Below are 56302 nucleotides of genomic sequence, written 5' to 3'. Positions count from 1 at the left end.
GGTAGCCCTCGAGCTTGCTGGTCGGGGTCGGCGCCATGGTCGGCGGCAGGTACGGCAGCAGCCGCGGGTCCGTCGCGAAGCGGCTCATCACCTCCAGCGCGGCGGCCGCGTTCTCCTCACGGACGGCGACCCGTCCGGCGTGCCGGGTCTCCACCGCACGGCGGCCCTGCACGTCGGCCAGGTCCAGCGGCCGGCCGTCGTGGCCGCCGGGCGCCTCGGCGCGCAGCGGCTTGACCGGCTCGTACCAGACCCGCTCCGCCGGTACGTCGACCAGCTCCCGCTCCGGCCAGCGCAGCGCGGTCAGCTTGCCGCCGAACACGGCGCCGGTGTCCAGGCAGATCGTGTTGTTGAGCCAGGTGGCCTCCGGGACGGGTGTGTGGCCGTAGACCACGGCGGCCCGGCCGCGGTAGTCCTCGGCCCACGGGTAGCGCACCGGCAGCCCGAACTCGTCGGTCTCGCCGGTGGTCTCGCCGTACAGGGCGTGCGAGCGGACCCGGCCGGAGGTGCGGCCGTGGTACTTCTCCGGCAGACCGGCGTGGCAGACGACGAGCCGGCCGCCGTCGAGGACGTAGTGGCTGACCAGGCCCTCGATGAACTCCCGTACCTCCCGCGTGAACTCCTCGCTCTCGCCGTCCATCTGCGCGATCGTCTCGGCGAGACCGTGCGTGTGCTGGACGGCGCGGCCCTTGAGGTGTCGGCCGAACTTGTTCTCGTGGTTGCCGGGCACGCACAGCGCGTTGCCCGTCTTCACCATGGACATCACACGGCGCAGCACTCCCGGGCTGTCCGGTCCGCGGTCGACGAGGTCGCCGACGAACACGGCGGTACGGCCCTCGGGGTGGACGCCGTCGACGTAGCCCAGCTTGGACAGCAGCGCCTCCAGTTCGGCGGAGCAGCCGTGGATGTCGCCGACGATGTCGAACGGGCCGGTGAGGTGCGTGAGGTCGTTGAACCGCTTCTCGGTGACGACGGTGGCCCGCTCGATCTCGTCCACGCCCCGCAGGACGTGCACCTTGCGGAAGCCCTCGCGCTCCAGGTGGCGCAGGGAGCGCCGCAGTTCGCGGATGTGCCGCTGGATGACCCGGCGCGGCATGCCGGCCCGGTCGGTGCGGGCGGCGTTGCGCTCGGCGCACACCTCCTCGGGGACGTCGAGGACGATGGCGATCGGCAGCACGTCGTACTGCTTGGCCAGGTCGATCAGCTGCCGCCGGGCGTCCTGCTGGACGCTGGTGGCGTCCACCACGGTGCGGCGGCCGGCGGCGAGCCGCTTGCCGGCGATGTAGTGCAGGACGTCGAACGCGTCGCGGGTGGCGCTCTGGTCGTTCTCGTCGTCGGACACCAGACCGCGGCAGAAGTCGGAGGAGATGACCTCGGTGGGCTTGAAGTGGCGGCGGGCGAAGGTGGACTTGCCCGAGCCGGAGGCGCCGACGAGAACGACGAGGGAGAGGTCGGTGACGGGCAGCGCCCGGCCTTCGGTGCTGGTGGTCGCGCTCATGCCGCCGTCGCCTCCTTCTTGTGCCTCTCGCTCGTCTCGCGGCTCTCGGTCTTCCCGGTGTTCTCGGTGTTCTCGGTCTTCTTGAGGAACACGGCCATCTGGGTGGGCGGGCCGACCTCGGGGTCGTCCGGGCCCACGGGCTGGAACTGCACGTCGTACCCGTGCCGTGCTGCGACCGTGGCCGCCCAGGCGCGGAACTCCTCGCGGGTCCACTCGAAGCGGTGGTCGCCGTGCCGGACGTGCCCGGCCGGCAAGGACTCCCAGCGCACGTTGTACTCGACGTTCGGGGTGGTCACGACGACCGTGCGGGGGCGGGCGGAGCCGAACACCGCGTACTCCAGCGCGGGCAGCCGGGGCAGGTCGAGGTGTTCGATCACCTCGCTGAGCACGGCCGCGTCGTAGCCCTTGAGCCGGGTGTCGGTGTACGCCAGCGAGCCCTGGAGCAGCGTGACGCGCGCCGCCTGCCGTTCGCCCATCCGGTCCAGCTTCAGCCGGCGGGAGGCGATGGTGAGTGCCCGCACCGACACATCGACGCCGACGATCTCGGTGAACCGCGCGTCCTTCAGCAGTGCCTGCACCAACTGGCCCTGCCCGCAGCCGAGGTCGAGCACGCGGGCGGCCCCCCTCTCCCGCAGGACGGCCGTGATGGCGTCGCGGCGCTGCACCGCGAGCGGGGCCGGCTTCTCCTCCTCCTCGGCCTCCGCGGCGACCGCGTTGTCGATCTCCTCGACGTCCGTGTCATCGGACTCGGCGAGCCGCACCAGCTCCAGACGCTCCAGCGCCTGCCGGGTGAGCGACCAGCGCCGTGACAGGAAGCGGCTGGTGATCAGCTTGTGCTCCGGGTGGCCGGGCAGCCAGCCCTCGCCGGCCCGCAGCAGCTTGTCGACCTCGTCGGCGGAGACCCAGTAGTGCTTGGCGTCGTCCAGCACGGGCAGCAGGACGTACAGGTGACGCAGCGCCTCGGACAGCCGCAGCGCCTGCGACTCAAGGACGAGACGGACGTACCGCGAGTCGCCCCACTCCGGGAACTCGGCGTCCAGGGCGACCGGTTCGGCGCTCACCGTCCAGCCGAGCGGCTCGAAGAGCGCGCGTACGACACCGCTGCCGCCGCGGGCGGGCAGCGCGGGTACCTCGATGCGCAGTGGCAGCGGCTCGGCGGCGCGCTCGGGCCGGGCGGTGCACACCCCGCGCATCGCGCTGGAGAACACACTGCTCAGCGCGACGGCCAGGAGGGAGGACGCCGCGTACGGGCGGTCGTTGACGTACTGCGCGAGGGCCGCGTCGGGGGCGCCGCCGCGGCCCTTGCCCTTGCCCCGCCGCACCAGCGCCACCGGATCGACCTCCAGCAGCAGCGCCGCCGTGCAGCGCTCGGCGTCCGCCTCGGGGTACAGGACGTGCGCGGTGCCGTAGGAGGTGGAGAACGCCTGCGCCTTCCCGGGATGCTTGTGCAGCAGGAATCCGAGGTCGGTCGCGGGGCGTTCCGCCGAGCCGGTGGTGCTGATGGTCAGGAACATGTGAGCGAGTTTCCCGGCCGTCAGGCGGCCGGGCCACCGGTTTTCGCCACGACCTCCGGGAGCGTCTTGTGCAGGGCCTCCGCGAACCGGGTGCCGATACGGCGGTGGGTGGCGCCGTCCGGGTGCAGCCCGTCGGGCAGCGGCAGCTCGGCGTGGTCGTCCTCGCCGTACAGTTCACGGCCGTCGAGGTAGCGCAGGTGCGGGTCGTCGGCGGAGCGCTCGGTGACGATCCGGGACAGCTCCTCGCGGATGACGGCGAGGGTCAGTTTGCCGGTGGCGACCTCCGCCGGGTCGCCCGTGGCACGGAAGTTCAGCCGGCCCTCGGCGAGCGCCGCGAAGTCGAAGGCGCCCGGTCCTGGCGTGTCCTCGTGCATCGGGCAGTACAGCGGGGAGACGACCGTGAGCGGTGTCGTCGGGTGGCCCTCGCGGACGGTGTCGAGGAAGCCGTGGACGGCCGGCCCGAAGGCGCGCCGGCGCATCAGATCGAGGTTGACGATATTGATCCCGATCTTGAGGGTGATCAGATCGGCGGGGGTGTCCCGGATCGCGCGGGCGGTGAACGGGTCGAGCAGCGCGCTGCCGCCGAAACCGAGGTTGATCAGCTCCACTCCGGCGAGCCGGGCGGCGAGCGCCGGCCAGGTGGTGGTGGGCCCGTCCGCGTCGGAGCCGTGGCTGATGGAACTGCCGTGGTGCAGCCAGACCGGGCGGCCCAGGTCGGGGGCGGGCTCCACGGGGGCGTCGGTGCGCAGGGCGACGAGCTCGGTGTGCTCGTTGTGCGGCAGCCAGATCTCGACGTCCTTGTCCCGGTCGGGCAGACCGGTGAAACGCAGCGTGCACACCGGGCCCGGGCGGATGTCGGAGGCGCCGGTGGACAGGTCGATGGTGACGGTGTTGCCGTCGTCCGCGGTGGCGCGGCCGGCCGGACGGCCGTCGACGAGCAGCTCGTACACGCCGTGCGGGCGGGGCGGCGCGCCGCGGTAGACGCGCTTGGTCGCCAGCACGTCCAGCTCGACCACGGTGGCGCGGGTGCGCAGGGCCAGGCGGACGCCGCTGGGCTGCGACTCGGCGAGGGCGAGCTGCGGGTCGTCGTTCTGGGTGCGGGCCCGGGCGGGCAGGCGGTGCGGCAGCAGCCCGTGCGCGGTGCGCTCCAGCTCGAGGGCTCCGCGTACATGGGCGGGGGTGAGGGGGGTGGTGACGGGGGTGGTGATCCGGTCGGCGGTCATCGGGGTCCTCCGGGTGCGGGCCAGTTCCGCAGCAGGGCGTCGAGGGCGTCCAGGACGCGTTCCCAGCTCTCCTGGCTGTCGGGGGCGCTGTGCGCGAAGCCACCGGCCAGCTCGAGGCTGACGTAACCGTGGAAGACGCTGCCCAGCAGCCGGACCGCGTGGGTCTGGTCGGGTTCGGTCAGGTCGTAGCCGCGCAGCAGCGCCCGGGTCATGCGCGCGTGCCGCACGCCCGCGCTCGCCGCCGCGGTCTCGGGGTCGAGGGGCAGGCGGGTCGCGGCATAGCGGCCGGGGTGTTCGCGGGCGTAGTCGCGGTAGGTGTCGGCGAGGGCGGTCAGGGCGTCCTTGCCGGCCCGGCCGGCGAGCGCGTCGGCGGCCCGGTCGGCGAGTTCGTCCAGCGCGAGCAGGGCGATGCCCGTCTTGAGGTCCTGGGAGTTCTTCAGGTGCGAGTACAGGCTCGCGACCTTGACGTCGAACCTCCGGGCGAGCGCCGAGACGGTCACCTGCTCGAAACCGACCTCGTCGGCGAGCTCGGCGCCCGCACGGACGAGACGCTCGGCGGTCAGCCCTGCGCGTGCCATGACGCTCCCTCCTTCTACCGATAGCGATTATGCCGGTGCCTAAAGCTTTTAGGCAAATGAACCCAGCCATAAGGGAAGGAGGGAGGCTGTGAGCGAGGGAGGTGGTGACCGGACGGGGTCGGGCCCGCGCGCAGCGGGCCCGGCCGCGGGGGACCTACGACAGCTGGGACTGCACCTGGGACGAGATCAGCTCCAGGTGGTCCAGGTCGTGCAGGTCGAGGACCTGGAGGTAGACGCGGCGTGAGCCGATCTCGGCGTACCGGCCGATCTTGTCGACGACCTCGGCCGGGGAGCCGGCCAGACCGTTCGCCTTCAGCTCGTCGACCTCGCGGCCGATGACGGCGGCGCGGCGGGCGACCTCGGCGTCGTCACGGCCGACGCAGACGACGAGGGCGTTGGAGTACACGAGGTCGTCGGCCTTGCGGCCGATCGCCTCGGCGGCGGCGCGCACCCGGCCGAACTGCCGCTCGCTGTCCTCGACCGAGGCGAAGGGGATGTTGAACTCGTCCGCGAAGCGGGCGGCGAGGCGCGGTGTGCGGGTGGCGCCGTGGCCGCCGATGAGGACCGGGATCTTCCTCTGCGCCGGCTTGGGCAGCGCGGGCGAGCCGGTGAGCTCGTAGTGGGTGCCATGGAAGTCGAAGGTCTTGCCCTGCGGTGTCTTCCACAGGCCGGTGACGATCTCCAGCTGCTCCTCCAGGCGGCCGAACTTCTCCTTCGGGAAGGGGATGCCGTACGCGGTGTGCTCCTCCTCGAACCAGCCCGCGCCGAGGCCGAGTTCGACGCGGCCGCCGGACATCTGGTCGACCTGGGCGACCTGGATGGCGAGGACGCCGGGCAGCCGGAAGGTGGCCGCGGTCATCAGCGTGCCGAGCCGGATACGGCGGGTCTCGCGGGCGAGGCCGGCGAGGGTGATCCAGGCGTCCGTCGGGCCGGGGAGGCCGTCGGCGTCACCCATCTTCAGATAGTGGTCGGAGCGGAAGAAGGCGTCGAAGCCGAGGTCCTCGGTGGCCTTCGCCACGGTGAGGAGGGTGTCGTAGGTCGCGCCCTGCTGGGGTTCGGTGAAGATGCGAAGGTCCATGTCCTCCATCCTCCACGCCGCGGGCGCCGGCCTCGTCACCGGTCCCCGGCGCCCGGTGCGTCTCTCCCCGGCCGGGTGAAAAACGTCAACGCCGCGCACGGGCGACCACCGGGCCAGTGACCGCCCCCGGCGGTGATCGTTGGCTCGGGCGGAGCCGGACCGCCCGGCGCCCGCGCCGGCGGTGGCCGCCGTCGCGTCACCGTGCCGGTCCCCGTGCGGGGGGCCGCGGGCCGAGGAGGCCGTCATGTCCGAAGAGTCCGTGCCGGGCGTCGCCCAGCCGAAGGGGCTGCTGCAGCAGATGGAGGAACTGATGTCGGCGCTGAACGCGGACCTGTCGGCACTGGACGCGGACCTCCAGTCGACGGCAGGCACGCCACACGCTCCCGGCGTTCCACGCGCTCCACGCGAAGACCCGGAGCCGAGCTGAGCCGTCCGGGCGGGGGCGGGAGCCGGCTCCACCGGCACGGTGACACCACAGGCGGGAGCGTGACACCACAAGGCGAGCGTCGGGCCGTCGGCAGCAGGCGGCCCGGCGCGCGGTCGGCCGAGTGGCGGGCGCAACGGCGATGCGCACCCGCCTCCGCGGCTCACCGTTCCGGTAACGCCTCCTCGCGGCCCGCCAGTTTGCGGAGCATCCAGTGGACCCGGTCGCGGGATTCGTCCGTCGCGTCGATCGCCTCCATGCACTGCCAGTACGTCCCCTCGTCGTCCGCCCCGCTGGCGACGCCGACGAGGGCGATACCGACGTCGGCGAGCAGGGCGTCGAGCGCGAGCAGCGTCTGCCGGGCGTCGTCGAGGGCGGTGAGCTGGGCGGCGCGTAACGCGTCCGGGTCGAGGTCGGGCGGGTCGAGCACCCCGCAGCCACGTCCCGCCAGTTCCGTCAACCCCAGTGCCTCACCGCGCAGTTCGGGCGGACCCGAGACCGCGAGGCGGCTGCCGATCGCCTGGGTGAGGGCCTGCGCCTGCCAGACCTCCCGCAGGGTCCGCGACGGATCGCTGCTCGCCGCCAGCGCCCGTCTGCTCGTCAGGATGAGCCTCACCGCGTCCATACGCGCCCCCGGGTGACGATCCGACATGCCGTTCGCACGTCTGCCCGAACTCCCTTGTTCACTACCCAGCGTGAAGGCATGTGGGGCGAAAAGCCAGAGGAAGGCGGAAATCTGCGGACAACAAATCGGTTTCGGGCACCCGGCCGACTGCGGAGAGTGAAAGTGGAAGAAATTCCTCCAACCTCAGTCGGTATCGCCACCCTTGACCTGTCCGCCCCCATCCCCCGGCGCCGGGAACCGCTCCTCGTTCCGCTCGATCTTCTCCGCCAGAGCCGTCAGCGGATCGACACCGAGCACCTCGCACAGCTGAAGCAGATACGCGAGCACGTCGGCCACCTCGTCGCGGACCCGGTGCGCGGTGTGCGGGTCGCCCATCACCCCCGCCGACTCCTCCGGCGTCAACCACTGGAAGATCTCCACCAGTTCGGCGGCCTCCACGCTCAGCGCGGTCGCCAGGTTCTTGGGCGTGTGGTACGGCTGCCAGTTGCGGGCGGCCGCGAACTCGGCCAGCCTGCGCTGCAACTGCGCCAGATCGAGGTGCTTCGTCACGGGTTCAGGTGTACCACCGTGACGCCGTCGATCCCCGCCGCCCACGAGGCGTCGGCCACCGCGCCGACACAGCGCAGATGGCCGCGCTCGCCCATCCGCACCGCCAGCCGGGCGAGTTCGGCACGCTGACCCGCGTCCAGGCAACGGTCGAATCCGTCGGCGAGCACGGTCAGCGCCTGCAGAGCCGACGGCACCTCGCCGGCCGGGTCGACCTCCAGGATGCCGGGCCCGGTGACCAGCACCAGGGCGAGCGCGAGAAAGCGCAGCTCGCCGTCGCCGAGCCGGGCCAGATCCGTACGGGTGCCGCCGTCCCGTTCCAGCCGGGCGCGCACCGTTCCGTCGCTGTGGGGTTCGGCCACCACGTCGGCCGCCGGCACGGCGCAGCCGGAGCGCAGGGCCGCGACGAGTACCGCGTGCCGGCGGCCGCATTCGGCGCGGGTGCGCCACAGGACGTCGGCGAGGTTGTCGCAGCCGGTGAGCAGCCGGCCGGAGCCGCTGGGCACGGGCGCCCGCATCCGGGAGGGCCGCGGGTCGCAGGCGAACACCGAGCGCAGCGCGACGACCAGTTGTTCGGCGGCGGCCAGCACCCGGCGCTGCCCGTCGGTCTTGCCGGCGACGCGCAACGGCAGCAGGGCGGTCCCGAGCCGGTCGTCGGGCAGCGGGGCGCGTGTCACGGGGGCGGCGCCGGCGGTGTGCCAGGCGGCCTGCACGGCGCGCCGCCCGGGATCGACGAGCGCGGTCTCCAGCAGGACGGTCCCGCCGGCGGTGAGCCGCTCGCCCACGACGCGCAGGTCGGGCTCGACCTGGACGGCGAGATCGAGCCGTACCGGACCGACGGGACCGTCCGCCGTACAGCCGATGCGGAATCCGCGCCGCCGCTGGGCGTCGGGCCGGGCCCGCTCCGGCACGCACGAGACCGGGTCCGGGAAGGCCTCGCCGAGTTCGGCGCCACCGGCGAGCCGCGCGAGTGCCGCGTAGGCGCGCAGCGCGGTCGACTTGCCGCTGCCACTGCGTCCGGCGAGCAGCGTGAACGCACCGTCCAGGGGCAGGACGACCCGCCGGTGCACGGCGAAGGCGGACAGCCGCACCTCGGTGACCCGCGGCCGAATCGGCCTCACCACGTCCGGCTCCTCGAAGACGGACAACGACGAAACGGAAGAAACGCCCATACGGCGGACGCTAGGCCCGCGCGGGTCCAGCGAACCGTTCCGCCGAGGTCATCTTCCTCCTAACGGGGGACGAGGAACGTGGACGCGACGCGGGCCCCCGACCGCGGCGTCCGGGCTTCCTCGTCCCGACTTCGCGTCCGGAACTCCCCGTCCGGGGATTGCGCGTCCGGGATTCCTCGCACCGCCCGTGCCGGGCACCGCACCCCCGCCGACCCCGCCGGCTCAGCCCCCCGAGAGCCCCGTGTTCTCCATCAGTCCGCTGACCTCCGTGCCGTGCGGGGTGAGGAGGAACACGTTGCGGTCGACGCGGTGCATGCCGCTGGCCAGGCCGAAGACCACGCCCGTGGAGAAGTCGAGGACGCGCTTGGCGACCTCCGTCTCGGCGCCGGTCAGGTCGAGGAGGACCGGGATGCCGGCCATCAGGGTCTCGGCGACCTCACGGGCGTCCGCGAAGACGTTGACACGCAGCACCACGAAACGGCGCCGCATCTCGGTCTCCGCCTCCGGCATGGAGCGGTGGTTGACCGCTGACGGCCAGGAGTCGCGTCCGCGCAGGGGTACGACCTGGGCGAGCCCTTCCCACTGTTCATCGGTGACGTCGTAGCGGTTCACCGTTCCCCCGTTCCGACTCGCACTCATCTCCTGCACCAGGCAATTCTTACGCCAAGTCACCTGTTCGGCCCAACAGCGACACGGTCCGCGACCGGACGAGCCGGTCACACCGTCCCGTATGCCGACTTCCTCCCGGACCGGCACCGCTCATCTCGGGCACACCGGAATCTTCACCTCCGGCCGTGCCCCGTTCACCGGCCGCTCTTAGCGTTCCCTTCCGTGCACATGGCAGACACCCAGCCGGCGGCTCCCGCTCTCCGGCCACGGCCCGCGCCGGCCGCCCGCCCTCAGGAGCCACCGCCCGCGCAGTGGCACCGCGTTCTCACCCTGCTCGCCGTCATCAGCCTCTTCATCGGCACCCGTACGGTGTGGACCCAGGCGGCCACCCACCGGCTGCCCGTGGCCCTGGTGATCACGGGCTGCTACGCGTCGATCCTGGCGTGCGGGGTGCTCACCGTGGTGACCCGGCGCCATCGCACCCTGGCCCGCCTGGACCTGGCCGTCCTGCTGACCGCCCTGACGCTCACGCTGTGCACCTGGGCGCTGAACCACAACGGCGCCGACGAGGCCGTGCTGACCACCCAGGCAGCCCGCGAACTCGTCGCCGGGCACCCCGTCTACGGGCAGCCCTGGCCCTGGCTGTTCGGCCCCGGCATCGCCCTCACCCCCACCGTCGACGGCGGCTACGACTACACGTACGGCTATCCCCCGCTGGCCCCGCTGCTCACCGCGCCGTTCCTGTGGCTGGGCCACGCCGGCACCCCGGCGACGGCGGTCACCACGGCGGCGCTGCTGGTGGCCGCGGTCACGCTGTGGCGGATGCTGCCGGTGCCGTGGCGGTCGGCGGCGACGATGGTCTGCCTCGGCTTCGGCTTCCTGCCCTCCTACGCCCGCCTCGGCTACCCGGCGATGCTGGGGCTCGCGCTGCTGGTCCCGGTGGTGGTGCGCTGGCCCCGGATCGGGCGGGGCGGACGGCTCGGCGCCGCCGGGACCGCCCGGGCCGTGTGCCTGGGCGCGGCCTGCGCGGCGCAGCAACTGCCGTGGTTCGTCACGCCGTTCCTGCTGGCCGGCCTCTACGCGGTACGCCGCGGCGAGCTGGGCGGGCGCGGGGCCGGGCGCCTGATGCTGCGGATGCTCGGGATCGTCCTCGCCACCTGGCTGCTGATCAACACGTACTTCGTCGTGCACGAGCCGCGCACCTGGTTCGAGGGGATCCTGCTGCTGATCACGCAGGGCGCGGTGCTGCACGGCCAGGGCCTGAACGTCGTGTCGCTGCTGCTGACCGACGGCAGTGACCGGCTGGACTGGTACGGGCACGCGAGCATGCTGCTGCTGGCCGGACTGCTGGCGGTGTTCGTGCTGTTCGTGCGGCGCCTCGGGCCCGCGGCGACCGTGCTGCCGTGGTGCGCCTTCTATCTGGCGACGCGCTCCCAGGACGGCTACTACCTGCTGATGACACCGCTGTGGCTGGCGGCCGTGGTCACCGCGCCCGCGGCCGAGTTCGCTGGCGCCTGGCAGCCGCGGCCCCGGTGGCTGCCGGCCGGCCCGCGCCGCCGCGCGGCGCTCGCCGCGGCGGGCGCGCTGCTGCTGGCACCGGCGCTGGTGAGCGCCCTGGTCGCGGCCACGGGAAGCCCACCCCTGCGGATGCGGGTCACCGAGGTACGGCACGCGACGCCGAGCAAGGTGTCGCTGCTGACGGTCCACGTGACCAACTCCGGCGACCGTCCCCTCACCCCCCACTTCATGCTCACCACGGGTGAGGGCATGGGCCGGTACTGGACGGTGGCGCGCGGCCCGGCCACCCTGCCCGCGCACGGCACGGCCGTCTACGCCCTGCGCCCGCCCCGGGGCACCTTCCCCGTCTCCCGCAGCAACGCCAAGGTCCGGATCCGGCTGCGCGCGTTCACGGGCGACCCGCAGACCCTGTCCAGCGTCGACGTACGGCACCTGCTGCTGACGCCCCGCAGATGACGTACGCCGTGGTGAAGGGCCCGTCCCGAGCCCCATGGACGGTGCCACACTGGATCGCGTGGCGGAGACGGATCGGCAGCTCGTGCAGCGGCTGGAGCAGGCCATCATGAGCCTGCTGGAGCGCCGCGCCGACACGGCGTCGATCTGCCCCTCCGACGCCGCGCGCGAGGTCTACGACGGTGACGACGACGGCTGGCGGGCCCTGATGAAACCGGCGCGCCGAGCGGCCTGGCACCTGGTGGCGTCGGGCAAGGCAGAAGTGACCCGGGCCGGCCGCCCCGTCACGGAGAGCGAGGCCCGCGGTCCCTTGCGCATCCGCCGCACACGGGGGTAGCGGCCCCCGCGCCGGGCGGCGGAGCCGCGACGGTCACAAGCACGGCCGGCCCCGGACGGACGACCGGCTCAGTGCCCCTTGTCCGAGGGCTCCAGAATCGCCACGCACTCCACGTGGTGCGTCATCGGGAACAGGTCGAACGCCCGCAGGGTCCGCACCCGGTAGCCGCCGTCGCGGAAGTAGGCCAGGTCCCGGGCCAGCGCGGCGGGGTCGCAGGCGACGTAGGCGATGCGGCGGGCGCCCAGGGAGGCCAGGTGGGCGACCGTCGCGCGGCCGGCGCCCGCGCGGGGCGGGTCGAGGACGATCAGGTCGACCTCGGTGATGCCCGTACGCGGCAGGACCGACTCGACCTTGCCCTGCTCGATGCGGACCCGGGGGAAGTCCGCGAGGTTGTGCCGGGCGTCCTCGACGGCGCGCTTGCCGGTCTCGATGCCGAGCACCGCGCCCTGCTCGCCGAGCCGGTCGGCGAGCGCGCCCGCGAAGAGGCCGACGCCGCAGTACAGGTCCAGCGCCATCTCGCCCTTGCGGGGCAGCAGGCCCTGCATGACCGCCGTGACGAGGGTGTCCGCGGCCTTCGGGTGGACCTGCCAGAAGCCGCCGCTGCCGACCCGGTAGGTGCGGTCGTCCGCGCGCTCGCGCACGAAGGGGCGGCCGTGGACGCGGTGCACGCCGCCGTCCTTCTCGTCCACGCGCATCACCGAGACCGGACGGTCCAGTTCGACCAGGGGCAGCCGGGCGCCCGCGCGCGGGGTCAGGATCACCTGGCGGTCCTGGGAGCCGGACGCCGCGATCGCCTCGACCGACTCCATGCCGGCCCAGTCGCGCCGCTCGATGCCCAGCTCGCTGACGCCCTCGGCCGCGATCATGCAGTGGTCGATGCGCTCCACCTCGTGCGAGCGGTGGCGGCGCAGACCGGCGTGGCCCTCGGCGTCGACGGCGTACTGCACGCGGGTGCGCCACTGCGGGACCTGGCCGGCGGGCAGCTTGTCGCCCTCGGCCGGGACCACCGTGCCGTCCCAGCCGGCCTCCTCGGGCGTCAGCCCCGCGAGCCGCTTGAGCTGCTCGGCGATGACCTCGCCCTTCAGCCGCCGCTGGGCGCCCGGCTTGGCGTGCTGCCAGTCGCAGCCACCGCAGCGGCCGGGACCGGAGAAGGGGCAGGGCGCCTCGATGCGGTCCTTGGAGGCCTCCAGCACTTCCACGGCGTCCGCGCGCAGGAAGCGCGCGCCCTCCTCGCCCTCGGTCACCCGGGCCACGACCCGCTCGCCGGGCAGCGTGTGCCGGACGAACAGGACCTGGCCCTCGGACGTGCGGGCGATGCAGTGACCGCCGTGGGCGACGGGGCCGATCTCGACCTCGTACTCGGCCCCGACCAGCGACCCCGCCTGCGACTTCTTCTCTTCTGCCTGCATGGCGGGGTGACTCCAGATCGAGTGAGGGGGGACGAGCGGACAACAGCCCACCAGTCTACGTGGTCGCGGGAGGGCTACTGCCGGTTCTCTGCCTCCTTCGCCCGCTCCGCCTGCGTCAGCGGACCACGGCGGACCGAACCCGGCGCGTTCCACTCCTGCCGCCTGCGGGCGCGCTTCTTGGCCGCCTCGGAGGACTCCAGCTGGTAGGGCACCGAGGTGACCATGATGCCCGGCGTGAACAGCAGCCGGCCCTTGAGCCTGAGCGCGCTCTGGTTGTGCAGGAAGTGCTCGTACCAGTGGCCGACCACGTACTCAGGGATGATCACCGAGACGGCGTCGCGCGGGCTCTCCTTGCGCAGGCCCTTGACGTACTCGATGACCGGCCGCGTGATCTCGCGGTACGGCGAGTCCAGCACCTTCAGCGGTACGTCGATGCCGCGCCGCTCCCACTCCTCGCGCAGCGCCTTGGTCTCGGCCGGGTCGACGTTGACCGTGAGCGCTTCCAGGGAGTCGGAGCGCATCAGCTTGGCGTAGGCGAGCGCGCGCAGCGTCGGGCGGTGGATCTTGGAGATCAGCACCACCGAGTGGACGCGCGAGGGACGGACCATGTCGTCGCTGGGACCCTCGGGTGCGGCGATCTCCGCGGCCACGGCGTCGTAGTGACGGCGGATCGCGGTCATCGTCACGTAGAAGATGCACATGCCGAGCAGCGCGACCCAGGCACCGTGCGTGAACTTCGTGATCAGTACGACGACCAGCACCAGGCCGGTGAAGAAGGCACCGAAGGTGTTGATCGCGCGGGAGCGGATCATGTGGCTGCGCTTGGCCGCGTCCCGCTCGGTGGCCAGATGGCGGTTCCAGTGCCGGACCATGCCGATCTGGCTGAGCGTGAACGACACGAACACGCCGACGATGTACAGCTGGATCAGCCGCGTGGAGTCGGCGCCGTAGATGAGGACCAGGAAGGTCGCCGCGCCGGCCAGCAGCACGATGCCGTTGGAGAAGGCCAGGCGGTCGCCGCGGGTGTGCAGCTGACGCGGCAGGTAGCGGTCCTGGGCGAGGATCGAGCCGAGCACCGGGAAACCGTTGTAGGCGGTGTTGGCGGCGAGGAACAGCACCAGGGCGGTGGCCGCCGCCAGGACGACGAAGAAGAAGCTGCCCTTGCCGAACACCGCCTCGGCGACCTGGGTGATCACCGGGTTCTGGACATAGCCGGGGCCGATGCCGACGCCGTTCTTCAGCAGGTCCGTGGCCGGGTTCTCGGCCATGCGGACCTTGGTGACCAGGGCGAGGACGATGATGCCGCAGAACATGGTGACGGCGAGCAGGCCCATCATGGCCAGCGTCGTCGCCGCGTTCTTGGACTTGGGCTTGCGGAAGGCGGGCACGCCGTTGGAGATGGCCTCCACACCGGTGAGCGCGGCACAGCCGGAGGAGAAGGCGCGCAGCATCAGGAAGATCAGCGCGAAGCCCGCGAGCCCCTGGTGCTCGGCCTTGATGTGGAAGTCGGCGGTGGGCGCGCGCATGGTGTCGCCGAGGACGAGACCGCGGAAGGCACCCCAGGCGATCATGATGAAGACGCCGGCGACGAAGACGTACGTCGGGATCGCGAAGAGCTTGCCCGACTCCTTCACGCCGCGCAGGTTCATCACGGTCAGCAGGATGACCACGGCGACGGCACACGCCACCTTGTGCTCGACGACGAACGGGATCGCCGAGCCCAGGTTCTCGATGCCGGAGGAGATCGACACCGCGACGGTCAGGACGTAGTCGACGAGCAGGGCGCTCGCCACGGTGAGACCGGCCTTGGGGCCGAGGTTGGTGGTGGCGACCTCGTAGTCGCCGCCGCCGCTGGGGTAGGCGTGCACGTTCTGTCGGTACGAGGCGACGACCGTGAACATCAGCACGACCACCGCGAGGGCGATCCAGGGGCTGAAGTGGTACGCCGACACGCCCGCGATGGACAGGACCAGCAGCACCTCCCCTGGCGCATAGGCCACGGAGGACAACGGGTCGGAGGCGAAAACGGGAAGGGCGATGCGCTTCGGCAGGAGCGTTTCGCCCAGCCGATCACTGCGCAGTGCGCGCCCGATGAGGATCCGTTTGGGCACGTCGGTCAGTTTGGACACAACAGAGGATCGTAAGCCTTCGAACACGGGCTCGCCCACCTGCCGTGGCCGATCTGCCGCACGAGTGGAATCGGCGCTTCACAGCGCTACGGATTCCGCAGGCCGGGCGGTCGCCGTGCCTAGATGGCTGGACTCCCGCCCCCGCCGCACCTCGGAGGTCACCGTGCCCGCCACCGCAGAGCTGATCGGCGCCGCCGTCGCACTCCTCGGCCTCGGATTCCTCACCCTGCGCAGCGTGCGCAGCATCACTCGCCGACGGGCCGCGCAGCCCCGCTAGCCCCGTCGCAGGGATCTTCCCGGCCTCGCCCGGCCCGGCCGCAATCGCCGCAAGGGCAGGCCCAACCGGCCCCGGGGGTGCACAGCCCGCGCCACCCCTGTGTAGCTTGGTCGCCGGTCTGAGACCCTGTTGAAGCCAAGTGAGATCTCTTGACACCGGAAGGACGGTCGTGCACATCGTCATCATGGGCTGCGGCAGAGTGGGTTCCGCTCTCGCCCAGACCCTGGAGCAGCAGGGGCATACGGTCGCTGTGATCGACCAGGACCCCACCGCCTTCCGACGCCTCGGTTCCTCGTTCGGGGGCCGCCGGGTCACCGGGGTCGGCTTCGACCAGGACACCCTGCGCGAGGCCGGCATCGAGGAGGCGGGCGCCTTCGCCGCGGTCTCCAGCGGCGACAACTCCAACATCATCGCCGCCCGCGTGGCCCGCGAGATGTTCGGTGTCGAGAACGTCGCGGCCCGTATCTACGACCCCCGCCGCGCCGAGGTCTACCAGCGCCTGGGCATCCCCACGGTCGCCACGGTCCGCTGGACGGCCGACCAGATGCTGCGCCGTCTGCTGCCGTCCGGCTCCGAGCCGCTGTGGCGTGACCCCACCGGGGGCGTGCAGCTCGCCGAGGTGCACGCGTCGGCGGCCTGGGTCGGGCACAAGATCAGCAAGCTGCAGGAGGAGACGGGCGTCCGGGTGGCGTTCCTGACCCGCCTGGGCGAGGCGATCCTGCCCACCTCGCAGACCGTGCTGCAGGAGGGCGACCTGGTGCACGTGATGATGCGCACCGACGAGGTGGAGAAGGTCGAGGCGGCGTTCGCCAAGGGCCCTGAAGAGGAGGGCGGGCACTGATGAGGGTCGCCATTGCCGGTGCCGGCGCGGTGGGCCGCTCGATCGCGGGCGAGCTGCTGGAGAACGGCCACGAGGTACTGCTGATCGACAAGGCGCCGACCGCCATCTCGGTCGAGCGCGTCCCGCAGGCGGAGTGGCTGCTCGCCGACGCCTGCGAGATCACCTCCCTGGACGAGGCGGCGCTCCAGCGCTGCAACGTCGTGATCGCCGCGACCGGCGACGACAAGGTCAACCTCGTCGTCTCCCTGCTGGCGAAGACGGAGTACGGCGTTCCGCGCGTCGTGGCCCGGGTGAACAACCCGAAGAACGAGTGGCTCTTCAACGAGTCCTGGGGCGTGGATGTCGCCGTCTCCACCCCGCGCCTGATGTCGGCACTGGTCGAGGAGGCGGTGAGCGTCGGCGACCTGGTCCGGCTGCTGCGCTTCAGCCACGGCGACGCGAACCTCGTCGAGCTGACCCTCCCCGAGGAGTCCGCGCTGGCCGGCACGCAGGTCGGCGACGTGGAGTGGCCGCAGGACACCTCGCTGGTCACGATCATCCGCGGCACCCGGGTGCTCACGCCGTCCCGCGACGACTCCCTGGAGCCGGGCGACGAGCTGCTGTTCGTGGCGGCCCAGGCCCGCGAGGGCCAGCTGGAGGACCTGCTGTCGGTGCGACGCGACGACAGCTGACGTTCCGCTCCGCTTCCCTTACGGCGATGGGGCGCCCGGTGAACGCCGGGCGCCCCATCGCCGTAGGTGAGGACTCGTCGGCGCCGCGGGCCTTGTGTCCGCGCCGCCGGCCTTGTGTCCGTGGCGCCGACCTTGTGTCCGTGCACAAGCCTTGTGTCCGTGACGCAAGCCTTGTGTCCGCGCCGCGAGTCGCAGGTCCGCGCCGCGCGGGAAGCGTTACGCCTGCCTGCGGTGGCGGCCGCCGGTCGGCTCGGTGGCCTCGTCGGCGCCCATGGCACCCGAGGTCTCCGCACCTTCGCCGCGCTCCGCGGCCAGGGCCGCCGCCTTGCGCTCCTCCTCGGCCTTCTCCTCGGCCTCCATCTCCGCGAACACGTCGATCGGCGCCGGCGCCTTCGCCAGGAAGACCCACGTCAGCCAGACGGCGAGCAGGAAGGGCGGGATCTTCAGCGCCACCAGCACCCAGCCGAGCTGCGTGGTGTCGGCCCACCAGTACAGCGGGAAGAGGATCGCGCACTTCGCGAGCAGGATCAGGCCCCAGGCCCAGCTGGCCTTGGCGTACGCCTTCTTGCGGCCGGGGTTGCGGGTGCGCCAGGAGAGGTTCTCCTTGAACACCGGGCCGAGGATCAGACCGATCAGCGGGACCCCGGCGAGCGTGGTCACGATGTACGCCAGGGCGAGCCCGAGGGTGTAGAGCATGCCCGGCAGATAGAAGTCCTTGGCGTTGCCGGTCATCATCGCGAAGACGACACCGAAGGCGACGCCGAAGACGCCGCTGAAGGCGTGCTTGACGGTGTCCCGCATCGCGAGCCGCACCACGACCAGCACCAGGGACACGGCGACCGCGGCGATCGCCGACAGATGCAGGTCCTTGTCGATCGTGTAGATCGTGACGAAGAGGAGGCCGGGGACCACCGTCTCGACCATGCCCCGCACTCCGCCGAACGCCTCGAACAGCGCGGCCTCCGTCACCGCCCGGGCATCGTTGGCAGATGTGTCGTCGGTCGGCTTGTCGAGTGACGTCACCGGCTACTCCCGTCCGAGGGGTCGCAGTTCGTATTTGGGGTTGAACAGCACCCGGCGGCCCCGGCTCATCGAGATCCGGCCGGACGCGATCAGCTTGCGCCCCGGTTCTATCCCGACGATGGAACGCCGGCCGAGCCACACCACGTCCAGCGCGGCGGTGCCGTCGAACAGCTCCGCTTCCAGAGCCGGGACACCCGCACGCGGACGCAGCGTGACCGTGCGCAAGGTACCAGTAACGGTAACGATCTGACGGTCCTTGCAGTCACCGATCCGGGTACAGCCCGCCGTCTCGGCGTCCTCGCGCAGCTCCTCGGACTCCAGGTCCTCCTGCGACGAGGAGAGCCGGTCGAGCATCCGCCGGAACCGGCCCGCCGGCTTTTCGGAACGAGGAACAGCACTCATATCTGAAGCGTACCGGGGTGCACTGACCGCTACGTAGTCCCCGTGTCGCCCCTCACACCCTGCCCGGCCGGCAGCGGGGCGGCCGGCGCTAGCGCTCGAACCGGTACCCCATCCCCGGCTCGGTGATGAAGTGCTTCGGGTGCGAGGGGTCGGCCTCCAGCTTGCGGCGCAGCTGCGCCATGTACACGCGCAGGTAGTTCGTCTCGGTCCCGTACGACGGCCCCCACACCTCCTGCAGCAGCTGCTTCTGGCCGACCAGACGGCCGCTGTGGCGCACCAGCACCTCCAGCAGATGCCACTCCGTGGGTGTCAGGCGTACGTCCCGGCCGCCGCGGTGGACCTTCTTCGCGGCCAGGTCGACGGTGAACTCGGCCGTCTCCACCGTGACCTCCTCCTCGCCGGCCCCGACGGGCTCGGCGCGGCGCACGGCGGCCCGCAGCCGGGCGAGCAGCTCGTCCATGCCGAAGGGCTTGGTGACGTAGTCGTCGGCGCCGGCGTCCAGCGCCTCGACCTTCTCGTCGGAGGAGTGCCGCGCGGAGAGCACGATGATGGGCACCCGGGTCCAGCCGCGCAGCGCCGTGATCACATCGACGCCGTCCATGTCCGGCAGGCCCAGGTCGAGCACGACCACGTCGGGGTGGCGGGCGGCCGCGAGCTTCAGGGCGCCGGCGCCGTCGTGGGCCGTGTCGACCTCGTACTTGCGGGCCTTGAGGTTGATCTCGAGGGCGCGCACGATCTGCGGCTCGTCCTCGATCACGAGCACCCGGGTCATGTGACCTGCCTTTCCGAGGGAACCGACTGCACCGCTGTGTGCCCCGCCGGCTCCCGCGGGAGGGGGCCGGTGGCCGCACGGAGGCTGAGGACCATGGTGAGACCGCCGCCGGGCGTGTCCTCGGCGTCGAGGGTCGCGCCCATCGCCTCGGCGAAGCCGCGTGCCACGGCCAGGCCGAGGCCGACGCCGGCGCCGCGCGGTGCGTCGCCGTAGCGCTGGAAGGGCGCGAAGATGCGTTCCTTGGCCTCGTCGGGGACGCCCGGGCCGCGGTCGACGATCCGCACCTCGACACGGTCGGCCATCGCGCTCGCGGCCACCAGCACGGGCAGCGTGGGGGGACTGTACTTGACGGCGTTCTCCACGAGGTTGGCCACCGACCGCTCCAGCAGCCCGGCGTCGACGGCGACCATGGGCAGCGTCTCGGGGATGTCCAGCTCGACACTGCCCTCGGGGACCCCGCCGAGCGCCATCGGCACCACCTCGTCCACGTCGATCTCGCGGACGATCGGGGTGACCGTGCCGGTCTGCAGCCGGGACATATCGAGCAGGTTGCCGACCAGGTGGTCCAGCCGGTCGGCGCCCTCCTCGATCGCGGCCAGCAGCTCCGCCTGATCCTCCTCGGACCACTCGACGTCGTCGGAGCGCAGCGAGGAGACGGACGCCTTGATCCCGGCGAGCGGGGTGCGCAGGTCGTGGCTGACGGCGGCGAGCAGCGCGGTGCGGATGCGGTTGCCCTCGGCCAGCTCCTTGGCCTGGTCGGCCTCCTGCTGCAGCCGCCGGCGGTCCAGGACCACGGCGGCCTGCGCGGCGAACGCGGCGAGCACCCGGCGGTCCTCGGCGGGCAGCACCCGCCCGGTGAGCGCCAGCGCCATGTGGTCACCGACGGGCATGTCCACGTCGGCGTCCTCGGGCCGCTCCACGGGTCTGCCGAGTCCGGCCCGCCCCGCGCAGGTCCACGGCGTCACGTCGCTCTCGCGCTCCAGCAGGGCCGCGGACTCCATTCCGAAGGTCTCCCGCACCCGCTCCAGCAGCGCCTCCAGGCTGGTCTCGCCGCGCAGCACGTTCCCGGCGAGGAAGGACAGGATCTCGGACTCGGCGCGCAGCCGGGACGCCTGCTGGGTGCGCCGGGCGGCGAGGTCGACGACGGAGGCCACCGACACCGCCACCGATACGAAGATCACCAGGGCGAGGATGTTCTTCGGGTCGGCGATCGTGATCCGGTGCACCGGCGGCGTGAAGAACCAGTTCAGCAAGATCGAGCCGAAGGCCGCCGCGGCCAGCGCCGGCAGCAGTCCGCCCACCAGGGCCGCGGCCACCGTCAGCCCCAGGAACAGCAGCATGTCGTTGGTGAGGCCCAGCGAGGCGTCCGCTGCGGTCAGCAGCAGTGTCATCAGCACCGGACCGGCGGCGCCCAGCAGCCAGCCGCCCACCAGCCGGGAGCGCCCGAGCCGGGCGCCGCGGGCCATGGGCAGCCCGCGGCCCTTGGCGACCTCCTCGTGCGTGACGATGTGCACGTCGAGGTCGGGCCCGGACTCGCGGGCGACCGTGGCGCCGACCCCGGGCCCGAAGACGTACTGCCAGCTCTTGCGGCGCGAGGAGCCGAGCACGATCTGAGTGGCGTTCACCCCGCGGGCGAACGCGAGCAGGGCGGCGGGGATGTCGTCGCCGACGACGTGGTGGAACGTACCGCCCAGGTCCTCCACGAGCGTGCGCTGCACGACCAGCTCCTTCGGCGAGGCCGCGGTGAGGCCGTCACTGCGGGAGATGTACACCGCGAGCACCTCCCCTCCCGCGCCCTTCTCCGCCAGCCGCGCCGCCCGCCGGATCAGCGTGCGTCCCTCGGGCCCGCCGGTCAGGCCCACCACGATCCGCTCGCGCGAACCCCATATCGCCGACACCCGGTGCTCGCTGCGGTACCGCTGGAGATAGGCGTCCACCCGGTCCGCCACCCACAGCAGCGCCAGCTCGCGCAGGGCTGTCAGGTTCCCGGGCCGGAAGTAGTTCGACAGGGCGGCGTCGACCTTGTCCGGCCGGTAGATGTTGCCGTGCGCCATCCGCCGGCGCAGCGCCTCCGGAGACATGTCCACCAGCTCGATCTGATCGGCCCGGCGCACCACCTCGTCCGGCACCGTCTCCTGCTGCCGTACGCCCGTGATCGACTCGACGACGTCGCCGAGCGACTCCAGATGCTGGATGTTGACCGTGGAGACCACGTCGATGCCGGCGGCCAGCAGCTCCTCGACGTCCTGCCAGCGCTTGGCGTGCCGCGAGCCGGGGACGTTGGTGTGGGCCAGCTCGTCCACCAGCGCCACCTGCGGGCGGCGGGCCAGCACCGCGCCGACGTCCATCTCGGTCAAGCGTGCGCCCCGGTACTCCAGCTCCCGGCGCGGCACGGTCTCCAGGCCGGTCAGCAGCGCCTCGGTGCGCAGCCGCCCGTGGTGCTCGACGAACCCCACGACGCAGTCCGTACCGCGCTCGACCCTGCGGTGCGCCTCGGACAGCATCGCGTACGTCTTGCCGACGCCGGGTGCCGCTCCCAGGTAGATCCGAAGCTTGCCGCGTGCCATGAATCCATTGTCTTCCGGTGTGACTGCCCTACGCAGCGTCGACCTTACGACCCACGGGAGCGACAAAAGGGATGTGCGGGAGGGCGGCGGACACCTTTGACGCGACTCTGACGCGCGGGAAGGCCGTCAGGCCCCGGCGTCCGCCTCGACGATCTCGCCGTCTCTCAGCTCCAGGACCCGGTCGGCCAGGTCCAGCAGTGTGGCGTCGTGCGTGGCGACCAGAGCCGTGACGTTCTCGCTGTGGACGACCGCGCGCAGCAGCTCCATCACGGCGTGGCCGGTCTCGGCGTCCAGCTGCCCCGTCGGTTCGTCGGCTATGAGGAGCGCCGGCTCGTTGGCCAGGGCCCGGGCGATGGCCACCCGCTGCTGCTGGCCGCCGGACATCTCACCGGGGCGCTGCGCGGCGTGCTCGGCGAGGCCGACGAGGGACAGCAGCAGCTCCACTCGCTGTTCCCGCTCGCGCGGGTCGGCGCGGCGCAGGCGCATCGGCACGCCCACGTTCTCGGCGGCGGTGAGGATCGGGATGAGGCCGAAGGACTGGAACACGAATCCGATCCGGTCCCGGCGCAGGGCGAGCAGCCCCTCCTCCCCCAGGTCCGACAGGTCGCTGCCGTCGACGGTCACCCGGCCGCCGTCCGGCTGGTCGAGCCCGCCGACGATGTTGAGCAGCGTCGTCTTGCCGGAGCCCGAGCGGCCCTTGAGGGCGACGAGTTCGCCGCGCGGGATCTCGAAGGAGACTCCCCTCAGCGCGTGGACGGCGGCCGCGCCCTCGCCGTAGGACTTGTGCACGTCCTCGACGCGCACCATCGTCTCGGTGACGACCTTGGTCATGTGTGCTCCCCCTGTCCCCCGTGGACCCGCTGTGTGCGGGCCGGGCGTCAGTATCACCAGCCGACGCCCGGTCCCTCAATGCTTCTCGCTCCCGTTCCGTGCTCTCACTTCCTCATCGGACGAGACCCCCTCGGCGGTTCACGCGGGATTGTCGCCGTGGGTGAGGGTCTCCCAGGCCACGAAGAGGTTGTTGCTGCCGGCCGGGCGGTTGCGCTCGGTCAGGGCCTGGGTGTTGGTCATGGCGACGCCGAGGCGGTTGTGCAGCGCGTTGTACCCGACCTCGGTGACCGGGCCCAGCCCGAGCTTGAGCGAACCGCCGCACAGCCAGCTGGGGACGGCCGTGCCCAGTTCGTACCGGGACTGGAAGCCCAGTGCCTGGCGCAGCCGTTCGCCGACGTCGGTGCCGTAGAGGTCCTGTCCCTGGATGCGGCTGGTCTCGGCGACGTGGGAGATGGCGGAGATGCCGTAACCGGTGTGCACGAAGTCGCGGCAGGTCTCCTGGGTGAGGCCGGTGACGAAGGTGGACTGCCCCTGCCAGTACTTGACGATCTTGTCGCGGGTGTCGAGGTGCTGGCCCGGGACGGTGTTCGGCAGGTCACCGTCGGAGGCAAGGTAGACGTAGGCGGCGGTCCGGGCCCGGAAGGCGGCCATGGCCCTGTCGTACGAGGTCCGGTCCTCCAGGAAGACGGAGATCCCGGTCGCGGCCTCCATCATGGACAGCTCCCAGTTGCCGTTGGAGTTCGAGCCGTTGATCACCTCGGGCAGGTAGACGGTGCGCAGCATGGTGGCGAAGCGGCCGGCGCCCGGCCAGCCGCCCGGATACGTGTACTTGATGATCTCGGCGGCGCGCGGCCACGTGGAGCCGGCCCATCCGGTCTGCAGGGGTGCGTTGCTGTCGGTGTGGTCCTGGATCACCGCGGACCAGGCGTCCATGAGCTGGATGGCCTTCTTCGCGTACCGGTCGTCGCGGGTGACGTACCAGGCGAGCGCGTCGGTGTAGGCGGCGAGGGCGTCCTCGCGTTCGTCGGTGCAGCCGTGGTCGGGGTTGGAGTACGAGCCGCACTCGACGATCGCGCGGGGTTTCGGGGTGCGGTTCGGATCGGCGTACTTGCTCGCCAGCAGCTGGTCGAAGGCGCCCTTCCAGGGCTGCGCGCCGGCCAGTACCCGGGTGCGGGCGTAGTCCAGCTGGCCGCGGGAGACGGTGACGCCGGGGTGGACGAAGGAGGCGGGGGCGGAGTGGGCGGCGGGCGCGGTGAAGGCGCCCAGGAGCAGGGAGGCCACCACTGCGAGCAGTGCGGCACGACGCATAGCGACTCCGTTCCAATATGTGAACGTGGAGCGCCTTTATGAACGCAGGCGTTGGCCGGAGACCATAGGTACGGACCAATGGACCGTCAAGGGGTCACGCATGCGAAAGGGCCGCACCCCGGTGCGGGGTGCGGCCCTGGTGTCGCTCGATCGAGCGGGCGGTCTAGCGGACCTCGGTGATCTCCGGTCCGCGCTGCAGCTGGCCCATGCCGCCGGAGAAGCGGGAGCCCTCCTCCTGCTGCTGCACGCCCTCGGGCACCATCTGCGCGTCGTTCGGCAGCTTCAGGACGATCGGGTCGCGCGGTGCCATCGGCCCCTCGCCTCGGACCACGACCGTGTCCCGGAAGATCTGCTCCAGCAGGCCGGCGGCCTGCGGCTGCACCGCGCCCTGCCCGGAGATCACACCGCGCAGGAACCAGCGGGGCCCGTCCACACCGACGAACCGCACAACCTGGAAGCCGCCCGTGCCGTCGGGCAGCTGCACCGGAACCTGGGCGCGCAGCTCCCAGCCGAGCGGGCCCTCGACCTCGTCGACGATGCCACCCTGCTGGGTGATGCCGGAGCCGATCTCCTCGCGCACCTCGCCCCAGATGCCCTCGCGCTTGGGCGCGGCGAAGGCCTGCAGCTGGATCGCGCTGTCGCGCAGGACGACGGTCGCCGCGACGATCGCGTCGCCCGCGACCTCCACACGCAGTTCCATGCCGTCGACGCCCGGCACGAACAGACCCCCGAGGTCCACGCGGCCCTCGGCCGGGTCGCGCACCTCGGAGACGTCCCACGGCCCGTCGGGCCGCGGCTCCGGCTCGAGCCGTACGCGCTCGCGCTCGCCCTCTTCGTCCGCCTCGGTGCCGACGCTGTCGACGACCTGCTCGGCCTCGCCGGCCGCGTCCTCGGCGGCGCCCTTCTTATTGCGACGTCCGAACACGTCACTGTCCTTCCCGGTCGGATACGACCGAAGCGTATCGATTCCCACCCGTCGGGCCGCCCTCGGCGACCTGACCGCTCGTGCCGCTCTCACCGCCCACCGCGGCATGGCCCCCGGTGGACCCGAAGCCCCCCTCGGCCCGTGCCGAGTCGGGAAGTTCCGCCACCTCCTGGAAGCGGACCCTCTCGACCTGCTGGACGACCAGTTGGGCGATCCGGTCGAAGCGCTCGAACCGCACGGACTCGCGCGGGTCGAGATTCACCACGATCACCTTGATCTCCCCACGGTACCCGGCATCAACCGTCCCCGGGGCATTCACCAGGGCGACACCGCAGCGGGCGGCCAGGCCGGAGCGCGGGTGCACGAAGGCCGCGTACCCCTCCGGCAGGGCCACAGACACCCCGGTGGGCAGCACCGCGCGCTCACCCGGGGCGAGTTCGCAGGCCTCGGTGGTGCGCAGGTCGGCCCCGGCGTCCCCGGGGTGCTCATACTCCGGAAGCGGCACGTCCGGATCGATCCGGCGCAGGAGCACCCGCAGCGGCTCGCGGCTCACGGGTTCACCTCGAAGGCGCGGGCCCGGCGCAGCTGGTCCGGGTCGTCCATGGCCGCCTGGATCTCCTCCTTGCGGCCGTGGTCGATGAAGTGGTCGACCTTGACCTCGATGAAGAGGGCGTCGGCGCGCACGGCGACGGGTCCGTCGGGGCCGCCGATGCGGCCGGTGGCGGTGGAGTAGATCTTCCGTCCGGCCACGGCCGTGACCTCGGCCTCCAGATACAGCGTGGTCCCGACCGGCACCGGCCGCACGAAGTCGGTCTCCAGCCGTCCGGTGACGGCGATCGTGCGCAGCAGCCAGTTCAGCGAGCCCAGCGTCTCGTCGAGGGCGGTGGCCAGGATGCCGCCGTGGGCGAGGCCGGGCGCACCCTGGTGCGCGGGCTGCACGGTGAACTCCGCGGTGATGCTGACGCCGTCGCCTGCCCGGGCCGCGAGGTGCAGTCCGTGCGCCTGCCCGCCGCCGCAGCCGAAACACTGTTCGTAGTGCGCGCCGAGGAGCTCACCGGGTGCGGGAGCGTCGGGATGCCGCACGGGTGGCGCGGCGTCGGCCGGGGGCTGAAGAGCTGGGGAAGTACCACTCACAGGCGCAGACCTTACCCGCCCGCCCGTCCCCCTCGGCCAGCCCCGCCCGGCGCCCGGCGGCCACCGCCGCCGGCGGGGCGGGCGCGGGGTGCGGCGCCTGATTGCGGGGACGTCCGCGGACCGTGCCAAGCTTGGCTCCATGCAGCTTCCCGCCACCCCCTACGAAGAACGCCTCACCGCCCCCCGTACGTGGTGGCTGGTCTCCTTCCTCGTGGGCCTCGCGCTCGCCCTGGTCTTCCTGCCCTTCGGCACGCTGCCGACGCTCGGCGGCCTGGTCGGCGGTACGGCCGTGTCGGCGGTCGTGGCCAGCGCGTACGGCTCGCTGCGCATCCGCGTGGTGAACGGCTTCCTGATCGCCGGCGAGGCGAAGGTCCCCGTGTCCGCGCTGGGCGAGGCGGTGGTCCTGGACGCGGAGGAGGCGCGCGCCTGGCGCACCTACAAGGCGGACACGCGCGCGTTCATGCTGCTGCGCGCCTACATCCCGAAGGCCCTGAAGGTCGAGGTCACGGACCCGGCCGACCCGACGCCGTACCTGTACCTGTCGACGCGCGAGCCGGAGCGGCTGGCCGAGGCGCTGACGGCGGCGCGGGAGGCGGAGGCCCAGCAGGGCTCGTAGCCCTCCCAGGGGCCCTCGGCCGCGGCTCGGGGGCCGGGGGGACCCAGGCGGGCCCCGGGGAGCCCGGGGATGCAGGTAGACCCCGGGAAGGCCCGGGGATGCAGGTGCGCTCCGCAGGGCCCTTGGCTCAGTTCTCCAGGTCCTCGGTGAGCTCACCCATGGCCAGGGGCCTCTCCGGCTGTTCCAGGGGCGGCAGCTCGGGCAGGGCCTCCCAGGGCACCTGCACCTTGCGCAGGTCGGTGCGGATACGGCCGGCGAGTCTGCGGGTCTCGCGGCGGTTCATGACCGCGCCGACCGCGGCGCCGACCATGAACGGCATCAGATTGGGCAGATCGCGCACCAGGCGCTTCATGATCTGCTGGCGCAGCTCGCGCTTCATCCGGCCCCCGAGGGCCGCGTCGAAGGTCGACGGCTTCGTCACGTCGATGCCCCGCTCGCCGGACCAGGAACGCAGATACACCGCGCTGCGGTCCTTGAGAGAACCGGGCGGTCGTACGCCGTAGACCTCGTGCAGCTCGGCGATGAGCTTCAGCTCGATCGCCGCGACGCCGGTGATCTCGGCGGCCAGCTCGGTCGGCATGGCGGGCGGCACGGGCAGCATCGCCGCGGCGCCCACTCCCGCTCCGACCGTCGCGGTCGCTCTGGTGGCGCCGGCCACAAGCTTGTCCGCCAGCTGCTCCGGACCGAGGCCGGGGAACTGCGCGCGCAGCGTCGCGAGATCGCGTACGGGCACGCGGGGTGCGAGGTCGATGATCCGGTCGGCGAGGTAGCTCAGGCCCGCGCGGGCACGGTCCTTGCCCTTGCTCGCGCTGGTCCTGGCCAGCTCCGTGACCTTGGTGCGGGCAGCCGCTGCCCGCCTTGTGGCGACGGGCGTGATCCGCCCGGTCCGGCCACGCGGGCCGGTCCGGTCGTCCGCGGCTTCGAGCGAGGCCGACCCTGCCGCGTCCGTCGGGGACGCAAGGGGTGAGCCTCGCTCGTCGTCACGCACGCCGTGGGGGCCTTCCAGCGGCCCCGGGTCCGCTCCCCTTCGGGAGAAGCGGCGCTTCCGAGAAGGGGTCGAGCCAGTCACGGCCGACCCGTCCTCAGTCGCAGTCGCGGCAGATCGGCTGGCCGTTCTTCTCTCGGGCCAGCTGGCTGCGGTGGTGCACCAGGAAGCAGCTCATGCAGGTGAACTCGTCCTGCTGCTTGGGCAGCACCCGGACGGCCAGCTCCTCGTTGGAGAGGTCCGCTCCGGGAAGTTCCAGGCCTTCTGCGGCCTCGAACTCGTCGACGTCGACGGACGACGCCGACTTGTCGTTGCGCCGGGCCTTCAGCTCCTCAAGGCTGTCGGAATCGACGTCGTCGTCGGTCTTGCGTGGGGTGTCGTAGTCAGTTGCCATGTCGCTCTCCCCCTCTGGGTGTCTGCGGTGTCTCCAGCGCACGTAACGCGTGAGAGGCCGGACTTGTGCCCGCCTCGAGGCGGAGATTTTGCCTCACATCAAGGTCTGTTACTCAATCGACACCCAACCGGACACCTCAAGAGTGATCGGCTTGGATGGCGATCGGGACCGTACACGGTCCGAATGTCGCACTTCAAAGGCGTCCCACCGTGTACTTCCCGTGATCAAGACCCCTGAAAACCCGGATTTTCCGGGCTTTCCGACCACCTTCATGATCACTCAGAGTAGATGGCCGGAAAATCGCCTTTGTGATCGATCACACATCGGAGGGTTGGACGAGGGCCCGGAAAATTCCGCGCAAAGCGAACATCCTCCGCGTGTGTCGCGAGGGTCTCACAGCGGCAGCGTGACCCGCATGACGAGCCCACCCCCCTCGCGGGGCGTCGCCGTGATGTGCCCGCCGTGGGCCCGCGCCACCGACCGCACGATGGACAGGCCGAGGCCGACCCCCTTGTCGCTGCCCGTGCGCTCGGTGCGCAGCCGCCGGAACGGCTCGAAGAGGTTGTCGATCTCGTACGCCGGGACCACCGGGCCGGTGTTGGACACCACCAGGACCGCCTGGCCGTGCTCGGTCTGCGTGGTGACCTCGACCCAGCCGCCCTCGGGGACGTTGTACCGCACGGCGTTCTGCACCAGGTTCAGGGCGATCCGCTCCAGCAGGACACCATTGCCCTGGACGACCGCCGGCTCGCGCTTGCCGCGCAGCTCCACGCCCTTGTACTCGGCCTCGCCGCGCACCTGGTCGATGGCCTGCGAGGCGACCTCGGCGAGGTCGACCGGCTTGCGCTCGACGATCTGGTTGTCGCTGCGGGCGAGCAGCAGCAGACCCTCTACCAGCTGTTCGCTGCGCTCGTTGGTGGCCAGCAGCGTCTTGCCGAGCTGCTGCAGCTCCACCGGCGCGTGCGGGTCGGACAGGTGCACCTCGAGCAGCGTGCGGTTGATCGCCAGCGGCGTGCGCAGCTCGTGCGAGGCGTTGCCCACGAAGCGCTGCTGGGCGGTGAAGGCCCGCTGGAGGCGCTCCAGCATGTCGTCGAAGGTGTCGGCGAGCTCCTTCAGCTCGTCGTCGGGGCCGTCCAGCTCGATCCGGCGGGAGAGGTCCGATCCGGCCACCGCACGCGCGGTGCGGGTGATCCGGCCCAGCGGCGACAGCACCCGGCCTGCCATCGCGTACCCGAACGCGAACGCGATCACCGCGAGGCCCAGCAGGGCCAGCAGGGAGCGGCTGAGCAGGCTGTCCAGGGCGTGCTGGCGCTGCTCGTTGACGCAGGTGTTCATGGCGCTGTTGAAGACGTCGGGCGACGCCTTGTCCGGCAGGTTGCAGACGTTGCTGGTGACGCTGCCGCTGGTGATCTTGAACGGCAGCTCGCTGCCCACGTTCAGTGCCTGTGCGGCGAGCAGGTAGATGATCGACAGCAGCAGGATGCCGGCGATCAGGAACATGCCGCCGTAGAGCAGCGTCAGCCGTATCCGGATGGTCGGACGCAGCCACGGGAACAGGGGCTGCGGCCGTCGGGGATCCCAGGTGGGCTTCGGTGGCGCCTGGGGAGGCGCGGGGGTGGCCGTCACGTCGATCAGATCCGGTAACCCGAGCCGGGCACGGTGACGATCACCGGCGGCTCGCCCAGCTTGCGGCGCAGCGTCATCACCGTCACGCGCACCACGTTGGTGAACGGGTCGGTGTTCTCGTCCCAGGCCTTCTCCAGCAGCTGCTCGGCGGAGACCACGGCGCCCTCGCTGCGCATCAGCACCTCCAGGACGGCGAACTCCTTGGGCGCGAGCTGCACCTCGCGGCCGTCCCGGAAGACCTCGCGGCGGTTGGGGTCGAGCTTGATGCCGGCCCGCTCCAGGACCGGCGGCAGCGGCACACTGGTGCGCCGGCCGAGCGCACGCACGCGTGCGATCAGCTCGCTGAACGCGAACGGCTTGGGCAGGTAGTCGTCGGCGCCGATCTCCAGGCCCTCCACGCGGTCGCTGACGTCGCCGGAGGCGGTGAGCATCAGCACGCGCGTGGGCATGCCCAGCTCGACGATCTTGCGGCAGACGTCGTCGCCGTGCACGAGCGGGAGGTCGCGGTCGAGGACGACCACGTCGTAGTCGTTGACGCCGATGCGTTCCAGAGCGGCCGCACCGTCGTACACGACGTCGACCGCCATGGCCTCCCGGCGCAGTCCGGTGGCCACCGCATCGGCGAGCAGCTGCTCGTCCTCGACGACGAGTACGCGCACGTCGCTTGTCCTTCCTCAAAGCCGCCGGGGCACGCCGCATCGGCGCACACAGGCGGAATCCGTACCGGGGTCTACGCCTCCATCCTGCCGCGTTGGCCCATAAACCGGTTGTAAGGCACCGCTCGGCCCCTATGGTCACCGTCCCGGCCCACCGGTACGAGGGCCGGTGCGAGGGGTATGCAGCACCCGCTGCTCGGCGGCTCCGGCCCGGCCTCTCCAGCCCCACCGGCCCCGCCGGCCCCGGCCCGTCGGATTCCGGCCACCGCCGGAGGCATATGCAGCCACATGCGGTCGCGGGAAGATTTATCGGCTCGCCGAGGTTTCCCCGGATGTCCGCAGGGGGAGGACGGCTTTACACCCCGCGATCACGCTCTGCTTGTGCCGCAGCACCATGCGGCATGACAGGCCGCTTCCGCAGAGCGGGCGTGGGTGTCCGGCACCGTCGCCGCCCAGCAGGGCAGCGCTGGGCACCCGCGAAAGACGTGATCGCCCCTTCCCGACCCGGCACACCCCCGTGCCATCGACCCACGACCCAGGACGAGGGGGCGCAGCATGGACGCTTTCACCGCAGGACTTCTGCAGCGCATAAGGGCAACCGAGTCCGACCTGTCGCGGGCTCGTGACGAAGGCGACGACTTCCTCATCGACGTGGAGCAGGGCGAGCTCGACGACCTGCGCCGCCTGGCCGCCGAACATGGCGTGGAAGTCGGCCTGTCCGGCGTCTGACCAGCCCGTGGCACGACCCCCCAGCAGGACCCGGTGAATCCAGCACCGGGTCCTGCTGCTTGTGGGGGCCGGGGTGCCCGCGAGAGCCGGAGCCTCGTCAGTCGTGCCAGGCGCCGAAGTCCTCCAGGAGCCGCTGGAGGGGCTCGAAGACGGCGGGAGTGGCAGCGATCGTCAGGTCGCCCGAGAGGGGCTCTCCGGGCCGTCCACCGGTCATGGCGCCCGCTTCCCGGGCGATCAGGTCACCGGCGCGGAAGTCCCACGGGTGCAGCCCCCGCTCGTAGTAGCCGTCGAGACGGCCCGCGGCGACGTCGCACAGGTCGATCGCGGCGGAGCCGCCGCGGCGGATGTCCCGCACGAGCGGGACCAGCCGGCGGACGACCTCGGCCTGGTGGTCCCTGACGTCGGCCACGTAGTTGAAGCCGGTGGAGACCAGGGCCTGCTCCAGGGGCGCCGCCGCACGGCAGGTCAGCCGGCGCTCGCCGTCCCAGGAGCCGGTGGCCCACGCCCCGCCGCCGCGCACCGCGTGGTACGTCTCCCCGCGCATCGGGGCGGCGACGACACCGACCACCGTCTCGCCGTCCTGCTCGGCGGCGATGGAGACCGCCCATGTCGGCAGGCCGTAGAGGTAGTTCACCGTGCCGTCGAGCGGGTCGATCACCCAGCGGATGCCGGAGCTGCCCTCGGTGGTGCCGCCCTCCTCGCCGAGGAAGGCGTCCTCGGGGCGGCGCTCGGAGATCAGCCCGGTGATCAGCTTCTCGGCGGCGATGTCCATCTCGGTGACGACGTCGACGTCGCTCGACTTGGTCGCGGCGACCGAGAGGTCGGCCGGCCGGCCGTCGCGCAGCAGGGTGCCGGCCCGGTGGGCGGCCTCCCGGGCGAGCCTGAGCAGGTCCACGTGCAGGGGGTCGGTCACGGCTCTCCTCACGCGTAGGGGCTGTCGGCGCCCGCGGCCGCGGGACGCGGGGCCCGGGACGGGCAGCAGCCCACCGGGCACAGCTGGTGGCTCGGGCCCAGGGCGCCCAGCGCGCACGGCGTGACCTCCTGGCCGCGCTCGGCCCGGGCGCGCTCCAGGACGAGGTCGCGGACCGCGGCGGCGAACCGCGGGTCGGCGCCGACGGTGGCCGAGCGGCGCACCGGCAGGTCCAGTTCCTCCGCCTTGGCCTTGGCCTCCGTGTCGAGGTCGTAGAGGACCTCCATGTGGTCGGAGACGAAGCCGATGGGGGCCATGACGACCGCCGAGGCCCCGGCGGCCCTGCGCTCCTCGAGGTGGTCGCAGATGTCGGGCTCCAGCCACGGGATGTGCGGGGCTCCGGAGCGGGACTGGTAGACGAGCTGCCAGGGGAGGTCGAGGCCGGTGCGCTCGCGGACGGCGTCGGCGATCAGCTGCGCGACGTCCAGGTGCTGCCTGACGTAGGCGCCGCCGTCGCCGTGGTCCTCGACCGGTCCCGAGGTGTCGGCGGCCGCGGTCGGGATGGAGTGGGTGGTGAAGGCGATGTGGGCGCCGGCGCGGACCTCCTCGGGGAGGTCGGCGAGGGACTCCAGCACACCGTCGATCATGGGCTCGACGAAGCCGGGGTGGTTGAAGTAGTGCCGCAGCTTGTCGATCTTCGGCAGCTCCAGGCCCTCGGCCTCCAGGGTCGCCAGGGCGTCGGCGAGGTTCTCGCGGTACTGCCGGCAGCCCGAGTAGGAGGCGTAGGCGCTGGTGGCCAGGACGAGGATGCGGCGGTGGCCGTCGCGGACCATCTCGCGCAGGGTGTCCGTGAGGTACGGCGCCCAGTTGCGGTTGCCCCAGTGGACCGGCAGGTCCAGGCCGTGCTCGGCGAAGTCCTTGCGCAGGGCCTCCAGCAGGGCGCGGTTCTGGTCGTTGATCGGGCTCACCCCGCCGAACAGGAAGTAGTGCTGCCCGACTTCCTTGAGGCGTTCGGTCGGGATACCGCGGCCGCGCGTCACGTTCTCCAGGAACGGAACCACGTCGTCCGGGCCCTCCGGGCCGCCGAACGAGAGCAGGAGCAGGGCGTCGTAGGGGCTGGCATCGAGCACGTCTGGCATGAGGTCGATCCTGCCACCCGTCACTGACAGCGGGGAAACGACGGGTGACCGGGGCGTCGGCCTGCGCTCCGGCGGCCTGGTTGCTCGTGTGCGTGAGGACGCCCTGACTCGTAAGCTGTAGCGGCTGCCCTCGCACCTTACGGAGGCGCCACCCACTCACACGGCCCCTCCCCCGGCCGTTCCGGACCCCGGAGACCACGTGCCCAGCCCCTACCGCGCCCTGTTCGCCGCTCCCGGCTCCAAGGGCTTCTCCGCCGCGGGCTTCGTCGGCCGGATGCCGCTGTCGATGATGGGCATCGGCGTCGTCACGATGATCTCGCAGCTGACCGGCCGCTACGGCCTCGCGGGCGGGCTGTCGGCGACGATCGCGCTGGCCGCCGCGGTGCTGGGTCCGCAGATCTCACGGCTGGTCGACCAGTACGGGCAGCGCAGGGTGCTGCGCCCGGCGACGCTGGTCACGCTCGCCGGGGCGGCCGGGCTGCTGCTGACCGCCCACTTCCACTGGCCGGACTGGCTGCTGTTCGTGTGCGCGGTGGGCATCGGCACCGTGCCGAGCCTCGGCGCGATGATCCGGGCCCGATGGGCCGAGGTGTACCGGGGCACCGAGAAGCTGCACACCGCGTACTCCTTCGAGTCCGTGGTGGACGAGGTGTGCTTCATCTTCGGGCCGATCATCTCCATCGGCCTGTCCACGGCCTGGTTCCCGGAGGCGGGTCCGCTGCTCGCCGCGTGCTGCCTCGCCGTCGGCGTCTTCTGGCTGACCGCGCAGCGGGCGACCGAGCCCGCGCCGCACCCGCGCGAGCAGCACGGCGGCGGCTCGGCGCTGCGCGCGAAGGGGCTGCAGGTGCTGGTGGCGACCTTCGCGGCCACCGGCACGATCTTCGGCTCGGTCGACGTCGTCACCGTGGCCTTCGCCGACGAGCAGGGCCACAAGAGCGCGGCGAGCGTCGTCCTGGCGCTGTACGCGGCCGGGTCGTGCGTCGCCGGGATCGTGTTCGGTCTGCTGCGCTTCACCGGGCCGCCCGCCCGCCGCTGGCTGCTGGGCGTGTGCGCCATGGGCGTGAGTATGATCCCCCTCCTACTGGTCGGAAACCTGCCGTTTCTGGCCGCGGCGCTCTTCCTTGCGGGCCTGTCCATCGCTCCGACGATGATCACGACGATGGCCCTCATCGAGGAGCACGTACCACGCGCGCATCTGACCGAGGGCATGACCTGGGTGAGCACCGGGCTCGCGGTCGGGGTCGCGCTCGGCTCCTCGGTGGCCGGCTGGGTGATCGACTCGGCCGGCGCGAGTGCCGGGTACGGGGTTCCGGCGGTGTCCGGAGCGGTCGCGGTGGCGGTCGGTTTCCTCGGGTACCGCCGGCTCAGCAGGCCGGTTCCGCGTCGGGGAGGCACCGTTGAGCAGCACAGCGAGCGGGAAGAACGGCACGTGGCGTAACTGGGGCGGCAATGTCTCGGCCCGCCCCGCGCGGGAGGTCACGCCCGCCTCCGTCGACGAGCTGGCCGCCGCGGTGCGGCGTGCCGGCGAGGACGGTCTGACGGTGAAGGCCGTCGGTACGGGCCACTCCTTCACGTCGATCGCGGCGACCGACGGCGTGTTGATACGCCCTCAACTGTTGACCGGTATACGCACCATCGACCGTGCGGCCGGGACCGTCACGGTGGAGGCCGGCACCCCGCTCAAGAGACTCAACATGGCGCTCGCGCGCGAGGGGCTGTCGCTCACCAACATGGGCGACATCATGGAGCAGACCGTCTCCGGCGCCACCAGCACCGGCACGCACGGCACGGGCCGCGACTCCGCCTCGATCGCCGCGCAGATCAAGGGACTGGAACTGGTGACGGCCGACGGCTCGGTGCTCACCTGCTCCGAGAAAGAGAACCCCGAGGTCTTCGCCGCCGCCCGGATCGGCCTCGGCGCCCTCGGCATCGTCACGGCGATCACCTTCGCGGTCGAGCCGGTCTTCCTGCTGACCGCGCGCGAGGAGCCGATGCCGCTGGATCGGGTGCTCGCCGACTTCGACGAACTGTGGGCCGAGAACGAGCACTTCGAGTTCTACTGGTTCCCGCACACCGGCAGCACCAACACCAAGCGCAACAACCGCAGCGCGGGCCCGGCCCGGCCGGTGAGCCCGGTCAAGGGCTTCATCGAGGACGAGTTCCTCTCCAACGGCGTGTTCCAGGTGGCCAACTGGGTGGGCCGGGCGGCGCCCGCCGCGATCCCGGCGATCGCGCAGATCTCCAGCAAGGCCCTGTCCGCGCGGACCTACACCGACATCCCCTACAAGGTCTTCACCTCACCGCGCCGGGTGCGGTTCGTGGAGATGGAGTACGCCGTTCCGCGCGCGGCCCTGACCGGGGCGCTGCGCGAGCTGAAGGCGATGGTGGACCGTTCGGGCCTGCGCGTCAGCTTCCCCGTCGAGGTGCGCACCGCCCCGGCCGACGACATCACCCTCTCCACCGCGTCCGGCCGCGACAGCGCCTACATCGCCGTGCACATGTTCCGGGGCACCCCCTACCAGCGGTACTTCACGGAGGCCGAGCGGATCTTCACCGCGCACGAGGGCCGGCCGCACTGGGGCAAGGTGCACACCCGGGACGCCGCGTACTTCTCGCAGGTGTATCCGCGCTTCGGCGAGTTCACGGCGCTGCGGAACCGGTTGGATCCGCAGCGGCGCTTCCAGAACGACTATCTGCGCCGGGTGCTGGGGGCGTAGCCGTCGCGGACGCGCCGGGCGTGGCGCCGGTGCCGGCCGAGCCGTCCTGCGTGGCGCCGCCGCTCGGGGTCGGCGTCGGCGTCGTACCGGAGGTCGCACCCGGCGTCGTACCGCCGGAGGCGGAGGGTGCCCCGCTCGGCGCGGTGCCGCCGTCCGCCGGCGGCGCCCCCGAAGGCGAGCCGGCGCCGTCGTCCCCCGGGCCCGAGGACGGGGACCGCGTGGCCGGCGAGGAGGCGTCCCGGCCGGTGAACGCATGACTGACGGTCGTACCCGTGCCGCCGCTGAAGCTGCTGCCGGAGACGAGTTCGAAGGCGGTGACGCCGGCCATCGTCACGCCGAAGACCACCGCGGCCGCGACGAGCGGCCGTCGCCAGCTCTTGACCCGCGCCCGGTAGACCGTGCCCTGGGTGTACTCACCGGGCGCCGGCGGCCGGGACCGCTCCCTCGGGCGGCCCGGCACCGTCACCGTGCGCAACTGCTCGCCGGTGTGCTTGAAGAAGTGCTGGAAGACCGTTCCGCCGCAGGTGGCGATGATGCTGACCACCCCGGCGCCGAGGATCGTGCCGTAGACGCCGAAGGAGGAGGCGAGTTTGGCGGCCACCACGGCGGCCACGGCGCTGCCCGCCACCTGAGGGAGACTCAGGTCGATGCGCTTCTTGTCCTGCCTCTGCGTCACCTGTCCGTTCCCTCTCATTCTCGTACGTGATCGACTTTTCCTGCTTGATCGACCAACTGCACGACAAAGGGACGTACGAACGAAACCAATAGTTCCGTTTCTGCTGATTGCGTGAAGTACGCCACGTTCAAGATCGCGAAAACCGGTTACCGGCGGCCAAGTCCCACCTCTTGCCAGAAGTTGAGCGGCGCGCCAATCCACGCGCATGGCCCGAATGGAGTACTGTTGCGAGCCCTGGGCCCGGTCTCCCGCCAGGATGTCCGGGGCCTTGCTGGACCGCCGGGAGGGGGGCTTGTTGCACAGGGTGACAGGGTTGGTCACTCAGCGTGGCGAATAGGTAACCGTGCCATAACGGCGATCCAGGGCCCGTGCCCGACACGCCGGGCAACTCGGCAAGGTTGTGGCAGGCTGCACCCGGGCAGGCCACACTCGACTAGCGGAAGCAGCGACGCACGTGACGTCGGCAGGCACCACCCGGGAGGTCCCCATGCCCGAACTGCGTGTCGTGGCCGTCTCCAATGACGGCACACGGCTGGTGCTGAAGGCTGCGGACAGCACGGAGTACACGCTTCCGATCGACGAACGGCTCCGGGCCGCCGTGCGCGGCGACCGTCCCCGCCTCGGCCAGATCGAGATCGAGGTGGAGAGCCATCTCCGCCCCCGCGACATCCAGGCGCGTATACGCGCCGGCGCGACGGCGGAAGAGGTCGCGCAGATGGCCGGCATCCCCGTCGACCGCGTACGCCGGTTCGAGGGCCCCGTCCTCGCCGAGCGTGCCTTCATGGCCGAGCGGGCACGCAAGACACCCGTCCGCCGCCCCGGCGAGAACGCCGGGCCGCTGCTCGGCGAGGCCGTGCAGGAGCGGCTGTTGCTGCGCGGCGCCGAGAAGGACACCGTGCAGTGGGACTCCTGGCGCCGCGACGACGGCACGTGGGAGGTGCTGCTGGTCTACCGCGTGGCCGGCGAACCCCACTCGGCGAGCTGGACGTACGACCCGCCGCGGCGGCTCGTGCAGGCGGTCGACGACGAGGCGCGCTCCCTCATCGGCGAGTCCGACGACCTCGCCCCGCCGGAGCCCAGCTTCCCCTTCGTCCCCCGCATCGCCCGTCTGCCGCGGGACCGTCCGCTGGACCGCGCACTGGACCGCGCACTGGACCGTTCGCTCGACCGGGAGCGGCCGAGCCTGCCCGCGCAGGCGTCGGAGCCGGCCGAGGAGAGCACGGCCGGCGAACGCGACTCGCTGACCAGCCTGCTGGAGGCGGTGCCGAGCTTCCGGGGCGATCTGGTGGTGCCGGAGCGCTCGTCGTCCGAGGAACCGGACGACGACGAGCCGGACGCCGAGCCCGCGGCGGAGGAGCCGCCCGCGCCCGCCGCCTCGGCCGGTGCCGGGTCCGCCTACGCGGACGTCCTCATGCCGCGCTCCGTCGGCAGCCACCGGGACCGCCTGATCGGTGCGACCGACCGCCAGGCCGAGGCCGACGGCGTCCGCCCCGGCCGCCGCGCGGCGGTACCGAGCTGGGACGAGATCGTCTTCGGCACGCGACGCAAGAAGCAGGAGTAGCCCGCGGGAGCGGGGCCGCGGCCCCGTGGACGACGTGACCGCCCCGCCCCGGTGTACGGCGCCCGGGCGGCGGTACGACGTCGGTCGCGCGGGCGTCTCGGGCGGTAGGGCCCGGCGGTAGGGGCCCGGCGGTACGGCCCAGGAGCTGGACCGCTCGCGCCGCGCCCACGAGGTGCGCGGTAGGACGACATGCCCGCACGCGCGTGTGAACGCTCCGGCGGGGCAGCGGACCTGCGCCCGGCGTCGGCACTCTGCACGTGCGGGTATGCGTGCTTAGCCGCACGCGGGCGTGCCTGCCCGGGTTTCACGCGCGCGTGCGTGCCCGGGCTTCACGCGTGCGTGCGTGTCCGCCGAGTCGCGCGCGACCCGGGGCGGAGGGCCCCCGCCCCGGGCGCTGGGTGGTCACTGCGGGTCCGGGCCCACCGCTACCGGCCGGTCGGGGTCCGACGACCACTCCGACCACGAACCGACGTACAGGGCCGCCGGGATGCCCGCCACGGCCAGCGCCAGCACCTCGTGCGCCGCGGAGACGCCCGAGCCGCAGTAGACCCCTACCTCGGTGTCGTCGGCGGCTCCGAGGTCCTTGAAACGGGCGCCGAGCTCCTCCGCGGGCAGGAAGCAGCCGTCGGGACCGACGTTGTCCGTCGTCGGCGCGGAGACGGCGCCCGGGATGTGGCCGCCGATCCGGTCGATGGGCTCCACCTCGCCCCGGTACCGCTCCCCCGCCCGGGCGTCGAGCAGCAGACCGGAGCGGGCGAGCGCGGCCGCCGCGTCCGCGTCCAGCAGCCGCACGGCTCCGGCAACCGGCTCGAAGTCGCCCTCCGGCGGCTGCGGCACCGCCGTCTCCAACTCGCCCTGCCACGCCGTCAACCCGCCGTCGAGGACCCTCACATCCGGGTGACCCGTGTAGCGCAGCAGCCACCACGCGCGTGCCGCCGCCCAGCCCTGCCCGCCGTCGTACACGACCACGGGCCGCGACGCGGACACGCCGGCGCTGCGCATCGCGGTACCGAAGACGTCGAGGTCGGGCAGCGGGTGGCGGCCCGCCGGGCCGGGGGCGGCGGCCAACTCGCCGTCCAGGTCGATGAAGACGGCACCGGGGATGTGTCCGTCCTCGTACTCGGCGCGGCCGTCGAACGGAGGCTCGCCGGCCGCCTTGGCCGTGCTCAGCTGCCAGCGGACGTCCAGCAGGACCGGCGGGTTCTCGCCGGTCAGCTCACCAGCGAGTTCGGATGCGGAGATGATGGCGTTCATGACCCCCATCCTTGCGCACAGGGTGGCCGCGTCGTCCCGGTCCGGCTACTCTGCTCGGCCGGACAGGCTCGGTCACCATGCGTACGGGATCGAGCACATGCCGTACCATCCATCGACACCCGCCGCCGGTACACGCGACGCGCGGGACACCGCGCTCCGGGCACAGCCCGACGTACCGACCGCCCCGTACCGCGCGGGGCGGGCCCGGCCGCGGCTGGTGTGCGTACCCCGCACGCGTCCGGTGAGCGGAATGGGACACGGCCACCGCGAGGGGCCGAGAAGAGAGTGACGATGACCGAGGCAGGCGGGTCGGCCGACCGGAACGGTGCGGCGCACGCCCGGTACGCGCCGGGAACACCCTGCTGGGTGAGTCTGATGGTGCACGGGGTCGCCACGACCCAGGAGTTCTACTCGGAGCTGTTCGGCTGGGAGTTCCAGCCGGGCCCGCAGCAACTCGGCCCGTATGTCCGGGCCCTTCTCGACGGCCATGAGGTGGCCGGCATCGGACAGCTGCCGCCCGACCGTCATCTGCCCATCGCCTGGACGCCCTACCTGGCCTCCGACGACGTGGACATCAGCGCCGAGACGGCCCGGCTGTGCGGCGGCACCATCGGCGTCGGCCCGCTGGACGCCGCCGAGGCGGGCCGGATGGCGATCGGCTCCGACCCGTCCGGCGCGGTGTTCGGGATCTGGCAGGCCTCGGCCCATCTCGGCACCGGCCTCACCGGCGTGCCCGGCACGCCCGTCTGGAACGAGCTGGTGACCTTCGAGACGGAGAACATCGCCAAGTTCTACGAGACGGTGTTCGGCTACGAGGAGGAGCCGCGGGCCTCCGCCGACGAGGACCGCGTGGTCCTGCGCGTCGGCGGCCGGGCGGTCGCCGGCATCCGCGGCGTTGGGCACGCGCTGCCGCGCGACCGGGGCCCGCACTGGATGACGTACTTCCAGGTGGCCGACGCGGACGCGGCGCTCGCCCGGGTCACCGAGCTGGGCGGCCATGTCCTCGGCGCGGTGCGCAGCAGCCCGTTCGGGCGCATGGCGCAGGTGTCCGACCCGGAAGGGGCGCGCTTCGCGCTGCTCCAGCCGCCGGACGGCGACCCCGCGTAGTCCGCACGGGCACGACCGCGCGATGCGGGCCGGGAAGGCCGGCGAGCAGCGCGGCCAGGCGGTGCGGGCAGCCGGCCGGTGCGGGCCAGCCGGGTCAGGCCGGTGGGACCGGCAGAACGTCCGGGGACAGGGCCGCCGCGTTGGCCGTCGCGGCCGTCATACGGCGCCGGTGGTGGCGGCGGCACAGCACCTCGTAGCCGACCTCGTCCGCCGACCGGTTGACGTCTCCGACGACTACCTGGGCGCCCTCGACGACCATCACGCCGCCCACCGTGCGCGCGTTGTGCGTCGCGCGGGCGCCACACCAGCACAGGGCCTCGACCTGGAGCACCTCCACCCGGTCGGCCAGCTCCACGAGCCGCTGCGAGCCGGGGAAGAGCTTGGAGCGGAAGTCCGTCGTGATGCCGAAGGCGTAGACGTCGAGCTCCAGGTCGTCGACGACACGCGCGAGCTGGTCGATCTGCTCCGGCGCCAGGAACTGCGCCTCGTCCGCGATCACGTAGTCCGCGCGCCCGCCGTGCGAGAGGTGGTCGACGACATAGGCGTACAGGTCCATGCCGTCCACGACCTCCACCGCGTCCGTGACCAGCCCGAGGCGGGAGGAGAGCTTGCCCTCGCCGGCCCGGTCGTCACGGGTGAAGATCATGCCCACCAGGCCGCGGGCGGAACGGTTGTGCTCGATCTGCAGAGCCAGCGTCGACTTCCCGCAGTCCATCGTTCCGGAGAAGAACACCAGCTCGGGCATGGGGGGATGGGCACCTTTCGGCAGGACGTCGGGACTTGCTGCGGCCGCGGGGACGGGTGCGGCTTCAGGGCTTCAGGAGCGTACTTCGAGCAGCGGGACCAGCTGCTCGGCAGGGGTCATCGAGCCGTGGTTGCCGACCATGGCGGACTCGTTGGGCTCCCGCTCGGAGGCGATGAGGAGCACGTCGTCGTGCGCGGCGGCCACGACATCGCCGATGCGCCCGTAGACCCGGTCGTCGATGTGCGGGCCGAACCAGCCGGCCGCGATCGCCTCGTCCCGGGACGCCACCCAGAACCGGTCGCCGAGCACCTCGCGCCAGCAGGTGAGCACGTCGTCCTCGGCGCCGGAGACCGCGTACACGTGCCGGGCGCGTCCCTCTCCGCCGAGCAGGGCGACGCCGGCGCGCAGCTCCCAGTCCTCGTCGAAGTCGATGCGGTGGTCCTCGTCGAACGCGATGTCGACCATGCCGTGGTCGGCCGTGATGTACAGGGCGCTGCGCGGCGGCAGCTGCTCGGCCAGCCGCTGGGCGAGCCGGTCGACGTACATCAGCTGGCCGCGCCAGGTGTCGGAGGCGACGCCGTAGCGGTGGCCGGAGCCGTCCAGCTCGGCGTAGTACGTATAGACGAGGGCGCGGTCGGCGGCGGCCAGTTGCTCGGCCGCCAGGTCCATGCGCTCCTCACCGGTGAGGCGTCCGTGGAACGTGCCGCCGCTGAGGGCGACCTTGGTCAGCGGGGTGTTCTGGAAGGTGGGCGAGGACACCTGCGCGGCGTGCACGCCCGCGTGCTGGGCCAGCTGGAAGACCGTCGGATGCGGCTGCCAGGCGCGCGGGTCGGTCCACGGGTTCCAGCGCAGCTGGTTCATCAGCTCGCCGGTGGCAGGGTTGCGGGCGGTGTAGCCGGGCAGGCCGTGCCGTCCCGGGGGCAGGCCGGTGCCGACGGAGGCGAGGGAGACGGCGGTGGTGGCCGGGTAGCCGGCGGTGATCGGGCGGCCGGTGCCGCCGCGGGAGGCCGCCATCAGGGACGTGAGGAAGGGCGCCTCGTCGGGGTGGGCCCGCAGCTGCTCCCAGCCGAGGCCGTCGATGAGGAAGACGCAGTTCCGGTCGGCTGCCGTCAGCTCCGGGATGGCCGCGGTCATGCCGGGCACGCCCATGCCGGCGGCGAGGGTGGGGAGCACGTCGGCCAGGGAACCGCTGCCGTACTCGGGGACGGGAGCGGAGTCGAGGGCGAGGGGTTCCGGGTGCGGTTCCCAGGCGATGTGGACCATCAGCGGGTGATGTCCGCCGTGGCCTCGGAGATCGCCTGGGCGAAGGCGAGCGCCTGGCGGACGGTCTCCGGTCCGTCGCCCGCCTCGCTGACGCGCAGGCTCAGGTCGTCCGCGGTGGAGCTGCCGGTGTAGCCGTGGTCGGCGTCGCAGTTGGGGTCGCCGCAGGCGGCCGGCTCCAGGTCGATACGGGAGACGGCGCCCCAGCCGATGGTCAGCACGACCTCGCGGGGCAGGGTGCCCGGGGTGTACGACTCGGGGTTGGCGACGACGCGGCTGACCACGACCGACGAGATCCGGTCGATCTTGACGGACTCCGTGGACGTCGTGGCGTACGGGGTCGGGGACGTGCTGTCGGCGCTCTGCTCGTCGGTGTGGCTGACGAGGAAGCGGGTGCCGGTGAGGACGAGCACGGTCACGTGCCGCCGCACTTCGTTCTGGTCGAAGGTGGTCTCCTGGTGGACCAGGTACGACCGGATGGGCTCGCCGCCCACGGCGGCCTCCACCGCCTCGGCCACGAGGGCCGGGTAGTAGCCGCTGCGCTCGATCGCCGCACGCAGCCCCTGGGTCGTCGTACTGGTCTTGGCCATGGGCCCCATCCTACGGGGGACCACTGACTGCGAGGGACCCGTCACGGGGTCCCGGTGGCCCGGGCAGGGGACCTGTGGGCGCGGTGAGGTCCGTGGACGGGTGCGAGGGGGCGGGCCCGGGGGCGGTGGCCGGGAGCTGTGGGGGCGGTGAGGTCCGGGGGCGGGTGCGGGCCGGGGTCGTGCGGGCCGTCAGTACGCGGGGAGGGTGCGGGGGCCGAGGTCGTCGCGGGCGGGGGGCGGCGCCAGGCGCACGGAGGCCCCGAGCACGCTCAGGCCGTGCGGGGCGACGACGACCGGTTCCAGGGTGACCGCGACGACCTCGGGGTGGTCGTCGACCAGCCGGGAGACCCGCAGCAGCAGCTCTTCGAGGGCGGGCGTGTCCACTGGCGTGGAGCCACGCCAGCCGAACAGCAGCGGGGCCGTGCGGATCGAGCGGACCAGGGAGGTCGCGTCCCGGTCGGTGACCGGTATGAGCCGGTGCGCCATGTCGCCGAGCAGCTGGGAGGCCGCTCCGGCGAGACCGAAGGACAGCACGGCACCGGCGGCCGGGTCGATGACCGCGCGTACGACGGTGTCGACGCCGCGCGGCGCCATGCCCTGGACGACCGGCCGCAGCTCCTCCGGCTTGCCGAACAGGTCGGTCAATTCGGCGTACGCCCGGCGCAGTTGCTCCTCGTCGGCCAGGTCGAGGCGTACGCCGCCGAGGTCGGCGCGGTGCCTGAGGTGCGGGGCGGTGGCCTTGAGGGCGACCGGGTAGCCGAGGGCGCGGGCGGCTTCGGCGGCGTCGTCGGGGCTGGGCGCGGGCAGGGCGCGGCGGACGTGGACGCCGTAGCGGCCGAGCAGTTCGCAGGTGTCCTCGGTGGAGAGGGTGAGGCCCTGTCCGCGCGCGAGCAGCGCGTCGATCAGGCGGGCGGCACCCTTGACGTCGATGTCGTCGTACTCGGGGACCTTGCCGGGGTCGGCGGCCTCGCGCCGCCACTGGGCGTACCGGACGGCCTCGGACAGGGCCCGTACGGCCCGCTCGGCGGCGGGATAGGCGGGGATGAGGTGGGTGTCCTCGGGGGCGTCGGCGGGGGCCGGTGACTCGGCGGTGGCCGGAGGTTCGGCGGAGGATGCGGTCCCGGTGGGCGGGACGGGTGGCCGTGTGTCTTCCGGGACTGCCGCCGCATGCGCGTCTTCTGGCGTCGGCGAGCCCTGTGCGTCCCCCTGGCCCGCCGTGAGCGGCACGCGCGTGTCCGCCTGGGGCGCCGTGCTCGCCGCAGCCGAGAGCGCCTCCGCGAGGCCGCCCAGCTCGACGTGGACCACCAGGACCGGCTTGCCGGGCACGGCCGCCGCCGCGGAGCGCAGCGCCTGCGCCAGCTCGGCGTCGCCCGGTGAGCCCTCGCCGATCGCCGGGATGGCGGTCACGACGACGGCGTCGCAGGTGTCGTCGGCGAGCGCCCGCGCCAGGGCCACGCGGAAGTCCTCCGCGGAGGCGGCGGTGGTGAGGTCCAGCGGAACGTGCGGACGCAGCCCGGCGGCCAGGCACTGGTCGTACGTCAGCACGCCGAGGGACTCGGAGTTGCCGAGGATCGCCACGCGCGGGCCGGCGGGCAGCGGCTGGCGGGCCAGCAGCAGACCGGCGTCGACCAGTTCGGTGATCGTGTCGACGCGGATCACGCCGGCCTGGCGCAGCAGCGCGGACACCGTGGCGTGCGGCAGGCGTGTCGCCCGTACGGCGTGTCCCTGGGGCGCGGATCCGGCGCCCTGGACGACGACGAGGGGTTTGGCGGCCGCGGTGCGCCGGGCGAGGCGGGTGAACTTGCGCGGGTTGCCGAGGGACTCCAGGTACATCAGGGCGACGTCGGTGTCCGGGTCGTCGTACCAGTACTGCAGGACGTCGTTGCCGGAGACGTCCGCGCGGTTGCCGGAGGAGACGAACGTCGACACGCCGGTGACGCCCGTGACGCCGCCGCCACGCCGGTGCAGCCGGGAGAGCAGGGCGATGCCGATGGCGCCGGACTGGGCGAACAGGCCGATGCGGCCGGGGCGCGGCATCTCCGGCGCCAGGGAGGCGTTCAGCCGGACGTCCGCCGAGGTGTTGATGACGCCGAAGGCATTGGGGCCGATGATCCGCATGCCGTACGTGCGTGCCTGGCGGACGAGTGCGCGCTGGCGCTCGCGTCCTTCGGGGCCGCTCTCGGCGTATCCGGCGGAGATCACCACGAGTCCCTGCACACCGTGCTCGCCGCACTCGGTGACGACCTGGGGCACGTGGTCGGCGGGCACGGCGACGACGGCGAGGTCGACCGGTCCCTCGATCTCCCGCACGGAGCGGTGGGCGGGGACGCCGTCGATGTCGGTGACGTCGGCTCCGAAGGCGCGGTTCACGGCGTGCAGACGGCCGGTGTAGCCGCCCTCGCGGAGGTTGGCGAGGATGCTGCGGCCGACGCCGCCGGGGGTGCGTCCGGTGCCGACGACGGCGACCGAGCCGGGCATCAGCAGCCGTTGCACGGAGCGGCCCTCGGCGCGCTGTTCGCGCGCGTACTGCACCGCGAGGGAGCGCTCGGTGGGCTCGAGGCCGAACTCCAGGCGCACCACGCCGTCCTCGAAGCTGCGCTTCTGGGTGTACCCGGCGTCCGTGAACACCTTGATCATCTTGCTGTTGGCGGGCAGGACCTCGGCGGCGAAGCGGCGGATGCCGCGCTCGCGGGCGACGGCGGCGATGTGTTCGAGCAGTGCGGAGGCGACGCCGCGGCCCTGGTGGGCGTCCTGGACGAGGAAGGCGACCTCCGCCTCGTCGGCGGGTGCGGACGCGGGCATTCCGTTCTGACCGATCCGGTCGTAGCGTACGGTTGCGATGAACTCGCCGCCGATCGTGGCCGCGAGTCCCACCCTGTCCACAAAGTCGTGGTGTGTGAAGCGGTGGACGTCCTTCGCGGACAGACGCGGGTAGGGCGCGAAGAAGCGGTAGTACTTCGACTCGTCCGAGACCTGCTCGTAGAAGCTGACCAAGCGGTCCGCGTCATCGACGGTGATGGGGCGGATCCGCGCGGTGCCGCCGTCGCGCAGCACCACGTCGGCCTCCCAGTGGGCGGGGTACTCCTGCCTGTCCGACGCGCTCTGCATGGGGCCCAGAGTACGGCTCGCGTACGACAACGGCGCGGGGCACTCTGTGGAGGACGGATGCCGGGTCGAGGCCGAGGCCCGGTGATCGCGTCCGGTGGGGTCGCAGGACCCCTCCGGGCATGCTTCACCATATGGGAAACTGGTCTAGACAACCCTGAGAAACTGAAGGGCAGCAACACATGGCTGAGCGCCGCGTCAACGTCGGCTGGGCCGAGGGCCTCCATGCCCGCCCCGCCTCCATCTTCGTCCGAGCCGCCACGGCCACAGGCGTCCCCGTGACGATCGCCAAGGCCGGCGGCACCCCCGTCAACGCGGCCTCCATGCTGGCCGTCCTCGGCCTGGGCGCCCAGGGTGGCGAGGAGATCGTCCTCGCCTCCGACGCCGAGGGCGCGGACGCCGCCCTGGACCGTCTGGCGAAGCTGGTCTCCGAGGGCCTCGAGGAGCTCCCCGAGACCGTCTGAGTCCCGCACGGCCGCTTGAGTCACGCCTGAGGGTCTGATTCACGCACAAAGAAGCCGCGTCGGCCTTTCGAGGCCGGCGCGGCTTCCTTTTTCCACCCTCCGCGAACCCCGGAGGAAATGTGCGGCGCGAACGAGAAATGCGAAAAGGGCAGCCCTTTCAGCGGGCTCACGTGTCCCTCTCTTTGTATACGGCGCTCGCGTTAATGCCGTGGGCCCGATGTGTTTACGGGATGTTGCGAACTCCTCACCGGCTCGGCTCGCTCCCCACCGAAGCGGCGCAGCCGATACGCGCCGGCGGAGCGTTCGGCGTGCAGGGCCGCGACGGCCCGGGCCCGCTCCCCGTCGCCGCGCGCCACCGCGTCCGCGAGGGCGCCGTGCTCGGCCCAGGTCCGGACGGGGTCGGCCGACGGCTCCACGGCGTACATCCAGGCGATCTTGTGGCGCAGCTGGGTGAGCGTGGCGGTCAGCGCCGGGCTCCCGCACGCCTGCACGAGCGTCTCGTGGAACCAGCCGCCCAGGGAGCGCAGCTCGTCGCCGGTGCCCTGCTTGGCCCGTTCCTGGCCGAGCCGCACCAGGCCGCGCAGCACCTTCAGATGCGCCTCGGTGCGTCGCTGGGCGGCGCGGGCAGCGCCGAGCGGCTCCAGCAGCATCCGCATCTCCAGCAGGTCGGCCGCTTCCTGCTCGGTGGGTTCGGCCACGCACGCGCCCGCGTGCCGTCGCGTCACGACGAACCCCTCGGCCTCCAGGGTGCGCAGCGCCTCTCGCACGGGCACCCGGGAGACGCCGTAGCGGCGGGCCAGCACTTCCTCGGTGAGCCGGCTGCCGCGCTCATGGACACCGGCGACGATGTCGTCCCGGATCGCCGTGCACACCGAGTGCGCCGGAATGCGCATGTCCGACCTCCGCTTCGGGCCCCGTGAAACGCCGACGATGGACGCGTTTTCGTGACTCTATTCCAAGGGGACGCCATTTCCGATGGCGGAGCGGATTCCATGGATATTTTTTGGTCACCTCGCCGGATTTCTCCGGGGCGAGGCGCGGGGAAACGGCGAAAGCCCCGGCGCGGTACGCCGGGGCTTTGCGGGGCTGGTGCCGTTCTCGCGTGTCAGACGTTCACTCCGTGCGCGCGCAGGTAGGCGACCGGGTCCATGTCGGAGCCGTACTCGGGGCTGGTGCGCGCCTCGAAGTGCAGGTGCGGGCCGGTGGTGTTGCCGGTGTCGCCGGACAGGCCGATCTGCTGGCCGGCGACGACCTGCTGGCCCACCACGACGCCGATGGACGACAGGTGCCCGTACTGGGTGTACGTGCCGTCGTGCATGCGGATGACGATCTGGTTGCCGTAGGCGCCGCCCCAGCCGGTCTCGACGACGGTGCCGTAGCCCACGGCGTGGACCGTGGTGCCGGTGGCGGCGTGGAAGTCGATGCCGGTGTGGTGGCCGGAGGACCACAGGGAGCTGCTGGCCTCGTAGCCGGTGGAGACGTAGGAGTGCGCGATCGGGGCCACGAAGGTGGTGAGGCGCTTGCGCTCGGCCTCGCGGGCGGCCCGCTCCTTGGCCTCGTGGGCCCGCGCGGCGGCGGCCTCGCGAGCGGCCTGCTCGATGGCCGCCTGCTCGGCGGCCTGCTTCTGGGCCTCGGCCTGGGCGTCGATCTGCGCGGCGACGGCGTCGTCGACGCTGATGACGGGGAGCAGACCGGTCTGCTCGGCGGAGCTGTCGGCGGCGAGGGCGGGCGCCGCGAGGGCGCCGATGACGCCGGTGGTGGTGAGCGCGGCGATACCCGCGGCCTGCGCGGTGGTGCGCTTCATCCGGCTGGGACGACGGTGCTTCCCGGTGGCGCTGACGAACGCCATGTGGCGGCTTGTCCTTTCCTTCCCTCTCGCCTACCGGGTTAGCTGACGGGTTCGGAGCAGGAAGGTCTCCTACGGGCCCCCTCTCGGGCGCCCGATTCACCCCAGGGACGTGTGGGTCCCCGGCTCCCCTGGCTCGCGCCGTACGGGGACTCGGCGATGACTGTCCGGTGCCGCGGGTGCGGCGCACTGCCTGACGAACAGCCCGGACGAAGCTACGGTGATCGACCTTCAGTCCTCAAACGAATCAGGGGTTTTGTAAGCCATCCCACAGGCCAGACAGGCAACCTCCGCCCCAATTCGGGCATATGTGGGATGCAGCGCCTTCGATCACAAACAGACCTGCGGACAGGGCGGGGGCCCTGGTGCTCCGTCAGACACCAGGGCCCCACGCGCATGTGCGGCTACTCCGCGCTCACCACGGTGACGTCACCGATGCCGAGGGCCTCGACGGGCTCCTTGATCTGCGCCGCGTCACCGACCAGCACGGTCACCAGACGGTCCACCGGGAAGGCGTTCACGACCGCCGCCGTGGCCTCCACCGTGCCGGTCGCGGCCAACTGCCGGTACAGCGTCGCCTGGTAGTCGTCGGGCAGATGCTGCTCGACCTGGTCGGCGAGCGTGCCCGCGACGGCTGCCGCGGTCTCGTACTTCAGCGGGGCCACCCCGACGAGGTTCTGCACGGCGACGTCGCGCTCGGCGTCGGTCAGGCCGCCCTCCGCCAGGGTGCGCAGCACCGTGAAGAGGTCGTCCAGCGCCGGGCCGGTGTTGGGCGTGTCCACCGAGCCGCTGATGGCGAGCATCGCCGCGCCCGTGCCGTCGGGGGCGGAACGCAGCACCTGGCTGAAGGCGCGCACGCCGTAGGTGTAGCCCTTCTCCTCGCGCAGGACCCGGTCCAGGCGGGAGGTGAGGGTGCCGCCCAGGCAGTACGTGCCGAGCACCTGGGCGGGCCAGACGCGGTCGTGCCGGTCGGGGCCGATCCGGCCGATGAGCAGCTGCGTCTGGACGGCGCCCGGCCGGTCGACGATGACGACGCGGCCGGTGTCGTCGGCCGTCACCGCGGGCACGGGGCGCGGCTCGGTGCGTGAGCCCGTCCAGGCGCCCAGGGTGTCGCCGAGCAGGTCGTCGAGGTCGAGGCCGGTCAGGTCGCCGACGACCACCGCGGTCGCGGTGGCGGGGCGCACGTGCCGCTCGTAGAAGGCGCGTACGGCCGCCGCGTCGAGGGCCGCGATCGTCTCCTCGGTGCCCTGCCGGGGGCGCGACATGCGCGAGGAGGCCGGGAAGAGCTCCTTGGACAGCTCCTTGGCGGCGCGCCGGGCGGGGCTGGCCAGCTCGTGCGGGATCTCGTCGAGGCGGTTGCGCACCAGCCGTTCGATCTCGCTGTCGGCGAAGGCGGGCGCCCTGAGGGCGTCGGCGAGCAGGCCGAGGCCCTTGGCCAGCCGGGAGGCGGGCACCTCCAGGCTGAGGCGGACCCCCGGGTGGTCGGCGTGCGCGTCGAGGGTGGCGCCGGCCCGCTCCAGTTCGGCGGCGAACTCCTCGGCGGAGTGCTTGTCGGTGCCCTCGGAGAAGGCGCGCGCCATGATCGTGGCGACGCCGTCCAGGCCGGCCGGCTCGGCGTCCAGGGGAGCGTCCAGGAGCACCTCGACGGCGACGACCTGCTGGCCGGGCCGGTGGCAGCGCAGCACCGTCAGGCCGTTGTCGAGCGTGCCGCGCTCGGGGGCCGGGAACGCCCACGGCTTGGCCTCGCCCGCCTGGGGCCGGGGGTGGAAGTCCATCGTGGCGAGCTCGGTCACTTGGCCGTCTCCTCGTTGTCGTTGCCGGCCTCTAGGGTCGCTTCCTGCTCCGGGTCCTCGGGCACGTCGGCGTCCGGTGCGGCCTGCGGGGTCTTCGGCTCGTACACGAGCACTGCGCGGTTGTCGGGGCGCAGGCGGGCCTTGGCGACCTCCTGCACCTCCTCGGGCGTCACCTCGAGCACGCGCTGGACGGCGGTGAGGGCGAGCTGCGGGTCGCCGAACAGGACCGCGTAGCGGCACAGTTCGTCGGCGCGGCCCGCGACGGTGCCGAGCCGGTCCAGCCACTCGCGCTCCAACTGCGCCTGGGCGCGTTCCATCTCCTCGGCGGTGGGGCCCTCGGCGGCGAACCGGGCGAGCTCCTCGTCGATGGCGGTCTCGATGACCGGGACCTCGACGTCACCGGAGGTCTTCACGTCCAGCCAGCCCAGCGAGGGCGCCCCGGCCAGCCGGAGCAGGCCGAAGCCGGCCGCGACGGCCGTGCGGTCGCGGCGCACCAGCCGGTTGTACAGGCGGGAGGACTCGCCGCCGCCGAGGATCGTCAGCGCGAGGTCGGCCGCGTCGCACGCGCGTGTGCCGTCGTGCGGCAGCCGGTAGGCGCCCATCAGGGCGCGCGCCGGGACTTCCTCGTGGATGACCTCGCGCAGCTGGCCGCCCATGACGTCGGGCAGCGTGCCGTCACGCGGCTCGGGCTTGCCGTCGTGGGAGGCGATGGAACCGAAGTACTTCTCGACCCAGGCGAGGGTCTGCTGCGGGTCGATGTCGCCGACGATGGACAGGACCGCGTTGTTCGGCGCGTAGTAGGTGCGGAAGAACTGGCGCGCGTCCTCCAGGGTGGCCGCGTCCAGGTCCGCCATGGAGCCGATCGGCGTGTGGTGGTAGGGGTGACCCTCCGGGTAGGCGAGGGCGGTCAGCCGCTCGAAGGCGGTGCCGTAGGGGACGTTGTCGTAGCGCTGGCGGCGCTCGTTCTTGACGACGTCGCGCTGGTTCTCCATGGACTCGTCGTCCAGGGCGGCGAGCAGGGAGCCCATGCGGTCGGCCTCCAGCCAGAGCGCGAGCTCCAGCTGGTGGGCGGGCATGGTCTCGAAGTAGTTGGTGCGCTCGAAGCTGGTGGTGCCGTTCAGCGACCCGCCGGCGCCCTGCACCAGCTCGAAGTGACCGTTGCCCTTGACCTGGGCGGAGCCCTGGAACATCAGGTGCTCGAAGAGGTGAGCCAGACCGGTACGCCCCTTGACTTCGTGGCGCGAGCCGACGTCGTACCAGAGGCACACCGCCGCGACCGGGGTCAGGTGATCCTCGGAGAGCACCACGCGCAGGCCGTTGGCCAGGCGGTGCTCGGTTGCTGTCAGTCCGCCGGAGCCTGCCTCGGCTGTGGCCGTGTGACCCATGGGCATGTACGTCCCTTCGATCGCGGAAGCGGTCGTGAAACCGCGCGTTTCCTGCCGTCCTGCCACTGTATGCAAGCCTGCGGACCGGCGGCGAAGTTCCCGCACGGCGTACGCCGACAGCGAGATCGCGTAGCCTTCGGGCGATCGTCGTGCGCGGGCCGGGCCGACCGGGGTCCGGCGCCCCGGCCCGGGTGCCCCGGGGCGGCGGCGGTCGGGTGCTCGGGAGCCGCCGCACACCACCGGAATCCGGGTGCCGAGGCGCCGCTTCGTACGCCGGGGCCGGGTCCGCGCCCGGCTTGTCAGTCCCACGGTCCACAATGGTCCGCGTCAGATACCGTTCACGCTTCAGCAAGGAGCCAGGCAGCGATGGCCCGCCGCAGCACGAAGACCCCGCCGCCCGACGACTTCGAGGAGAAGATCCTCGACATCGACGTCGTCGACGAGATGCAGGGCTCCTTCCTCGAGTACGCGTACTCGGTCATCTACTCCCGCGCCCTGCCGGACGCCCGGGACGGCCTCAAGCCGGTGCACCGCCGCATCGTCTACCAGATGAACGAGATGGGCCTGCGCCCCGAGCGCGGCTACGTCAAGTGCGCCCGTGTCGTCGGCGAGGTGATGGGCAAGCTGCACCCGCACGGCGACGCGTCGATCTACGACGCCCTGGTGCGTATGGCGCAGCCCTTCTCGATGCGGGTGCCGCTGGTCGACGGCCACGGCAACTTCGGTTCGCTCGGCAACGACGACCCGCCGGCCGCCATGCGGTACACCGAGTGCCGGATGGCCGAGGCCACGGGGCTGATGACGGAGTCGATCGACGAGGACACCGTCGACTTCCAGCCCAACTACGACGGCCAGGAGCGCGAGCCGGTCACCCTTCCCGCCGCCTTCCCGAACCTGCTGGTCAACGGCTCGTCCGGGATCGCGGTCGGCATGGCGACGAACATGCCGCCGCACAATCTGCGCGAGGTCATCTCCGCTGCCCGGCACCTGATCAGGCACCCGAACGCCGATCTCGACGCCCTGATGCGGCACGTCCCCGGCCCCGACCTGCCCACGGGCGGCCGGATCGTCGGCCTGGCCGGCATCCGCGACGCGTACGAGACGGGCCGCGGCACCTTCAAGATGCGCGCGACGGTGTCCGTGGAGGACGTCACGGCGCGCCGCAAGGGCCTGATCGTCACGGAGCTGCCCTTCACGGTGGGTCCCGAGAAGGTCATCGCCAAGATCAAGGACCTGGTGGGCTCGAAGAAGCTCCAGGGCATCGCCGACGTCAAGGACCTCACCGACCGCGAGCACGGGCTGCGCCTGGTCATCGAGATCAAGAACGGCTTCGTGCCGGAGGCGGTCCTGGAGCAGCTGTACAAGCTGACGCCGATGGAGGAGTCCTTCGGCATCAACAACGTCGCCCTGGTCGACGGCCAGCCGCTGACGCTGGGCCTGAAGGAGCTGCTGGAGGTCTATCTCGACCACCGCTTCGAGGTCGTCCGCCGCCGCTCGGAGTTCCGCCGGACCAAGAAGCGCGACCGGCTGCACCTGGTGGAGGGTCTGCTGACGGCGCTCGTCGACATCGACGAGGTCATCCGCCTGATCCGCTCCAGCGAGAACTCCGCGCAGGCCAAGCAGCGCCTGATCGAACGCTTCTCGCTGAGCGACATCCAGACCCAGTACATCCTCGACACGCCGCTGCGCCGGCTGACCAAGTTCGACCGCATCGAGCTGGAGGCGGAGAAGGACCGGCTGAACGCGGAGATCGAGGAACTGACCCGGATCCTGGATTCGGACGCCGAGCTGCGCAAGCTGGTCTCCAACGAACTCGCCGCGGTCGCCAAGAAGTTCGGCACCGACCGGCGTACGGTGCTGCTGGAGTCCGCGGGCTCCCCGGCGGCCACGGTGTCGCTGCAGGTCGCCGACGACCCGTGCCGGGTGCTGCTGTCCTCCACCGGGCTGCTGGCTCGCACCGCGACCGCCGATCCCTTCGAGGACGGCGAGGGCCGGCGCAGCAAGCACGACGTGATCGTCTCGGCGGTGCCGGCGACGGCGCGCGGCGAGGTCGGTGTGGTCACCTCGGGTGGCCGTCTGCTGCGGCTCAACGTGGTCGACCTGCCGCAGCTGCCGGACACGGTGGCGGCGCCGAACCTCTCGGGCGGGGCCCCGCTGGCGGAGTTCGTCTCGCTGGAGGGCGACGAGCAGGTGGTCTGCCTGACCACGCTCGACGAGTCCTCCCCCGGTCTGGCGCTGGGCACCGAGCAGGGCGTGGTGAAGCGCGTGGTGCCCGACTACCCGGCGAACAAGGACGAGCTGGAGGTCATCACCCTCAAGGAGGGCGACCGGATCGTCGGCGCGGTCGAGCTGCGCACCGGTGAAGAGGACCTGGTCTTCATCACGGACGACGCCCAGCTGCTGCGTTTCCAGGCGTCCGTGGTCCGTCCGCAGGGCCGCCCGGCCGGCGGCATGGCCGGCATCAAGCTGACCGACGGCGCCAAGGTCATCTCGTTCACCGCGGTGGACCCGGCGGCCGACGCGATCGTCTTCACGGTCGCGGGCTCGCGCGGCACGCTGGACGACTCCGTGCAGACGACGGCCAAGCTGACCCCGTTCGACCAGTATCCGCGCAAGGGCCGGGCCACCGGCGGGGTGCGCTGCCAGCGGTTCCTCAAGGGCGAGGACTGCCTGTCGCTGGCCTGGGCGGGCCCCGCGCCGGCGAAGGCGGCGCAGAAGAACGGCACGCCGGCCGAGCTGCCCGAGACCGACCCGCGCCGCGACGGCTCGGGCGTGTCCCTGCCGAAGACGGTGGCGGCGGTGGCGGGACCGGTCTAAACCGACGGCTCGCCGGTCTCCACCGACGGCTCGGCGACAGTCCCGGGTTCGTCCTCGGGTCCGTCTTCGGGTGCGTCCTGCGGATCGCGGACGTAGCGAAGGACGCCCCACATGCCGTGCTCGTCGGCGTGCGGGGCGCCGTTCTTGCAGCTCTCGAGCTGCCCCGCGAGGGCGTCCGCGTCGATGCCGGCCCCGATGAGGACGAGCTGGGTCAGCCGGGCGTCCGTCGCGGCCCACGGCTCCGGGTAGAAGCGCAGGAACCGCCCGACGGCGTGCACGGCATACCGGTTGTGCCGGTCGTACGGTCCGAAGTCGACGTATCCCTTGATCCGGTACAGCCCCTCGGGGCGGCTGTCGAGGAACTCCATCAGCCGCCGGGGGTCCATCGGCAGGTCGGACGTGAAGGAGAGGCTGTCGTAGCCGGTGTGCAGATGCCCGGCGTGGTCGGCGGCCTCGTCGGCGTCATGCCGGTGCAGGTCGTCGAACGACAGCTGCCCGACGCGCTCTTCGCTGGGCCGGCAGTCGAAGAGGAACTCCGGGTCGATACGGCCGTAGGTGGCGGGTACGACAGCGGCCCGGTCGGTGAGGGAGCGGACCAGCCCGAGCACGCGCTCGCCGTCGGCGGCCCGGTCGAGCTTGTTCACGACGACGAGGTCGGCGAGGGCGAGGTGCCGGTCGATCTCGGGGTGGCGCGCGCGGGTGTCGTCGAACTCCGCCGCGTCCACGACCTCGACGAGTCCGCCGTAGACGACGCGGGGATTCTCGCTGGCCAGGAGCATACGGACGAGTTCCTGCGGCTCGGCGAGTCCGCTGGCCTCGATCACGACGACGTCGATGCCGAGGGACGGCTGGACGAGCCGGTCAAGATATTGATCAAGTTCGTCGGCGTCCACGGCGCAGCACAGACACCCGTTGCCGAGGGAGACGGTGGAGTCGCCGAGCGCGCCGGCCACCGCCATGGCGTCGATCTCGATGGCGCCGAAGTCGTTGACGAGCGCGCCGATACGGCTGCCGCCGCTGCGGTGCAGGAGATGGTTGAGGAGGGTGGTCTTTCCGGAGCCGAGGAATCCGGCGAGCACGACGACCGGGATCTGCTGCGGACTCGGGCTGTGCCCCACGTACGACCTCTCTCGCGCCTGTGCGTACACCGGCTCGCGGGACGGCGTACGTCTGAGGATTGGATGCCGCCCCAGGATACGAGCCGTAAGAATCACGGCGAAGTGAACGATTGTTAGCAGCACTTGCGGGGCAGACGTTGGGAAGGCGCCGGATTGTGCGACCCTCGCTTCCCTCCGTGCGCCTCCTCTCCGCCTCCCCGCCGATCAGAGCCGCTCGGCACCCTGGAGGCGGCAAGCGCCGCCCATCGCTCGCCGGTCCCCATCAGTCGCCCCACACCGACGGCCGGCGGACGGTCGCCTGATTCGGGGGTTGACATGGCCACACGGAAATTCACGGCAGGGAGGTTCGGCTCCGCGGCCGGCTTGCTGCTCACCGCGGCCGGCATGACGCTGGCCGCGTGGCAGCGACGGCTGGAGGCGGAGCGGTCGGAGACGGAACGGCTCCACGTGAAACGGCTCGAACTCGAGGAGGTCGCCTCGCTGCGCCAAGCCCTCGCCCATCAGCAGCGCATGCACTGGGAGCTGCTGACGAAGGCGATCGACGACCCTTCCCTGGCCCCGGTGATCGACACCTACGACAAGGACATCCCGGCGGAGAAGCGCCGCCAGTTCCTGTACGCCAACGCCTGGTACGCCTACCTGTACCACAGCCACCGGGCGGGGCTCCTGGACCGGGAGGAGCTGTACCGGCACATGCGGGAGCTGCTGCAGAGCCAGGCCTTCCGCGAATACTGGGAAGCCTCCCGGCACATGCGCGCCACCCTGAACGAGGCCTCGGAGGAGGCCCGGCTCGGCCTCATGATCGACGGCCTGGTCCAGGAGCTCGACGACGCCGACACGGACGAGTGGTGGGTGGTCGGCAACCCGCCGACCGGCTGACACGACGGAACGGGTGGTGCGCCACCCGCCGACCGGCTGACACGACGGAGTGACTTTTGACCGTCCGAC

Annotated in this window: 51 protein-coding genes and 1 riboswitch (1 of these 52 running past the window's edge); of the genes, 14 read left to right on the top strand and 37 right to left on the bottom strand. The window is 72.1% G+C overall.

Annotated elements, in window-relative coordinates:
* The 5 genes from ACZ64A_RS00710 to ACZ64A_RS00690 all read right to left on the bottom strand — a co-directional run.
* A protein-coding gene (locus ACZ64A_RS00710) for a polynucleotide kinase-phosphatase (protein ID WP_469807269.1) crosses the window boundary here: on the bottom strand, window positions 1-1495 show its 5' portion. Its footprint begins 1052 nt before the window's first position; 1495 of the gene's 2547 nt are visible here — the first part of the coding sequence; it begins with the start codon at window positions 1493-1495; its stop codon lies off the left edge, out of view.
* Window positions 1492-3009 (bottom strand): 3' terminal RNA ribose 2'-O-methyltransferase Hen1, encoded by a 1518-nt coding sequence (locus ACZ64A_RS00705; protein ID WP_469807267.1) that lies wholly within the window; start codon window positions 3007-3009, stop codon window positions 1492-1494. Before ACZ64A_RS00705 ends, ACZ64A_RS00710 begins: the two co-directional genes overlap by 4 nt.
* Window positions 3010-3029: 20 nt before the next feature.
* Window positions 3030-4232: an SGNH/GDSL hydrolase family protein gene (locus tag ACZ64A_RS00700; RefSeq protein WP_469807266.1), complete on the bottom strand. Its 1203-nt coding sequence runs from the start codon at window positions 4230-4232 to the stop codon at window positions 3030-3032.
* Window positions 4229-4810: a TetR/AcrR family transcriptional regulator gene (locus tag ACZ64A_RS00695; RefSeq protein WP_469807264.1), complete on the bottom strand. Its 582-nt coding sequence runs from the start codon at window positions 4808-4810 to the stop codon at window positions 4229-4231. Before ACZ64A_RS00695 ends, ACZ64A_RS00700 begins: the two co-directional genes overlap by 4 nt.
* 154 nt (window positions 4811-4964) lie before the next feature.
* Window positions 4965-5888, bottom strand: coding sequence for an LLM class F420-dependent oxidoreductase (locus ACZ64A_RS00690; protein ID WP_469807262.1), 924 nt, complete (start codon window positions 5886-5888; stop codon window positions 4965-4967).
* A 244-nt stretch (window positions 5889-6132) separates the two neighbouring features.
* Here ACZ64A_RS00690 and ACZ64A_RS00685 point away from each other — a divergent pair, with 244 nt between their 5' ends.
* On the top strand, window positions 6133-6315 hold the full coding sequence (locus ACZ64A_RS00685; protein ID WP_469807261.1) for a hypothetical protein: 183 nt from the start codon (window positions 6133-6135) through the stop codon (window positions 6313-6315).
* Window positions 6316-6475: 160 nt separating this feature from the next.
* Here ACZ64A_RS00685 and ACZ64A_RS00680 read toward each other — a convergent pair whose 3' ends face one another.
* The 4 genes from ACZ64A_RS00680 to ACZ64A_RS00665 form a co-directional block, all read right to left on the bottom strand.
* Window positions 6476-6937, bottom strand: a complete 462-nt coding sequence (locus ACZ64A_RS00680; RefSeq protein WP_469807260.1) for a DUF6099 family protein — start codon at window positions 6935-6937, stop codon at window positions 6476-6478.
* A 183-nt stretch (window positions 6938-7120) separates the two neighbouring features.
* Window positions 7121-7486, bottom strand: a complete 366-nt coding sequence (locus ACZ64A_RS00675; RefSeq protein WP_469807258.1) for a nucleotide pyrophosphohydrolase — start codon at window positions 7484-7486, stop codon at window positions 7121-7123.
* Window positions 7483-8655, bottom strand: coding sequence for an AAA family ATPase (locus ACZ64A_RS00670; protein ID WP_469807256.1), 1173 nt, complete (start codon window positions 8653-8655; stop codon window positions 7483-7485). Before ACZ64A_RS00670 ends, ACZ64A_RS00675 begins: the two co-directional genes overlap by 4 nt.
* A 222-nt stretch (window positions 8656-8877) precedes the next feature.
* The gene (locus ACZ64A_RS00665) at window positions 8878-9294 is read right to left on the bottom strand and encodes a cell division protein SepF (protein ID WP_469807255.1); all 417 of its coding nucleotides are present in this window, start codon (window positions 9292-9294) and stop codon (window positions 8878-8880) included.
* Between the two features lie 198 nt (window positions 9295-9492).
* Here ACZ64A_RS00665 and ACZ64A_RS00660 point away from each other — a divergent pair, with 198 nt between their 5' ends.
* Window positions 9493-11238: a hypothetical protein gene (locus ACZ64A_RS00660; protein ID WP_469807254.1), complete on the top strand. Its 1746-nt coding sequence runs from the start codon at window positions 9493-9495 to the stop codon at window positions 11236-11238.
* A 58-nt stretch (window positions 11239-11296) separates the two neighbouring features.
* Window positions 11297-11572, top strand: a complete 276-nt coding sequence (locus ACZ64A_RS00655) for a DUF3253 domain-containing protein (RefSeq protein WP_469807253.1) — start codon at window positions 11297-11299, stop codon at window positions 11570-11572.
* A 68-nt stretch (window positions 11573-11640) separates the two neighbouring features.
* On the opposite strand, the gene ACZ64A_RS00650 is transcribed toward ACZ64A_RS00655, so the two are convergent.
* Both ACZ64A_RS00650 and ACZ64A_RS00645 read right to left on the bottom strand, forming a co-directional pair.
* The gene (locus ACZ64A_RS00650) at window positions 11641-12981 is read right to left on the bottom strand and encodes a class I SAM-dependent RNA methyltransferase (protein WP_469807252.1); all 1341 of its coding nucleotides are present in this window, start codon (window positions 12979-12981) and stop codon (window positions 11641-11643) included.
* Between the two features lie 74 nt (window positions 12982-13055).
* Window positions 13056-15110, bottom strand: a complete 2055-nt coding sequence (locus ACZ64A_RS00645; protein WP_469807250.1) for an APC family permease — start codon at window positions 15108-15110, stop codon at window positions 13056-13058.
* Between the two features lie 446 nt (window positions 15111-15556).
* On the opposite strand from ACZ64A_RS00645, the gene ACZ64A_RS00640 reads away from it, so the two are divergent.
* Window positions 15557-16228 (top strand): potassium channel family protein, encoded by a 672-nt coding sequence (locus tag ACZ64A_RS00640; protein WP_361624892.1) that lies wholly within the window; start codon window positions 15557-15559, stop codon window positions 16226-16228.
* Complete coding sequence (locus ACZ64A_RS00635; RefSeq protein ID WP_469807249.1) at window positions 16228-16899, top strand: potassium channel family protein; 672 nt, start codon at window positions 16228-16230, stop codon at window positions 16897-16899. The genes ACZ64A_RS00640 and ACZ64A_RS00635 overlap by 1 nt, the downstream gene beginning before the upstream one ends.
* A 216-nt stretch (window positions 16900-17115) precedes the next feature.
* On the opposite strand, the gene ACZ64A_RS00630 is transcribed toward ACZ64A_RS00635, so the two are convergent.
* From ACZ64A_RS00630 to ACZ64A_RS00590, 9 genes are all read right to left on the bottom strand, one after another.
* A complete protein-coding gene (locus tag ACZ64A_RS00630) occupies window positions 17116-17922 on the bottom strand; it encodes a DUF3159 domain-containing protein (protein ID WP_469807247.1) in 807 nt (268 codons plus the stop codon).
* A 3-nt stretch (window positions 17923-17925) separates the two neighbouring features.
* Complete coding sequence (locus ACZ64A_RS00625; protein WP_363266190.1) at window positions 17926-18324, bottom strand: OB-fold nucleic acid binding domain-containing protein; 399 nt, start codon at window positions 18322-18324, stop codon at window positions 17926-17928.
* 88 nt (window positions 18325-18412) lie between these two features.
* The gene (locus tag ACZ64A_RS00620) at window positions 18413-19096 is read right to left on the bottom strand and encodes a response regulator (RefSeq protein WP_469807245.1); all 684 of its coding nucleotides are present in this window, start codon (window positions 19094-19096) and stop codon (window positions 18413-18415) included.
* Window positions 19093-21663 carry a DUF4118 domain-containing protein gene (locus ACZ64A_RS00615; RefSeq protein ID WP_469807244.1) on the bottom strand — a complete coding sequence of 857 codons (2571 nt, stop codon included), beginning with the start codon at window positions 21661-21663 and terminating at the stop codon, window positions 19093-19095. The genes ACZ64A_RS00620 and ACZ64A_RS00615 overlap by 4 nt, the downstream gene beginning before the upstream one ends.
* Window positions 21664-21789: 126 nt before the next feature.
* Complete coding sequence (locus ACZ64A_RS00610; protein ID WP_469807243.1) at window positions 21790-22494, bottom strand: ABC transporter ATP-binding protein; 705 nt, start codon at window positions 22492-22494, stop codon at window positions 21790-21792.
* A 138-nt stretch (window positions 22495-22632) separates the two neighbouring features.
* The gene (locus tag ACZ64A_RS00605; RefSeq protein WP_469807241.1) at window positions 22633-23802 is read right to left on the bottom strand and encodes an alginate lyase family protein; all 1170 of its coding nucleotides are present in this window, start codon (window positions 23800-23802) and stop codon (window positions 22633-22635) included.
* A gap of 163 nt (window positions 23803-23965) precedes the next feature.
* Window positions 23966-24727: a DUF3710 domain-containing protein gene (locus ACZ64A_RS00600; RefSeq protein ID WP_469807240.1), complete on the bottom strand. Its 762-nt coding sequence runs from the start codon at window positions 24725-24727 to the stop codon at window positions 23966-23968.
* Window position 24728: 1 nt separating this feature from the next.
* Window positions 24729-25280, bottom strand: coding sequence for a dUTP diphosphatase (gene dut / locus ACZ64A_RS00595; RefSeq protein ID WP_469807238.1), 552 nt, complete (start codon window positions 25278-25280; stop codon window positions 24729-24731).
* The gene (locus tag ACZ64A_RS00590) at window positions 25277-25861 is read right to left on the bottom strand and encodes a PaaI family thioesterase (protein WP_469807237.1); all 585 of its coding nucleotides are present in this window, start codon (window positions 25859-25861) and stop codon (window positions 25277-25279) included. The genes dut and ACZ64A_RS00590 overlap by 4 nt, the downstream gene beginning before the upstream one ends.
* 139 nt (window positions 25862-26000) lie before the next feature.
* On the opposite strand from ACZ64A_RS00590, the gene ACZ64A_RS00585 reads away from it, so the two are divergent.
* The gene (locus ACZ64A_RS00585; RefSeq protein ID WP_469807235.1) at window positions 26001-26477 is read left to right on the top strand and encodes a DUF3093 domain-containing protein; all 477 of its coding nucleotides are present in this window, start codon (window positions 26001-26003) and stop codon (window positions 26475-26477) included.
* A gap of 127 nt (window positions 26478-26604) precedes the next feature.
* Here ACZ64A_RS00585 and ACZ64A_RS00580 read toward each other — a convergent pair whose 3' ends face one another.
* From ACZ64A_RS00580 to ACZ64A_RS00565, 4 genes are all read right to left on the bottom strand, one after another.
* The gene (locus ACZ64A_RS00580) at window positions 26605-27546 is read right to left on the bottom strand and encodes a hypothetical protein (RefSeq protein WP_469807234.1); all 942 of its coding nucleotides are present in this window, start codon (window positions 27544-27546) and stop codon (window positions 26605-26607) included.
* Between the two features lie 13 nt (window positions 27547-27559).
* Window positions 27560-27856, bottom strand: a complete 297-nt coding sequence (locus tag ACZ64A_RS00575) for a DUF4193 domain-containing protein (RefSeq protein WP_043504706.1) — start codon at window positions 27854-27856, stop codon at window positions 27560-27562.
* 393 nt (window positions 27857-28249) lie between these two features.
* On the bottom strand, window positions 28250-29482 hold the full coding sequence (locus tag ACZ64A_RS00570) for a sensor histidine kinase (RefSeq protein ID WP_469807233.1): 1233 nt from the start codon (window positions 29480-29482) through the stop codon (window positions 28250-28252).
* Between the two features lie 5 nt (window positions 29483-29487).
* Complete coding sequence (locus ACZ64A_RS00565; RefSeq protein ID WP_010353034.1) at window positions 29488-30141, bottom strand: response regulator transcription factor; 654 nt, start codon at window positions 30139-30141, stop codon at window positions 29488-29490.
* Window positions 30142-30693: 552 nt separating this feature from the next.
* Here ACZ64A_RS00565 and ACZ64A_RS00560 point away from each other — a divergent pair.
* Window positions 30694-30867, top strand: coding sequence for a hypothetical protein (locus ACZ64A_RS00560; RefSeq protein ID WP_361624935.1), 174 nt, complete (start codon window positions 30694-30696; stop codon window positions 30865-30867).
* 97 nt (window positions 30868-30964) lie between these two features.
* Here the strand turns inward: ACZ64A_RS00560 and ACZ64A_RS00555 are convergent, their stop codons facing one another.
* Together ACZ64A_RS00555 and ACZ64A_RS00550 are read right to left on the bottom strand one after the other, a co-directional pair.
* Window positions 30965-31780: an inositol monophosphatase family protein gene (locus ACZ64A_RS00555; RefSeq protein ID WP_469807232.1), complete on the bottom strand. Its 816-nt coding sequence runs from the start codon at window positions 31778-31780 to the stop codon at window positions 30965-30967.
* Window positions 31781-31788: 8 nt separating this feature from the next.
* Window positions 31789-32916 carry a ferrochelatase gene (locus ACZ64A_RS00550; protein ID WP_469807231.1) on the bottom strand — a complete coding sequence of 376 codons (1128 nt, stop codon included), beginning with the start codon at window positions 32914-32916 and terminating at the stop codon, window positions 31789-31791.
* A gap of 199 nt (window positions 32917-33115) precedes the next feature.
* Here ACZ64A_RS00550 and ACZ64A_RS00545 point away from each other — a divergent pair, with 199 nt between their 5' ends.
* A complete protein-coding gene (locus ACZ64A_RS00545) occupies window positions 33116-34354 on the top strand; it encodes an MFS transporter (RefSeq protein WP_469807230.1) in 1239 nt (412 codons plus the stop codon).
* Window positions 34314-35633: a D-arabinono-1,4-lactone oxidase gene (locus tag ACZ64A_RS00540; RefSeq protein WP_469807229.1), complete on the top strand. Its 1320-nt coding sequence runs from the start codon at window positions 34314-34316 to the stop codon at window positions 35631-35633. Before ACZ64A_RS00545 ends, ACZ64A_RS00540 begins: the two co-directional genes overlap by 41 nt.
* Here the strand turns inward: ACZ64A_RS00540 and ACZ64A_RS00535 are convergent.
* Window positions 35557-36327: a hypothetical protein gene (locus ACZ64A_RS00535; protein ID WP_469807228.1), complete on the bottom strand. Its 771-nt coding sequence runs from the start codon at window positions 36325-36327 to the stop codon at window positions 35557-35559. The genes ACZ64A_RS00540 and ACZ64A_RS00535 overlap by 77 nt on opposite strands.
* Window positions 36328-36796: 469 nt before the next feature.
* Here ACZ64A_RS00535 and sepH point away from each other — a divergent pair, with 469 nt between their 5' ends.
* Window positions 36797-37870 (top strand): septation protein SepH, encoded by a 1074-nt coding sequence (sepH, locus tag ACZ64A_RS00530; protein ID WP_469807226.1) that lies wholly within the window; start codon window positions 36797-36799, stop codon window positions 37868-37870.
* Window positions 37871-38272: 402 nt separating this feature from the next.
* Here the strand turns inward: sepH and ACZ64A_RS00525 are convergent, their stop codons facing one another.
* On the bottom strand, window positions 38273-39124 hold the full coding sequence (locus ACZ64A_RS00525) for a sulfurtransferase (protein ID WP_469807224.1): 852 nt from the start codon (window positions 39122-39124) through the stop codon (window positions 38273-38275).
* 291 nt (window positions 39125-39415) lie between these two features.
* On the opposite strand from ACZ64A_RS00525, the gene ACZ64A_RS00520 reads away from it, so the two are divergent.
* Complete coding sequence (locus tag ACZ64A_RS00520; RefSeq protein ID WP_469807222.1) at window positions 39416-40231, top strand: VOC family protein; 816 nt, start codon at window positions 39416-39418, stop codon at window positions 40229-40231.
* A gap of 94 nt (window positions 40232-40325) precedes the next feature.
* Here the strand turns inward: ACZ64A_RS00520 and ACZ64A_RS00515 are convergent, their stop codons facing one another.
* The 4 genes from ACZ64A_RS00515 to ACZ64A_RS00500 form a co-directional block, all read right to left on the bottom strand.
* Window positions 40326-40976 carry a thymidine kinase gene (locus ACZ64A_RS00515; RefSeq protein ID WP_469807221.1) on the bottom strand — a complete coding sequence of 217 codons (651 nt, stop codon included), beginning with the start codon at window positions 40974-40976 and terminating at the stop codon, window positions 40326-40328.
* Window positions 40977-41048: 72 nt separating this feature from the next.
* Window positions 41049-42239: an alkaline phosphatase family protein gene (locus ACZ64A_RS00510; RefSeq protein ID WP_469807220.1), complete on the bottom strand. Its 1191-nt coding sequence runs from the start codon at window positions 42237-42239 to the stop codon at window positions 41049-41051.
* Entirely contained in the window at window positions 42239-42826 is a 588-nt protein-coding gene (locus ACZ64A_RS00505) for a DUF5998 family protein (RefSeq protein WP_361624968.1), read from the bottom strand. Before ACZ64A_RS00505 ends, ACZ64A_RS00510 begins: the two co-directional genes overlap by 1 nt.
* A 189-nt stretch (window positions 42827-43015) precedes the next feature.
* Window positions 43016-45934, bottom strand: coding sequence for a bifunctional acetate--CoA ligase family protein/GNAT family N-acetyltransferase (locus ACZ64A_RS00500; RefSeq protein WP_469807219.1), 2919 nt, complete (start codon window positions 45932-45934; stop codon window positions 43016-43018).
* Window positions 45935-46113: 179 nt separating this feature from the next.
* On the opposite strand from ACZ64A_RS00500, the gene ACZ64A_RS00495 reads away from it, so the two are divergent.
* On the top strand, window positions 46114-46395 hold the full coding sequence (locus tag ACZ64A_RS00495; RefSeq protein WP_103783706.1) for an HPr family phosphocarrier protein: 282 nt from the start codon (window positions 46114-46116) through the stop codon (window positions 46393-46395).
* A 200-nt stretch (window positions 46396-46595) separates the two neighbouring features.
* On the opposite strand, the gene ACZ64A_RS00490 is transcribed toward ACZ64A_RS00495, so the two are convergent.
* The 4 genes from ACZ64A_RS00490 to ACZ64A_RS00475 form a co-directional block, all read right to left on the bottom strand.
* Window positions 46596-47288 (bottom strand): GntR family transcriptional regulator, encoded by a 693-nt coding sequence (locus ACZ64A_RS00490; protein ID WP_469807217.1) that lies wholly within the window; start codon window positions 47286-47288, stop codon window positions 46596-46598.
* Between the two features lie 212 nt (window positions 47289-47500).
* Window positions 47501-48244 (bottom strand): M23 family metallopeptidase, encoded by a 744-nt coding sequence (locus tag ACZ64A_RS00485; RefSeq protein ID WP_469807216.1) that lies wholly within the window; start codon window positions 48242-48244, stop codon window positions 47501-47503.
* 12 nt (window positions 48245-48256) lie between these two features.
* A riboswitch (cyclic di-AMP (ydaO/yuaA leader) is annotated at window positions 48257-48410 on the bottom strand.
* A gap of 235 nt (window positions 48411-48645) precedes the next feature.
* Window positions 48646-50034 (bottom strand): M16 family metallopeptidase, encoded by a 1389-nt coding sequence (locus ACZ64A_RS00480; RefSeq protein ID WP_469807214.1) that lies wholly within the window; start codon window positions 50032-50034, stop codon window positions 48646-48648.
* Window positions 50031-51425 carry a M16 family metallopeptidase gene (locus tag ACZ64A_RS00475; protein ID WP_469807213.1) on the bottom strand — a complete coding sequence of 465 codons (1395 nt, stop codon included), beginning with the start codon at window positions 51423-51425 and terminating at the stop codon, window positions 50031-50033. The genes ACZ64A_RS00480 and ACZ64A_RS00475 overlap by 4 nt, the downstream gene beginning before the upstream one ends.
* Before the next feature lie 360 nt (window positions 51426-51785).
* On the opposite strand from ACZ64A_RS00475, the gene ACZ64A_RS00470 reads away from it, so the two are divergent.
* Complete coding sequence (locus ACZ64A_RS00470) at window positions 51786-54236, top strand: DNA gyrase/topoisomerase IV subunit A (RefSeq protein WP_469807211.1); 2451 nt, start codon at window positions 51786-51788, stop codon at window positions 54234-54236.
* Here the strand turns inward: ACZ64A_RS00470 and ACZ64A_RS00465 are convergent.
* On the bottom strand, window positions 54233-55354 hold the full coding sequence (locus ACZ64A_RS00465; RefSeq protein WP_469807210.1) for a CobW family GTP-binding protein: 1122 nt from the start codon (window positions 55352-55354) through the stop codon (window positions 54233-54235). The two genes, ACZ64A_RS00470 and ACZ64A_RS00465, sit on opposite strands and share 4 nt — an antisense overlap.
* 315 nt (window positions 55355-55669) lie before the next feature.
* Between ACZ64A_RS00465 and ACZ64A_RS00460 the strand changes: the two genes are divergently transcribed.
* On the top strand, window positions 55670-56233 hold the full coding sequence (locus tag ACZ64A_RS00460; protein WP_469807208.1) for a DUF6082 family protein: 564 nt from the start codon (window positions 55670-55672) through the stop codon (window positions 56231-56233).
* Window positions 56234-56302: the final 69 nt, after the last annotated feature.

This window comes from Streptomyces sp. NPDC104814 (genome assembly GCF_055583185.1).
This window is presented reverse-complemented; position numbering and strand designations above follow the sequence as displayed.

Bases quoted from the DNA above. Each gene is read 5' to 3' on its own strand.
- ACZ64A_RS00685 (WP_469807261.1), top strand. From the start codon at position 6,133: ATGTCCGAAGAGTCCGTGCCGGGCGTCGCCCAGCCGAAGGGGCTGCTG.
- ACZ64A_RS00690 (WP_469807262.1), bottom strand. From the start codon at position 5,888: ATGGACCTTCGCATCTTCACCGAACCCCAGCAGGGCGCGACCTACGAC.
- ACZ64A_RS00610 (WP_469807243.1), bottom strand. From the start codon at position 22,494: ATGACCAAGGTCGTCACCGAGACGATGGTGCGCGTCGAGGACGTGCAC.
- ACZ64A_RS00525 (WP_469807224.1), bottom strand. From the start codon at position 39,124: ATGAACGCCATCATCTCCGCATCCGAACTCGCTGGTGAGCTGACCGGC.
- ACZ64A_RS00475 (WP_469807213.1), bottom strand. From the start codon at position 51,425: ATGCCCATGGGTCACACGGCCACAGCCGAGGCAGGCTCCGGCGGACTG.
- ACZ64A_RS00510 (WP_469807220.1), bottom strand. From the start codon at position 42,239: ATGGTCCACATCGCCTGGGAACCGCACCCGGAACCCCTCGCCCTCGAC.
- ACZ64A_RS00670 (WP_469807256.1), bottom strand. From the start codon at position 8,655: ATGGGCGTTTCTTCCGTTTCGTCGTTGTCCGTCTTCGAGGAGCCGGAC.
- ACZ64A_RS00490 (WP_469807217.1), bottom strand. From the start codon at position 47,288: ATGCGCATTCCGGCGCACTCGGTGTGCACGGCGATCCGGGACGACATC.
- ACZ64A_RS00550 (WP_469807231.1), bottom strand. From the start codon at position 32,916: ATGCCAGACGTGCTCGATGCCAGCCCCTACGACGCCCTGCTCCTGCTC.
- ACZ64A_RS00680 (WP_469807260.1), bottom strand. From the start codon at position 6,937: ATGGACGCGGTGAGGCTCATCCTGACGAGCAGACGGGCGCTGGCGGCG.
- ACZ64A_RS00500 (WP_469807219.1), bottom strand. From the start codon at position 45,934: ATGCAGAGCGCGTCGGACAGGCAGGAGTACCCCGCCCACTGGGAGGCC.
- ACZ64A_RS00560 (WP_361624935.1), top strand. From the start codon at position 30,694: ATGGACGCTTTCACCGCAGGACTTCTGCAGCGCATAAGGGCAACCGAG.
- ACZ64A_RS00520 (WP_469807222.1), top strand. From the start codon at position 39,416: ATGACCGAGGCAGGCGGGTCGGCCGACCGGAACGGTGCGGCGCACGCC.
- ACZ64A_RS00700 (WP_469807266.1), bottom strand. From the start codon at position 4,232: ATGACCGCCGACCGGATCACCACCCCCGTCACCACCCCCCTCACCCCC.
- ACZ64A_RS00695 (WP_469807264.1), bottom strand. From the start codon at position 4,810: ATGGCACGCGCAGGGCTGACCGCCGAGCGTCTCGTCCGTGCGGGCGCC.
- ACZ64A_RS00535 (WP_469807228.1), bottom strand. From the start codon at position 36,327: ATGAGAGGGAACGGACAGGTGACGCAGAGGCAGGACAAGAAGCGCATC.
- ACZ64A_RS00660 (WP_469807254.1), top strand. From the start codon at position 9,493: ATGGCAGACACCCAGCCGGCGGCTCCCGCTCTCCGGCCACGGCCCGCG.
- ACZ64A_RS00635 (WP_469807249.1), top strand. From the start codon at position 16,228: ATGAGGGTCGCCATTGCCGGTGCCGGCGCGGTGGGCCGCTCGATCGCG.
- ACZ64A_RS00605 (WP_469807241.1), bottom strand. From the start codon at position 23,802: ATGCGTCGTGCCGCACTGCTCGCAGTGGTGGCCTCCCTGCTCCTGGGC.
- ACZ64A_RS00650 (WP_469807252.1), bottom strand. From the start codon at position 12,981: ATGCAGGCAGAAGAGAAGAAGTCGCAGGCGGGGTCGCTGGTCGGGGCC.
- sepH (WP_469807226.1), top strand. From the start codon at position 36,797: ATGCCCGAACTGCGTGTCGTGGCCGTCTCCAATGACGGCACACGGCTG.
- ACZ64A_RS00615 (WP_469807244.1), bottom strand. From the start codon at position 21,663: ATGGCACGCGGCAAGCTTCGGATCTACCTGGGAGCGGCACCCGGCGTC.
- ACZ64A_RS00505 (WP_361624968.1), bottom strand. From the start codon at position 42,826: ATGGCCAAGACCAGTACGACGACCCAGGGGCTGCGTGCGGCGATCGAG.
- ACZ64A_RS00485 (WP_469807216.1), bottom strand. From the start codon at position 48,244: ATGGCGTTCGTCAGCGCCACCGGGAAGCACCGTCGTCCCAGCCGGATG.
- ACZ64A_RS00575 (WP_043504706.1), bottom strand. From the start codon at position 27,856: ATGGCAACTGACTACGACACCCCACGCAAGACCGACGACGACGTCGAT.
- ACZ64A_RS00665 (WP_469807255.1), bottom strand. From the start codon at position 9,294: ATGAGTGCGAGTCGGAACGGGGGAACGGTGAACCGCTACGACGTCACC.
- ACZ64A_RS00585 (WP_469807235.1), top strand. From the start codon at position 26,001: ATGCAGCTTCCCGCCACCCCCTACGAAGAACGCCTCACCGCCCCCCGT.
- ACZ64A_RS00625 (WP_363266190.1), bottom strand. From the start codon at position 18,324: ATGAGTGCTGTTCCTCGTTCCGAAAAGCCGGCGGGCCGGTTCCGGCGG.
- ACZ64A_RS00460 (WP_469807208.1), top strand. From the start codon at position 55,670: ATGGCCACACGGAAATTCACGGCAGGGAGGTTCGGCTCCGCGGCCGGC.
- ACZ64A_RS00620 (WP_469807245.1), bottom strand. From the start codon at position 19,096: ATGACCCGGGTGCTCGTGATCGAGGACGAGCCGCAGATCGTGCGCGCC.
- ACZ64A_RS00705 (WP_469807267.1), bottom strand. From the start codon at position 3,009: ATGTTCCTGACCATCAGCACCACCGGCTCGGCGGAACGCCCCGCGACC.
- ACZ64A_RS00515 (WP_469807221.1), bottom strand. From the start codon at position 40,976: ATGCCCGAGCTGGTGTTCTTCTCCGGAACGATGGACTGCGGGAAGTCG.
- ACZ64A_RS00470 (WP_469807211.1), top strand. From the start codon at position 51,786: ATGGCCCGCCGCAGCACGAAGACCCCGCCGCCCGACGACTTCGAGGAG.
- ACZ64A_RS00495 (WP_103783706.1), top strand. From the start codon at position 46,114: ATGGCTGAGCGCCGCGTCAACGTCGGCTGGGCCGAGGGCCTCCATGCC.